This is a genomic window from Acidobacteriota bacterium (assembly GCA_009691245.1).
Taxonomy (GTDB): domain Bacteria; phylum Acidobacteriota; class Terriglobia; order 2-12-FULL-54-10; family 2-12-FULL-54-10; genus SHUM01.
Genome location: SHUM01000004.1, coordinates 1 through 57,671 on the forward strand (window position 1 = coordinate 1; position 57,671 = coordinate 57,671).

The following is a 57,671-nucleotide window of genomic DNA, read 5'->3' on the forward strand; positions in this document are numbered from 1 at the left end:
TACAACACCCGCAGGCCGCACTCGGCGCTCGGCTATAGGCCCCCGGCGCCGGGGGCCTATAGCCCTGTCAAAAACCCGGTTTCTCGGCCTCAGGTTGTGATGTAAACTCTCTCACAAGGATTGGTACAAAATCTCGGGCGGGTCAGGCCGGTTGTACGGAGGCGAATTCCTTCAGCGCCTCGACTCCATTAGCGGCCGCTACCACGCGAAAGCCCTGCGTGCGCAGCAGGGTCGCCATATATTCGCGGAAGGCGGGCTCGTCATCGGCAATCAGAATCGTGGACGGCATTCATCTTCTCCTGGGAATGCGAAACTGTATACTCGCCATTCCCATGGCAGCTAACGGGAGGACAGGAATGGAATAATCCAACTCTAAGGACACAGACAGTTGATGGCCAGACTCTAGCCGGACCATCCCCTCCCTGAGTTTGCCCTCATTCTCACTATCGGCTCGCGGCTGGGGACCGATTACTTTTATGGACAATGAACATCCGTTATTGCGCCACGCCACCGGGCCTCTAAAGTGCTACTTTACGGGAGGTTATGGGCACAGGACAATAGATCGTCGGTACACTTATCTGTACATTATCTGTCATCGTTCATCAACGAATGCCTAGCAAGGGCCAATAGAAATTGACGGTGAGCAGGAGCATTACGAATTGGAAGAAGAGGAAGAAGGCACCGATCTTGGCTATTTCCTTGGCGCCGTAACTATTGAACGTGTAACCAGCGATGAGCACCAGTGATTGATAGATAAACAACTTGCCGCCCGTGGCCACGCTCCAGATCAGCCCCAGCGCCATCGGGTTCAGATTGGTGTCGTGCGCGAATTGCATAATCACCGGCATGCTCACCGAGACCATCGAAGTCTCTGACGCCAGCAACAGATGGGCCACAAATCCAGACCAGTAGAGCACCCAGGTGGCGTTCGAAATGCTGTTCATCATCGGCTCGATGGCTCCGAACATGGCGGTCGAGAGCACGCCCACCGCCCCGGTATCCCGCAGCACCTCGGCCATGCTGAGCGCGGCGCCCATGAACAGCACGATGAAGAAATTAACTTTCTTCAACTCCTCCATGCTCACCGCGCCGATCACCGGCAACGTAGCGGCCAGCCCCACGCCCATCCCAACCACGCCGGGCGGCAGATGGTGAATCTTGTCCGTGGACCACAGCAAGATGGCCAAGCCAGTCCAAAACGCCGCGCGCATTTCCCGACCGGACCACGGCCCCAGCGCGTCCAACTGCTCGCGCCATGCCGCCTTGCCGCCCGGCATCTCGGACTTCTCAGGCTTGTAGGCCCGCTGGATGTACCACCAGATGGCGAGTAGGTTGGCGATCCCCAGCGGAAGATAGGCGAGAAACCATTGGCTCCATAGCAGCTGGACCTTGCCGTGTTCCACAATCAGCGAATGCGCCAGAATCGCCGGCGTCGAGCCCAGGATGGTCTTGTCATTCAATGTGGCCGAGAACGTGACAGCCAGGATCAGTCCCTTGGCCAAATTGCTTTTCGCACCCAACCCAAAACTGGCCGCCACGCCCAATGCCAGCGACCCGAGCAGAATCACGCGCGGCGGGCCTGCCGGGATCATGGCGGTCATCACGAAATTGACGAGCAGCAATCCCAGCAGAATGCTGGAGTAGGACTTGCCGATCCAGGAGAGCACCAGAAAAGCCAGCCTCTTCGCCAAGCCCGTCTCGGTGACCATCATGCCGATAAACAGCGCGCCCAGCAGGAACCAGGGCGCTTCGCTGCTGGCGAAGCCGGAAAACGCGGTGCGGATTGGCGCGACCTTGAACGCCCAGAACATCCAGCACCCAATCAGCCCGGTGATGGCGTGCGGCACGGCCTCGGTGATCCACAAGACCACCATGAAGCAGCAGATGGCCAGCGCGTGCTGCGCCCTCGGCTCCAGCCCAAACGGCGCCGACCACAATCCCAGCAGCGCCAGCGGCGCGGCGATGGCTCCGACAATCTTGTGCCAGCTATAGCTTTCGCCCGCTGGGCCCGCCGGCATTCCCACCGGTATCCCTGACGGTATCGAAGTTGAACTCATCGCACTCCTCGGCCAATTCTCGATCGCAAAGATGGAGGTAGGAAAGAGAATGCTAAGTTAATGCAATCCACGTGTGAGTGCAAGGATTTGTTTTCCGGCGCGCGACAGAGCCGCGACCGTCAGGGAGCGGGGGTTGGTTTTGCTCGCAGTCACTCGCCGAGCGAACCACCGCTCCCTGACGGTCGCGGCTCTGTTTGGATCTCGGCCCCTCCCGCCTCGTCCCAGGCCTCACCCCATTTGGCATGACGCGCGCGGCGAAATGCTGGTCGGTCGCGCTTGGTGATCACCGCCCCGCGCAGCCCCTCCACCGCGCACAGATTCAGTTTGATTACACCGGGCGCCACGTGTGGATGGCGTATGATCCGGGCCTCCGGCAAGGCGACTGGAACTTTACTGAAAGCAATGTAGGAAAACTTCTCGTCTTCGTGCCCAAGCTGCCCGCCCTTGAGGCGGCGATGCAACGCCGTCCGCTCGACGCGCTGCGCGAAGTGGCACCAGTCATTTCCCGCCTTGGTCTCGATCTTGGTCTCTGACTTTACCTCTGTCAGGGGACACTCGCGCGCGTGCGGACAGGGAGCCACCATGTGCGCCCCCATTCCAAGCAACTTCGTTCGCCACTCGCGCACGCGCGCAAATCCCGCGGGCGTCCCCGGCTCGATGATAATCAGCAAGCGGCGCGCGGCGTTCCAAGCCTGCTCCAATACGCGCGACGCGGCATCGGCGGGCAACTCGCCCAGCGAGTAAGACAGCGCCACCAGATCGTGCGGCGTGAACTGCGCCCCTGCCATCTCAGATGCCATGTCGGCCTGCACCCACTCCGCCTCACGAATCGCTGCCAGGGGCGCTCCTTGGGACAATGACGCCGCAAGCGTCCTGCCCAGCGCAATCATTCCGGCGTCCGACTCCAGCAGCGTCATCTGGCGCAGTGTCGGAATGCACTCCGCCGCCGCCCAGGCCAGCGCGCCCGTCCCCGCGCCCAGGTCCAGTATGGTGGTGATAGCCGACGCGGCGCTTTTTTCGGGATGGCGTGACAGAGCCGGCAAAAACACTCTAGCAACTTCTTCGAGGACGGCCCTGCCCGCCGCATACGTTGCAGGCATCCGAGCCAGAGCGTAGGCCATGCGCTCGGCGTCAGACAATCGTTGCAGTGGGATTCCGTTGCGGTAACTCTCCGAAAGGCGCGCGTGCGCCGCCGAAAGTTCGGCGAGCCTGAATCGTGCCGCTTCGTTTTCGAGCGCGGCGCGCAATGCCGGAGGTAGCTGCATACGATGTGACCCAATGGAGCATAGCAAATTCAGCCAACGGATGCTGGATGTTCCTGCTGTACAGCCCGCCAGGCACAGGCTATCGTAGTACGTTATTTGCTGTTGAACACATCGACTGTGATGCCCACGATTAAAGACATTCCGGGACCCTACCGATTCTATTTCTACATTTTCGACTGCGGCGAGCCTTTGCACGTTCATGTTCGCCGGGAACGCGCCGGAATAGTGTATCCGAGCCGCGCCAGCTATTAAATGTCATGGTGCGTCCACGATAGGCAGATGCGCGACCCAGTCCTGCGTTCAGAGGCATCCCTGCTTTTCAGAATGATTCGACTGCGTTCCGGGTTCTGGTTTTCGTGCATGGTGGGCGCGCCATCATCCCGGCGCGCCGGCGCGGCTCGGATTAGGCACAGCATCCGACCAAACGGGCGCACGCGGCAGCGACCTGTTAGAGCGTCAGAGCGCCCTGCTAATGGGTCATGGCGTAGATGAGGTAGTTGATGCCGAGGCGGTAGGCTTGGCCGGTCATCTCGGCGGGATAGTACGGGTCGTCGGCGTGTTCCCAGGAGTCGCCCATATCCATGTTGAAGTTCATGGCCACCACCAGGCGGCCGGCGTCGTCGTAGATGCCGCGCCAGGCCACGGGGCCTTCCATGCGCACGGCAATCTGACCGTCGCGGCCCATGCGCAGATGGCGCAGACCGGGGAGTTGCTTACGGTCGCTCAGGTCGTAGAAGACGTGCATCATGGGGTCGTCATCGGGGATATCGACAATGGGCAGGCCGGGCAAAACTTTCTGCATCGCGGCTTCGAAGACGGCCCACTCGTACTCGCCGTGAAAATCATCCACCAGCATGAAGCCGCCGCGAAACAGATATTCGCGCAGACGCTCGGCATCCTCGTCGGTGGGACGCCAGTTGCCCTGTCCAGGCTGCTGCAGAAATAGAAATGGATAGTCGAACAGGCGCGGGTCCGTAAGCTCCACGTGGCGGCTGTCACCAAAAGACGAGATGTTCGTCAGGCGGTTCACCGCAATCGTGAAGTGTTCCTCGGCCATCGGATAATCCACTGCCCACCACGGATTGATGTAGCCGCGCGATCCGGCGCCGCCGCGCGTCGAGTAGATCATGCGGCCCATGTGAAACTCGGCTTCAGGGAATCGTTCGTTAGCGCTGGGAGCGCGGTTCCGCGGTTGACTGGGGTCCATGCCGCGCCGGCGACCGCCATTCTGGCTGCTGGCAATGGCCGCGACCATGCAAATGATCAGGCCCGCCGCAAGCAGGCGTGGCAAGTTGCGCGGGCGGTGTCTCGGAGGTGGTCTGCGATCATTCATTCCGGCGTTGTCTCCCGGCGAGATGCTGAATCGCGCGGCGCAAGGCCCGCTTCGGTTCCACGCGCTCGCTTGGAGCGCTACGCTTGCGAGTTTAACCCACCGCCGCACGCAGTGGTACTGGATTCGCTTCAAAAAAAGGCACGCGGGCAATGGTGTGGAAACGCGCCCCAGTCTAGCGAATCGCCACCGTAACCTGGTTGCTGGTGATGCCGCTTTGCGTGATCCGCAGCGGCACGGTGTTGCCGGGAGCGATGTTAGCGGGAACGCGAACGTTGATCTGATACAGTCCGACAAAGCCCGGAGCCAGCGCCTGGAACTCCACGGAAGCAGCTGCGCCGCCGATGGAGATGGCCACAGGATTCACCAGCGTGGCAAATGGCGGAGTGAGCGGAGCCGGCTGACCGGTCTGAACGGCTGGCTCAGTGGGGCCCAGACCCGTTGCAAAAATCTGGAGGACCGAGCCGCGGTCAATCGGGTTGCTGATCGAGTTGGGAGAGAAGTTTTCATTGAGTATCGCGCCCTGCGTTCCGCCAGCGGTGAATATGCCGGGTTGCGTCGGATCAATCTGAATAGCCTGCGCCGCGCTGACGATGCCACGGGCGGAGACCACCACGTCGGCGGAGTTTTGGCCGGTCAACTCCACGGGAACCTGGGCATTGATCTGCGTGGGACCGGCGAAGAAAATGGGCGCGTCCACGCCACCGATTTTTACCGATGCGCCGCCGAGCACGGTCGGTAGAGGAAGGCTGGTGGCGCAGTTGCCCCCAAAGCAAGCTCCCGCCGATGCGAGGTCGCGGCCAAAGATGGTGACAATGCTGCCCGGAGAAATCGGTTGCAGCGGCGCGAAGCTGGACGCGTTGACGGTTCCATTCTCCACAATAACGGGCAAGCCATTGATCACAGCGGTGTCCTGAGCGATTTGCCCGGTAAGCTGCAAATTGGATTCCTGCAAACCGGGGTTCAGCGCGCGCAGAGTAATCTGAACCGCATTCGACGGGCCCGCCGCGGGTGGCTGCGGAACCCATGTGCCGGTATAGAAACCATCGCGGAGATTGGTCAGCAGCATGGGCGTGTCTCCGGTGCTGAAACTAACCGAAACCGTGCTGTTGGGAACTGCCGCGCCGCAGTCATCCGTAACCGCGGTGGCCAGCACGGCGGGCCATCCCGTGGGAATCGAGAAACTGTTGCCCAGCCGCGTGCTGACAATCACCTGGCGCGTGGGCACGCATTCCCCGGCGGCGCGTTCATCGCCGGAGTCGGTGCTGCGGAGTTCCGCAACCTGCTGGCGCGCCGCGCTCGCCGAGGCCGCCGCGCGCAGAACCATGACCACCGCGACTTCACTGGTGCGTCCATCACCAAAGGTAAGGTTGACGGAGCCGCGGTAGATGCCCGCCGCGAGCGTACCGGGCGTGGCCTGAATCTGCAGGCGTGAGAGCTCGGCGGAACTCAGCAACGATCCCTGCGCGGGACTGACGGTCAGCCAGCCGGCGCCATCGGAGGTGGCTGCGCCTGCGGAGTAGGTGAGTGGCGCGCCGCCGGTGGTCTGCAGGGCGACGGATTGCCGTTGCGGTCCGCTGCCCACGGTGCCGGAGAGGATCACCCCGGTAGGCGACACGGTGGCGATGGGCGCCGATCCCGCCGGCAGGACGCGCAGCAGCACGCTGACCACCTGCGGACTATTGCGCGCATCGGGGGCACCCACCAACAGTAATCCGCCATAGAGACCTGGCGCCAGTTCCCCCGGATCCACTTCCACGGCTGCCTCGGGCGAACTCGTCGGCCGCGCTCTGTCGCTCTCACCACTGGGCGTGGAGACCTTCAGCCAACTGCCTTGCTCCGTTCGCGCGCGCAACTGCCACTGCATCCGTCCCTGCCCCTGATTGAGAACGCGCAGCGACTGGGAGGGGATGAAGTTGGACCCTTGGACGGCGGTGAACGTCATGCTGTCCGTGCTGAGCAGGATGCGTCCCTCCGGCGGCGATACCTGGAGGGAGACCAACACCGTGGCCGTCGCGCCGCTGCTGGTGTGCGTAACCGTGATGAGTCCCAGATAGAATCCCGTCCCTAGCCCGGCGGGGTTCACGGAGACGGCAATGTCATTGGGCCGGTCGGGCCGGGCTGTCCCGGAACTCTGCGAAATATTCAGCCAGTCGCTGCCGCGAGAGAGAACCATTTCAGCGCGCCAGATCAAGTCGCCGCCGCCGGTGTTGGACACGGAGAGAATTCGAGAATCACCGGCAGCGGAACTCCCCTGCGCGGCTTCAAAAGCCAGCGAGCCGGTGGAGAGCGAGAGCCGCGCCGCGCTTGGCGGGTCCACCACCAACGACACGGGGATGGTTACTGTGCCGGCTGGATTCTCCGTCGAGCGGACCGTCAGCGTAGCTTGATACGATCCCGGAGTGAGGCCGGTGGGGTCCGCGGTTACCAGAACATATGAGGGAGCCGAACCGGCGGTGGCGGAAAGCCTGATCCAGCGGCCTCCGGTGCCGGTCGTTGTATCAATGCTCCAGGTCAGGATTCAGGACCCTGAGTTCTGGATGGCCAGCACTTCCGGGTAGGTGCCGCCGCCGCCCTGTTGAACGCGAAACGCAATGGAGGTTCGGCTCACGCGAAGTGAAGCGGGCCTGCCCGTGGACAACAGAATGCGCCGGATGCGATTGTTGTTCGAGTCGGCGATGAAGATGTTTCCCGCCGCATCAACGGCCACGGCTTCCGGTGTGTTGAGAAAAGCGAAACGCGCTTCCAGCCCGTCGCCGTAGAAGGCTGGGAATCCAAATCCTGCGACGGTGTCGATCACATTCCCGCGCACCACGCGCACCGCATGATTTTCTTCATCGGATACGAAAATGTTGCCGTTGCGGTCCACGGCCAGCCCGGAGGGAGTGCCCATCTACGCATCGAGCGGCGATCCCAGATCGCCCGTGTAGCCCGAGGATTCCCCGACTCCCGCCACGCGCGAGATGATGCCGGTGGAAAGATTCAAGCGGCGCACCACGGAGTTTCCGCTGTCGGCGATCAACAGATTTCCGGTGGCGTCGAAGGCCAGACCTTCCGGTCGATCCATCTGCGCCTGTAGCGCGGAGCCGCCATCGCCACGGTAGCCCTGTTGGCGGCACAGCCCGGCGATGCGCGTGACGATTCCCGCGAAATTAACGCGGCGAATGCAGTGATTCTCCCGATCGGAGATATAAACATTTCCCGCGGCGTCTCCCATGGCCATGTAAGGGCCATCAAACTCTGCCGCCGTGGCGGGTCCACCATCACCGCTGTAATCGCGCTGGTAAAGCCGGCCCGCGATGGTGGTGATCCGGCCAGTGGACAAGTTCAACTTGCGGACCATGCTGTAGGCTTCTGTAAACAGCAGATTGCCATCGCGATCAACCGATACCGTAAATGGAGTATCGAGGCTGGAAGACGCCGCCACCGAGCCATCCGGGACCGCAATGGGCAGACCGTTTCCCGCCACCGTCGAAATGACGCCTGCCGCGCTGACGCGGCGGATGCGGTGATGATTGATGTCCGTGATGTAATATTCCCCGCCCGGCGCGAAGGCAATGCTGGTGGGATAGGAGAGGGCGCCTTCCAGCGCGGGGCCGCCATCCAGAACGCCCGGAGTTCCCGCTAAGGTGCGCACTCGCTGCGTACTCGAGTCCACTCTCCGCACCATTCCCAAGCCATCGATGGTGATGAACAAGTTCCCGACGGCATCGAAAGTGAAGTTGTTGATACCCGGCATATGATCGGCCGTGGCCAGAATGTCGTCCTGCGGAAAACCAGAGAGACCGGCGCCACCGGCGATGCGCGTGAGCGCGCCGCCCGCTCCTACGCGAAAAATTCCACTGTCGTAAAAATAGGAGTCCGCGACGTGCAACTGCCCCGCCGCGTTTACTGCCACTGATTTCGAGAGCACCAGTCCTGCTTGCCGGGGAACTTCGGTGGTGATGATGCCGTTGACGTCCACTTTACGCACCACGGCGAAGCTGGTCTGCGCGAACGGGTCATACAGATTGTCGGTGATGAAGAGATTGCCAGCCAGGTCCACGGCCAGGCCCCAGGGAACACTAAAACTAGCTTGCCGCGCGGGACCTCCGTCGCCGCTGTAGCCGATCATTCCATTGCCGGCCACGGTCTCGATGACGCCGCTGCGCAGGTCGATGCGGCGGATCACGCGGTTGCCCGTATCGGCGATGTAAAGCACATTGCGCGCGCGGTCAATGGCCAGCCCGGTCGGCCCGGACAGATCGGCGAGAACCGCTCTGCCGCCGTCGCCCGAGTAATCAAATTGCCCTGAACCAGCGACGTTGGTAACCGTGCCGCTCGGCGTGATCTTGCGCACGCGGGAAAGCGTGAAATCCGAAAAATACACGCTGCCGTCGGCGTCGATGGCAAGCGCAATTGGCAGTCCCAGGGCTGCGCTGCGGGCGGGGATGGGCAGCGCGTCATCAAAGGTGCTACCACCTCCGGCGGCGATGGTGCTCACCGCGGTGGACGCCGCGATCTTGCGAATCACAAAGTTGCCGTAGTCGGCGACGTAAACGTTGCCGGATGAATCAACCGCCACGCCCTCCGGGCGAATCAAGGGAGTTTGCAGAGCAGGCCGGTTATCGAGCAGCGGGTTCCCTGCGACAGTGTTGATGATCTGGGCGTAAGCTCGATGAGCCGCCAGAAGGGATACAGCTAGAATCGCAAGGCGGATCGTTTGTAGAGGATAATTCATAAGTGGTTATACGTCCTACGATTTTGATCGATTCTCCGCAAGTTTAGAAGTCTGCTACAAGCCTGTCAACCGCAGCCCCGGACTTTTCGTCTCCTGCGCCGAAATTCCCTTGCCGCTTTTGCGCCGCACTTTGAAGAACTGGCGCAGCAGCTCGGCGCACTCTTCGGCCAGCACGCCACGGGAGATCGCGATGCGGTGGTTCAGACGCGCTTCGTCGGCGATGCGATAAAGCGAGCGAACCCCGCCCGCTTTGGGGTCATCGCAGCCATAGACCAGCCGCGTGATCCGCGCCTGCACCAGCGCCCCGGCGCACATCGCGCAAGGCTCGACGCTTACGTAGAGCGTGGCGCCCGGCAGACGATAGTTGCCTGCGCGGCGCGCCGCCGCGCGCAGCGCGACGATTTCAGCGTGAGCCGTGGGGTCGCCCGCGCCGATAGGCCGGTTGCGCCCGCGCCCAATGATTTCGTCGCCAAGCTTTGTCGTCATGATGACGATCGCGCCCACCGGCACTTCGCCCCCGACGGCGGCACGGCGGGCCTGCTCCAGCGCCAGGCGCATGTAGAACTCATCGCGATCGCGCGCAGTGGGAATTTTTGCCGGTGAGTTTCTCATATTGAATGAATCGGTCCCCAGTTCCCAAGGACGCTTACCTGTTGACCCCTATCGCCAGCTCGCTCTGGTAGCCACGGTCAGCGTATTTCTGGCCGTGGGGTTTCCTGTGGCATCACCAGTCCACGGCGAGAATTGCGCGCACCGTGGCTACCAATAAAAGACTACCGCATTAGCCGCCCCGCGCTCCACTTGCAAGTGGCCACGAGATGCGTTAGGGTAATAGTTTGGTTCTCGGTCCTACCGGCTTGCCATGTGTATTCCATGTGTCTGCGCCGGCTGGGGATTCGCGGGACGCATTACCATTCAGCGCGAGGATTCAATGGCCACGAGCGGCGGAGTTGCAGGTTTCCTGAAGAAGCTATTCCTGGTGGAGATTTTCCAGGGCATGGCCGTGACCATGAAGTACAATCTCGCGCTCGCTCGCCCTGGCAAGCCCAAGGATCTCTACACCGAGGAGTACCCCAGGGAACGTCCCGCGGTGGCGGAACGGTATCGCGGCGCGCCGCGGCTGAACATCAATCCGGATACCGCCGAGACGCTCTGCATCGGCTGCAACCTCTGTGCGCTGGCCTGCCCCGAGCGCTTGATCGTGGTTACCACGGCACGCGACGAGACCACTAACAAGAAAGTCCTCACGACATTTACCTACGACACTTCGCGCTGTATGTTCTGCGGACTGTGCGAAGACGCCTGCCCGGTGGAGGCGCTGGAACTTTCACAGGACTTCGAGCTGGCCAGCTACACGCGCGACGGCGCCATCTGGGACCGCCAGATGCTCGAAGAAGGCCCCCGGCCAACGCGCTACACTCAGTAAGTTTTCACACACATTTTCGCAACAGCGCCACGACCCCGAAGGAGTGGTCACGTTCCAGGGTCACGAGCTATGTCACGAATTATGGTCCAACGGGTCCACTCCCTCACGGTCTCGGCTCTGTTGCATGGTTCTATTGCGTGTTCTGTTTGGAATGATAATTTCTGGCGGGGCTACTTGCGGTTGATGCCGATGCCGTGCTGTTTCACGTAATGCTTGAGGGACTGCTGCACTTCCAACGGCACATTCTTAAAGCGCACGCCTACGCCGGTATCGGTGGAATAGGCGACGATGCCAGTGACTTCCAGTGGCTTGCTGTCCGGCTCAAACCCGATCTCGAGTTTCAAGTCTTGGCCCACCATATCCTTATTTGAGCCGTTCAGCAGGATTCCGTACTCGCTGAATTCGCGCGCCAGCCAGCGAAACTGCTTGCGGCCCCAGTTCACCACCACTGGAAAGGTGACGTGCAAGCGCGGAACGCGGCGCTTTTCCTGAAATTTTTTCTCTTCAGCCATGTTATTAACTTTGGGGCGCGCTTGAACCCGGCACCTTGAAACGACCCGAGACCCTCTGCCCGTGTGCGTTGTCGATTCCAACCATTAATCCCACTAAAAGTACCATAGAATCCCCACCAGCGGTCTGGCGAATGGGACTGATACCGATTGTGAACTCCCCGCCCGCCTTGTGTATCTGCGCCCGACTGGTTGTGAGTCGAAGCAAAGGAGGGACTGGCAGCATTCGCTATTCGTATGAGAAAAGAGTCCTGGTCCTCAAGTACTCTTGTCGCCAGTAGCGCGGCGCACTATCATCATTGCGGCGCATATTGAAATCGCGGATTATAGGCACACCGTAAATGGGCGAGTCAATGGAACGGAAAAACATACAGCCCGGGGAACGGAAAAACATACCGCCAGATTTAGATGGTCCCGCGCCTGTTCATATGCCCGCCCCCGCTCGTGCATCCCTGGGAACTCCTACGGCACTGCCCCGGCGCTCCAAGAACTGGCAACGAGGGGCGTTGAGCGCCGCCGTCATTGCGCTGGCCACCGCCGCCGCATGGGGACTCAGCGCCACCAGCGCGCTGCGTCAACTGGAGCTGAAGATTCACGATCAGACGGTGATCTGGGCTGGTGAGAGCGCCCCACCGGACAACATCGTCATTGTCACCATGGACCCCGCGACCGAAAAAGCCATTCCTGCCCCGCGCATCCTGTGGCACCCGCAATATGCAGCGCTGATGCGCGCCATCGGGCGAGGTGGAGCCCAGGCTGCTGCGTTCGATATTTTCCTGGCCATCTCCGTCGAACCCTGGGCACCGGACTACGACCGTCAAATCGCCGAAGCCTTTTCTGAAGTGGCCATGACCACTCCCTTCGTGATGGCTTTTGATACAGCGGATGGCGTGCCCGACCATTTGCCTCTCTACCTGCTGGCCAACACCATGCAACTCACCGGATTCGCCAACTTTACGCTCGATGCCGATGGCTTCGTCCGCCGCCAGCAGTTAATCAGCAATGATGGCACAATCGAATCGCTGGCCGCGCGCCTGGCCGCTGCGGCGACGGGCGAGTCCTGGAACGCCGCGGATTACGCGAGCGGGGCGGCACCGGCGTTGCAGCTCGGCGAGCGCGTGGTGCCGGTGGATGGCGACCGCGCCGTGGCGATTTCATACTATGGCCCCGCAAAGCACTTCAAACGAGTGTCGATGATCGAGGTATTGCGCGCCGCGGAAAAGCAGGACGAGAAAGCGCTACGCGGAATGTTTGAAGGCAAAGTGGTTCTGGTAGGCACGATCGAATCATCCGACACGCACCCCACGCCGTTTTATCGCGCCGGCGACTCGCCGCAACTGACACCCGGAGTGGAGATACACGCGAATGTATTGGCCGCGCTTCTGGAGAGCCGCTTCCTGCGCGGCACGCCGAGTTGGGCGACTCTTCTGCTGATGCTGCTGGCGGCCACCGCGGCAGCAGGCATTGCTCGCTGGTGCGGCTCGCATCGCAACCTGGTCACCAGCGCCGCGGCCCTGGTGCTACTGGCGGCTGGATATCTTCTGCTCTCCGCCCAAGTGCTGAAAACCGGATTGGTGCTGCCGAAAGTTCCGGTGCTACTGGCGCTGGCGCTTTCATCGGGAGCTGCATACGCAGCTTCCTCGCTGACTGAAGGCCGCCAGCGGAAGCTGCTGCAGGAAGTCTTTGGCCGTTATGTCAACGAAGACGTCGCGCGCGAGTTGCTGGAGTTCGGCGACATCCCTCTCGGCGGCAACCGCCAGCAGATCACGGTGATGTTCACCGACCTGCGCAACTACACCAGCTACAGCGAAGGCCGCGACCCGCATCAACTGGTGGAAGAGTTAAATGAGTATTTCGGGGGCATGTCGGCGGAGGTCAAGGCCCACGGCGGCATGATTAACAAGTTTATCGGCGACGGCATCATGGCCATATGGGGCGCGCCGGTGGAGCACGTTGACGATGCGCGGCGCGCCGTGGCCTGCGGACTGGGCATGGTCGAGCGCAACCGGATCATGAATGAGCGCCGCGCCACGCAGCAGCAGGAGCCGCTTCGCGTGGGCATCGGAGTCCACACCGGCATCGTGATGGTGGGCCACATCGGCGCGCCCGAGAAGATGGAGTACACCGCCATGGGCGACACCGTGAATCGCGCGGCGCGCATTGAAAGCGAGAACAAGGGTTTCGGGACGCAACTGCTGATCAGCGAGACCACCTATCATCTGGTCGCCGATATGATTACGGCGAAGTGTGTCGGCAAGGCCGACATGAAGGGCGTCGCGGAATCGGTCACTCTTTATGAAGTAACGGGATTAAGATAGTTACAAGGGACCAAGGAGATAGAGATGTCCATGCCAATCCGTTCATTTAGATTCATCCTGATCAGCCTGGCAGCGTTCACAACCTCCGCTGACGCGCAGACCGTGGGACTGCTGCCCATGATCAAAGGCGATGTCCGTATGATTCGCGCCGGCCAGACCACCGGCGTGCCCGCCCGCATCGCCGACCTGATCGGCGTCGGTGACCGCGTGATTACCGCGGCGGGCGCGGAAGCTACGATCTTGTTCTGCCCGGAATCGCGCGGCGCTAAACTGCTGGCCGATGGCGAAGCCGAGTTTACGGCAACCGCCATGCAGGTTCGCAAGGGCAAGCTCGGCGAAGAACGCAAAGTACCCAACTGCAAGCTGCCCGCCAGTCTATTGGCCAGCGCCAGCAAACAACAGGCCGGGATGCTGCGTCTGCGGGGCGCGCCGGTGATCCTGCGCACGCCTTCGCGCACCAACGTGGCCGGCCAGCAGCCGGAGTTTCGCTGGGACCCAGTCGCAAACGCCACCAGCTATGAAGTCAAGCTGCTGGATCGCGAAGAACGCATCCTGTGGAAGAAGGTCATTCCCGCGTCCGAACTGAAATATCCGGCGGAGTCCTCCGCTCTGGAATACGGGCAGAAATATTGGTGGCGGGTTACCGCCTTCGAAAACGCTGAGAACGTGGCCGAAGTCGGCTCCTACTTTCAACTGTTACCCAGCGATAAAGCCGCGCTGGTCAAGGAATCCGAGGCCAGTCTGCTGGAGATGCGCACCGCCGCGCCGGACGATAGCGGCCCGCTGTTCCTGCTCGCGTTTCTTTATGAAGACAACGGCATGCTGGACGCCGCCGCGCGCACCTACGGCCAGTTGAATACAAGCATGAGCCAGCAGGAATGGGTGCAGAGCCGCCTCAACGACTTGATGGGCAAACTCGGCTGGGACCGCCTGGAATCCGGCGCAGCCAAGTAGCGGCAAAGTAACAGCGCCCGTGACAGTGCCGCGACCGTCAGCGAGCGGACCCGGTGGCCGGGCCGCAACGCTTTCTCATTGCTCGCCGCATTGCTTTTCCAACGCTTCCCCAACCTTCCCAGTGATTCTGGCGCGTGACGCTGCACATCGTGCCCGCTCAGGCCGGGTCCGCTCGCTGACGCGCGCGGCTCTGTCACTTGTTCGCGCCCCGCTGCTGTGCCAGAATAAGCTCATGCGCATCCCGGTGAAGTTCGACGGGGCTTCCTTGCTTTTCCTGGTCTCATTTATCTTGATGAGCTTTGGCGCAGGACTGCATCCGGGCCAATCTCAGGCACCAGCGCCCATCGCCATACAGAATCTTCCACCCGCCGCGCCGCAAAGCGCGGAGTCCGCTCAGGCGCCTCCGGCCGAAGAAGAAGCCGCGCCGCCGATGTTTGAAGTGGAGGTGCAGGTGGTTACCGTCCCGGTTACGGTTACCGACCGCGACGGCAATTTCGTCACCGACCTGAATCCCACCGACTTCCGCATCCTGGACAACGGCAAGCAACAGCGCATCGAAAATTTCGAGTTGAGCTTCGACCCGCTATCGATGGTGGTGGTGGTGCAGACCAGCGGGCGCGTCGCAAAGGCGCTCGAGGAGATCAAGAGATCCGGCATTCTCTTTACGCAATTGATCCTCGGCGAAACGGGCGAGGCCGCCATCATTACGTTTGATCGCGAGGTGCGCCTCGCGCAGGACTTCACCTCCGACCCCGAGAAGATTGAGTCCACGCTAAAAAACATAAAGGCCGGTACGGACGAAGTCCACCTCAGCGACGCCGTGAGCCGCGCGCTGACCATACTGCAACGGCGCGGCAAAGGCCGCCGCAAAGTGGCCGTGGTCATCTCCGAGGCCCGCGACACAGGCTCCAGCGCCACGGCCGGGTTCGTGCTGCGTGGCGCGCAGCAGATGGGCATCAGCGTCTACACCGTTTCGCTCGACTCGGTTCGCGGCATGATCGATCGCACCAAGAGCGAAGGCCCGGCCGCCGCTTATCCTGCCGGAGTGATCTGGCGGCCCGGCCCAGCCAATGCGCCGCCCACGCCGGATACCCAGATCCCCATCGGCACGGCGAACCTCAATATACTCCCGCTGATCGAGGAGCTGGTCACCTACACCAAGAATTTGCTGGGTGGTAATCACATGAAGTTCTATGCGACAGGAAGCGGCGCGGCGGACTTCTCCTCCAACAACATGGAGTCGCTGGAAAATGCCATCACCCGCATCGGCCAGGAACTGCGCGACCAGTATATGCTCACCTACCGCCCCAATAATCTCGACAAGCCCAGCTTCCACCACATCCTGGTCCAGGCCGCCCGGCCCGGCGAGAAGCTCAACGTGCGCACCCGCCCCGGCTACATGTACACCCGCGGCGGCAAGGGCGCGGCGGCACCGCCCCCCCCCAGCAACGTCCGTTAGAGGCCGAGGGCTTCGACGACGGCGTCGTGGAAGGCGGGGCGGAACACGCGGATGGCTTCATTCGTGCGCGTGGGGTGGACGCGGTTGGTGAGCAGCACGACGAAGAGTTGCTTCTCCGGGTCAATCCACAGCGACGTGCCGGTGAATCCCAAATGGCCGTAGGCGGCGGGCGAGAAGTATTTCCCAGATGACGACGGCGCGCTGGGCTTGTCCCAACCGAGTCCGCGCGGCGCGCCGTCACCGGAAGGGCCAGCGGGGCTGCCGGGCTGGCTGCGCGTGAACTCGCGGATCGTCTCCGCTTTGATGATCTGCGTTCCCTTCCACATTCCTTCCTGCAACATCATCTGACAGAACACCGCCAAGTCCGGCGCGGTCGAGAACAATCCCGCGTGGCCCGCGACTCCGCCCATCACCCAGGCGTTCTCGTCATGGACTTCGCCGTGAATCAGGCGGTGCCGGAAATCGTTATCAATCTCCGTGGGTGCGATGCGCGGCAACAGTTCGCGGAGCGGATTGAAGAACGTACTGGTCATGCCCAATGGCGAGAAAATTTCCCGAGGGCAGCGAGACAACACCCCATCCACATGCGAGTCGCAGGACGCCGCCCACTCCAGCAACGCCCCCAGCAGAATGAATCCCACATCGCTATAGACCGTGCGCGTTCCCGGCGCGGCCTCCAGCGGAAGGGCGAGTGCCTCGGCCAGCACGTGTTCGCGCTGCCGCCCGCGCAGAAAAAACTTCTCGTAGGCGGGCAAGCCGGAGCTGTGCGCCAGCAGATGACGCACCGTCACGCGCTTCCGCATGTCAACTTCTGTTTCCGTGATGTCCTGCTCCAGAAACTCAGGCAGATAGCGCGCGATGGGATTATCCAAATGAAGTACGCCATCGTCCACCAGCAGCATGGCCAGCGCGGTGGTGGCGACTACCTTGGTGAGCGAAGCGCAGTCATAAATTGTGTCCGCGCCCACGGGCGGCGAATTTTCATCGTAAGTCTGCCGCCCCGCCTGAATGAGCGTTATCTCCCCACGATACCCAATGGCCGCCGACGCGCCCGGAAACACGCCCTCGATCACGGCCTGCCGCAAAATGCGAACCGGCTTGGCGAGCGCTGGCGCAGCATCAGCGCCTGGGCGCATGGACTGGAAAGGAGGGCCGGCGGGAAATTCGCTCATGGGCTGAATGTACCTCCCTTGCGAAACGCGCGCAACCCGTTGGCCTCGGCGCGGCGAGCATTCTGACCTCAACCCTCTGCGCAATCTGTGTAATCTGCGGATCGAACTATTCTGCTATACTCTCGGCGATGGATAACAAGTTGGCCGGGAGGGAACCATGAGCAAGAAGAATCTTAGATTGGCGGCAGTGGGCATCGTAATGCTGGCGGGACTTATTGCGGGATATGTCGAGTCCGCGATGGCGCAGGGCAAGATGGCCGAGGAAGTTTACAAGAACATTCAAGCGCTGAAGGGTGTGCCGGCCGAGCAGGTGCCCATCACCATGCAGTACTTCACCATGGCGCTGGGCGTTACCTGCGGCAACTGCCACGTGTCGGGGGCCAACGAAAAGGACGACAAGGAAGATAAGGTGATGGCACGGAAAATGATCAGCATGGTCCTCGACATCAATAAGGGCCACTTCGCTGGACGCGGCGCCATCTCCTGCTACACCTGCCATCGCGGCAACCGCGCGCCCGTGGGCACTCCCGTGCCGTCGGAGGCCGCACGGCCCACCACCGTGACTGCCGTGCCGGAAGGCGTTACCGCCGACCAATTGCTGGCGAAGTTCGTCGCATCCATGGGCGGCGATGCCGCCATCGCCAAGATAACCAGCAAGTCCGCCAAGGGCATGCGCGAGGACGCCGCCAATTCCCCGGCGCCTATCGAGATGTACTCGAGCTACCCGGACAAGGGCGCGCTGGTGGTGCACATGGTCGGCGCGGATGACATCACCGGCTACGACGGCGACGCGGGCTGGACGGCGAATCCTTCGCGCGGCGTGCGCGACATGATCGCGCAGGATACCCAAGGCACCAAGCTCGAAGACCCCATCTATCTTGCCGCCAACGCCAAGAAACTCTACACGGCGTGGCGCGTGGGCCGTCCGGAAAAAATCGGCGACCGCGAGGCGTATGTGCTGAACGGGACTGCTCCAGGCCGCGCGCCGGTGCGCCTCTACGTTGATCCGCAGGCAGGCACGCTGCTGCGCCTGATCCGCTACGTGGAGACGCCGGTGGGTCGCCTGCCCACGCAACTCGATTACAGCGACTACCGCGACGTGACGGGAGTAAAGGTCGCACACAAGATCGCCTCCATCCGCCCACAGGCGCGCAACACCATCACGCTGACTGATGTGCAGTTGAACACTCCAGTGGACGCGGCAAAATTCGCCAAGCCCGCCAACCCGCCGGCGCGCTAGTTTGGCGGTACGATGTAGCGAGAAGCTCCTCCCCTCAGCGTGCCCTGAGAGCGAGGAGCTTTTCCTTTTACAGTTTCCAGAGAGGAATAGGATGGGCAGAGGCGGGATGAAATTTCCGCCGCGCCAGTTACAATAGAAAGCGGAGGAATGGGTGAGTGGTTGAAACCGGCGGTCTTGAAAACCGTTTGCCTCGAAAGGGGCACGGGGGTTCGAATCCCTCTTCCTCCGCCATTATTCGGCAAACTTAAAGCAGAGCCGCGATGGAACATCTCGGCGCGCCGTGGACCGGGAGGGAGCGCACACGTTCGACGATTGTCAGTGATCGTCAAACGTGTGCGCTCCCTCCCGGTCGCGGCTCTGTTCACGCTGCACAATCGAAAGTAGGTTTAGAGCAAGGCGTCCTCGAGCGGCTTTGTTTTGTGCTTTGGTGGCTTGCGGCGGATGTCTTTTTCGACGCGAGTGGGCGGCGGAGAGCCGAGGGCTTCGCGGGCTTGGCGGCGGGTTTCCTTCAGGGCGCTGAACTTCTTAGGGCGTTTGAGTTTTGAGGGCATCGGCGATTACCTCAATCCGCGAGCGGCGAACTAAAAGCAGATTCCTCGCTCCCGCTCGGAATGACAATCTGGGGCACTCTAAGACAACTTGCCGCCTCCGGGCGCAAAGAGAAACAGCCAGCGGCGGGGGCCTCTGGCTGTTTTCTTAATTCCCTTTCAGGATCGCTCAAAAAATTTCCGGACTCTCCACTCGATTCGTGAGAGAACGCACTCGGGCTCGCTTAGCCCAACCTACATCGACGCGCGCGCGTCCTTCACCTTGGGTGTTGAAATGTAGCCGGTGATGCGATCCTTTAGCACTTTCTGGACCACAATCTCCGTCGCTTGGCGCTGCCCTTGCAGGTAGAACTGAACGGGCTCGAATGGGTTCTTGTCCTTCTTCTCGACAGTCTTGTCATCGGCGGTCAGCGCGAGCGTAAACTTCTGACGCTTGTCGTCGGTCTTCTTGAGTTCGAGTTGCACGCTGCCCACCTTCTGGCGCTTGGCCTTCTTGGTGATGTCGAACTCGATGTAGTCGCGCTCGCCGCGCAGCCGCAGATCGGAGAGATCCGAACCCGTGCGCGCGATCAGATCGCTTTGTACGCCGAGGTCGCCGACCACGCGCTTCAACTCCGCCTTGGTGGCGTTCAACTCCGCCTGCGTGGACCTGACTTCTGTCTTTACGCCGGTAACATCCGTTGCGAGATTGCCCAGGTTGCCCTTGGTGGCTTGCTGATCCTGCGACAACTGGCCGAGCTGATTGGAGAGCTGCGTCGCGTTCTCCTGCGTGGCCTGCTGCTGACGGGCCAGCTCCGCCGCCGCCTGCCGCGTGCGAGCCAGATCGCTGGCCGTGGCGCCCAACTTGTTCCTGGCATCCGCGATTTCGCCCTGCAGATCAATCTGCTTGGTGTCGGCTGCCTTCAACCGAGTGTGCAGTTGCTCCAGTCCCTTGTCCTGCAATTGATTATCTTCTTCCAAGCGGGCCACTAAACTCACCAACTGGTCATTCACGGACTTGGTGTAGCTATACTGCAAATACATGCCAGCCGCCATCAGCACGGCTAGAACTGCCAGCGCGAGATTCGCTTTGTCGCCGCCGGAGCGCGCCGGAGGCGGCGTGGGGCTCTCCGAGCCGGACGCGCTGCCAATATTTAGATTTGGGGAGATGCTCATTTTCTCTTGCTCCTGTATCTTTTTCGGAAAATTAGTTTTGCCTCTATTAGCAAACTTTCATCTGCCCTCTCCACGAAAAGATCATTAGGGCAATGGGGATGGAAATGTTTGTGGATGACGGCCCAAGCTCTCGTCAGGGAGCGGGCCAGCCACCAAGCCTGTTTATGCCAGACACCTCCATAATAGCATCGTGATAACTGGCTCTGTCAATTGTTTGACGAAGAAATTTGCGGAAGTGGGGTGCCGTACAAGATATGGAAACGCAGCGCAGGGAACCGCCTGTTTGGCGAACGGTCTCCCGCGCAATCTCTCGACGTAAGGACTACTGCACGCCTACTGTCCAATGGTAACGCGTGCGATGCCGTTAACTCCGCTGGTGGCCATCCACAGGTCTTTGCCGTCGGCGGTGTGGCTCATGTTGCGCACCACGCCGCCGCCGGATGGAATGATCCAGGTCTGGAACTTTTCCGACTTGGGATCAAAGCGCACCACCGTGTTCGGCTCCACACCGCTTTCGTTGTACCAGATGACGTCCTTAATCGCCTCGATGCCGTAAGGCTGCGACTCCGGCCCACTCGGCGACGCCCACTCTTTGGTGGTGTGCGTCTTCGTGTCAAACCGGCCCAAGTAGCCGCGCGCGTAATCGGCGAACCAGATGGCGTCATCGCTGGTGATGGCGATGCGCCGCGGCCGCGCGCCCTCGGCGGGCAGGGAATATTCCTTCAGCTCCATCGTCACCGGATCAATGCTGGCCAGCCGGTTCCCGCCAAACTCGCAGACCCACGGCGTGCCCTTCGAATCCACTACCATCCCATAAGGATTGGAGCGCGGCGTGGGAAAGGAAACCAGTTTCACTTCACCGGTTTTCGGATTGAGGCGACCCACCATGTTGGCGCCCTGCAACGAGAAAAACAGATTGCCGTCCGGCGTGAAGATCGGCGTGTGCGGATCGCGCGCCTTGGGGTCGGGCATCTTGTATTCGGTTACCTTACCCGTCTTGGGATCGAGTTTGCCGATGGCCGCCGCCGAGTTCGCCGTGTACCAGATGTTGCCTTCCTTGTCGTTGATCAGCCCGTGCGGGCCGTGTTTCTCGGGCAGAGGAAATTCCGTGAACTTCTCGGTCTTGGGATCGAAGCGCCCCAGCACGTTGGCGCGCTGGCCGGTGTACCAGGCCATGCCATCCGGCGTCACCAGCGGGTCGTGCGGACGCGAACCCGGCGTGGGCACCTGCCACTCCTTGATGCTGATCTCGACGCTGCCGGGAAGCAACTTCGGCTTGGGCGACTTGTTGGGAAACGCCGCGGCCAGATAGTCCACCACCATGGGAGCTTTGTTGGCGGCCAGCGGCGAGCCGAGCCGGATCATGCCCTCGACGATGCGCTCCCACTCGACGCGCGTGTTGCCGGCGCGCGCGATGCGCGACAGCGCGTGGCACTGCACGCAGGATTCTTCGATGAATGCCCGCGCCACGCCCTCCGGCAGCTTCACGTCTAGGGCCGCGGCATTGGCGCCCGCGGGGGCAGCCGGGGCGCTCGCCGGAGCACGCTGGGCCTGTGGCGCCGCATCGGCAGCCGGAGCCGCCGCCGGCTCGGGAGCCTTTTCGGGAGCCTTGTCTGGGAAATTGCTGGCGAGATAAGTTGCGATCACTGTTTTGTCATCGTCAGTGAACATGGCGCCCATGCCGACCATCTGGTCCACCAGAGCTTGCCAGCCTTCCAGCGAATCCTTGTGATTCACCACGCGATTCAGATTGTGGCAAGTGGAGCATTGCGTCTCCACCTCGGCCTTGCCCGGCCCGTCGGGCAAGTCCTGCGCCATCGCGCCCGGAGCCAGCACCGCCAACGCCAGGGCCAAACTTAAAGCTACGCCCCACTGCAAAGAGATTTTCACCATACATCCTCCCGAATTCCCGCACCAAAATGTGGCCCCGTATGCCCCCGATTGTAAGCCCCCGCAGCGCCCCCGCGCAAGCCGTTTCCTGACCACGTGCCACGCGCGCGGCTCTGTCACGCAACACCATCACGCCCTGCACTGGCACATTGTGAACGTGCGCGGCGCCCTACTCCCCGCGCTGCTCCTGGATCGCCTGCGCCCGCTTTCTCAGCGCGGTAGCCTCCTTCGTCCGCCCCAACTCCTGCAACACCGCCGCAAGGTTTTTGCATACCAGCGCAATATGAGGATGGTCAGGTGGCAGCGACTTTTCGCGGATGGCCAGCGCGCGGCGGTAGAGCGGCTCGGCTTGGCTGTACGCGCCGCGCCCGTTCAAGTAGAAGCCGGTCTGATTGAGCAGCAGCGCCGCCTCCACAAACTCAAACCCCAGGTTTTCGATCCAACGGGCGCAAGCCAAAGCCTGCGGCAGCATCCGCTCGCATCGAGACCAATTCTGAAACTCAGGCATCGGGAAGGCTGCGTCCACGGCCCGCACGGCCCGTTCCGCATAATTCCGCCGGTCCTCCTGCGTCATCCTATCGCGAATAACGGCTTGCGCAATCCTGTGAATGCTGTAGGCGCTGGCACCGGTGCTCCTGCTGATCAGGGAATATTTTCGGAGCGGCGCGAGCGCTTCATCCAGCAAGAGCGGGTTCTGCTGGTAGTCCGCCAGAGCCGCCCCCAGTGCGGAGCCAACCTGCGCAGCACCGCCGGTAACCAGCTCGAACGGGATGTCATCCGGCGCGAGGAAAGCGCTCACCCGCAGCAGCTCCGCGGCTGGCGGAGTCTTTTCCACTTCTCCAAAGTTTAGCTTCCAGGTGGTGGCCACTAATTCAGAATAGCCTCCGGCAACCGGACCACGATCATTCAGTAGAGCAACTCCACGATTGCGATAGGTCTTCAGGTAATCCTGGAACGTAGACTCCTTGGCCACAATGTAGGCCGCGGCCTGCTCCAATGCCAGCGGCAGATAGCCTAGCTCTTTGGCCAAATCCCGCGCGGCCTCCTGCTCCTTCTCCTGGCTTGACTGCCGCGAGGTGCGAGCCAGCAGGAAGTCCAAAGCCTCGTCTGGCTCGAAGTCTCCAAGGGAATGCGTTGTAACATTTCCCAGTGCGTCAAGAATGCCGGGGCGGGAAGTGAGCAGAATCGCGCCTTTGATTTCAATCGGAAGCAATGGCTTGATGAGTTCGGGCCAGTCCGCATTGTCAAAAATCAGGAGCCATCCGTCGTTTTCGCTTAACCAGCTCGTTACCGCATGGCGGACCACAGTCTGGTCCGAAGAATCGCTGCCGGGCAGTTCGAGCATTCGCGCGATTGTCCCGAATCCCGAATTGATGCTTTCCTCCGAGGAGGCTCGCACCCAGAGAATCGCGCGATAATCATCACGGTGCCGATAGGCGTATTCCGCCGCCGTTTGTGTCTTGCCCTTGCCGCCGAGACCTGTGATCGCCTGCTTCCTGATCCCCTTGGTGATGAAGTTTTCATGTAGGGTGGCGAGTAGTTTCTCGCGTCCTGTAAACCAATCGGTTCTTTGTTGCGGCACGATAAAGAACTTTTGGGGGACGACGAAATCTTGTTTGCGTTCTCTTGGTTGTAGATGCGGCTCCGGTCCCAGCGGGGGCTTTGGGGTGGCGTGCTTACCTTTTAGGCGGCGCAACAGGAGATCGAACCCCTCTTCTGTCGTTGGGTTGTAATGGTTAACCCCTTGAAGAACAATTGGAATGTGTTTAGCGTCATCAGCAGTGAATACCACCGGAATGAACTTCGTGTTGCGACCTTGAGAATTGTACAATTCCTGCGTAATGATCGCGCCTTCCCAGGTTGCTCCCAGGCCTTTCCCTACTTCTTCTTTTTTCCGAAATCGCCGGAGATAAGTCTCGGTACAAATCACCAGGACAAATTCGGATGCCTCGATCTCATCCTCCATCCATGTCGGCCAGCCTTCCGGCGGGGAGTCGATATATTGATCGATCATGGCGTCAACATTGTTGTCGCGCAGCTTTTTGGCAAGGGCAAGCACTTGATCTTGGAAGGCAGTATCCCCATGTGCGTAACTGATGAATACGCGCTGTGCGGGACTGGGTTTCTCTTGGCTCAATCGCAACCTCGCATCAAACAAGCAGACAGTATCATAGCCCACTGCGCGGCGCAGCGCACCCGCTCGCCAATCGCTCGTAGTGGGTCAGTTCGCCGTCAGGGCACGACTTCAGTCGTGCCGAAAATGTGCCGCAAGAAAACGCTTCCTCACTGCCGTAGGCGTAAGCGCAGGCGCGCAGCGCCACAGCGCGGATCATTGCCTTTGGGATTCGCGCGGATTGTACAGTGGTGGCGCAGGCATTCTTGCCTGCGGGGTTTGAAGTGCTTTTATTTTGGCGGGCTGGAATGCCTGCCCTACCAAAAGACGCAGGCAGGAATGCCTGCGCCACCCATATGCCTGCATCACTGCTACAAACGAAGGATGATTTCGGCGGTCGGGGGGTGAGCCATAAATTACCCTCACGGCAATTTGTCAACCACTTTGCAAATGGGAAATAGGGAGCGCGAGTGAACAAAGCGCGACTTGCAAACCGCGAATTTTGTCAAATTGGAAAATTTGGATTCTTTGGGCAGAAAGGCGCAGGGATAATTGAAAGGAAAGTTGCTGCGGGCGCTCTGCCTGTCCCCATTCTCCGACCCCAATCCCCTGGTTTGTCAATCTGGTCAGAGTGGTCAGAACCGTGAAAATTTGCACTTTGGGCTGGGCCGACGATTTGGTCGCGCCAGCCGCTCACTTTTAGGGTGACAAGAAGCATTGAAACGGTGGGAATCGGTGTGCTACTCTGAGGGCCATTTGCAAGCCCGGGTCTGTCTTCTGAAATGCGCTGATCATCTGGAATCCCCTGAAGGGGGCGACCTGTGGGCAGGAGGGAGCAGTCATCATGAAAGCTTATCTGGGGAAGGACATCCGTAATGTGGGCGTGGTCGGGCACGGCGACTGCGGCAAGACCTCGCTGGTCGCGGCGCTCCTGCAGGCCGCCGGGATCACGCAACGTCTGGGCCGCGTCGATGACGGGACCACTATCACCGACTTCGACGAGGAAGAGCACGAACGCAAGGTAACCATCTCCACCGCGCTAGCTTATGTGGAATGGGCCACGCCGCTCGGGACGTCATCCAACACCCTGCCAAATAAGGCCAAGATCAACCTGCTCGACACGCCCGGTTACAACATCTTCATCAATGACACGCTGGCCACTCTGATCGCCGCCGACGCGGCCTTCGTGGTGGTGGATGGCGGCCACGGCGTGGAAATCCAGACGGAGAAGGTGTGGGACTTCTGCGACCGCTACGAGCTGCCCCGCGCGGTGGTGATCAATCGTCTGGACCGCGAGCGCGCCAGCTTCGAGCGCGCGGTCGAGAGTGTGCAGTCCGTGTTTGGGCGCAACGCCGTGCCGGTGCAGCTCCCCATCGGAGCGGAGAAAGACTTCAAGGGCGTGGTGGATTTGGTGGCCATGAAGGCGTGGACGTATAGCGCCGCGAACAATGGCAAAGGCACTGCTGGCGACATCCCCCCGGACATGAAGTCCGCCGCCGAAGAGGCGCACAGCAAACTGGTGGAGCTGATCGCCGAAGGCAACGACGCGCTGATGGAGCAGTTCTTCGACAAGGGTACGCTGGAGATAGCGCAACTCACGCAAGGCTTGCGCGACGCGGTCGTCTCGCGGCGGTTGTTCCCGGTGCTGTGCTCGGCGGCGACGGCGATGACCGGCGCGGATCAGTTGCTGAACTTCGCCGTGGACTACTTCCCGTCGCCGCTGGATCGCGGAGCCGCGAAGGGCCGGACCGCCGACGGCAAGGAAGTCGAGCGCAAGATCGCCGACAATACTCCCGTCTCCGCATTTGTGTTCAAGACCTCCGCGGATGTCTTCGCGGGACGCATCACGTATTTCAAAGTGATGTCCGGCGTGATCGCCAATGACGCCAACCTCACGAACTTCAATAAAGCCGGGGCCGAGCGGCTGGCGCATATTTCGATCATGCAGGGCAAGACGGCGACGGCAGTGCCGGAGTTACATGCGGGAGACATAGGCACGGTTGCCAAACTGAAAGACACGCACACCGGCGACACGCTCGGCGACAAGCTGCCCGATAAGACCGCCGCGATCCTGTACCCGCCCGTGGCCATGCCCGAGCCGTCCATCAGTTTCGCCATCGCCCCCAATACGCGCAATGATGAGGATCACTTGAGCGGCGCGCTGCATCGCATTCTGGAAGAAGACTTGTCGCTGCGCTTCTACCGCGATGCGCAAACCAAGGAGTTTCTGCTGGGCGGATCGGGTCAGCAGCACATCGAAGTGATTGTCTCGAAGCTGAAGAAGCGCTATCACGTCAACGTAACGCTCAAGGCGCCGAAGGTTCCTTACCGCGAGACGATCACTGGCAAGGCCGATGTACAGGGAAAGCACAAGAAGCAGTCGGGCGGGCACGGCCAGTTCGGCGACTGCAAGATCAAGATGGAGCCGCTGCCGCGCGGCGGCAACTTTGAATTCGTCAATGACACCTTCGGCGGCTCCATTCCCAAGAATTACATTCCCGCCGTGGAGAAAGGGATTGTGGACTCCGCCGCGCGCGGATATCTGGCTGGCTTCCCCGTGGTCGATTTCAAAGTGATTGTCTACGACGGCTCGTATCACGATGTAGACTCGTCGGAAATGGCCTTCAAGATCGCCGGATCAATGGCCTTCAAGAAAGCGATGGAGGTGGCCAAGCCTGTGCTGCTGGAGCCGGTGATGCACGTAGAGGTCTATGCGCCTGACCAATATTCCGGCGACCTGATCGGCGACATGAACGGTCGTCGCGGACGTATCCAGGGTATGGAGACGCGCGGTCACTCGCAGGTCCTGAAGGCCCAGGCACCCATGTCCGAGATGCTCACCTACGCCTCGCAACTCACCGCCATGACCCAGGGGCGCGGCACGTTCCACATGGAATTCTCGCACTACGACATCGTGCCCGCGCAGATCGCGGGAAAGATTGTCGAGGCCTACAAGGCTTCACGCGCCGGTGAAGAAGTGGAAGTGGAAGTCTAGCGCTCGCGCAACTGACTTGTGTGGCCCGCACGGCAGTGCCGCTGCCTTGTTGTGCCAGGTGGTCGCTTCAAACGAGCGTTCCCGCATCAGGGTGTTTCACTTGCTGGTTGTCGCAATCAATGTTAACTTACACAGCGGATTGGTAGTTGTTCCCATCTGCGTAATCTGCGGATGTTCCAAACTATGGTTGGCAAGACGATCTCCCATTACCGGATCGTGGAGCTGCTGGGCGGCGGCGGGATGGGCGTCGTCTATCGGGCGGAGGACTTGACGCTCGGCCGCATGGTGGCGCTGAAGTTTCTCTCGGCGGAGTTGGCCGCGGATCGCCAGGCGCTCGAGCGTTTCCACCGCGAGGCGCGCGCGGCCTCGGCATTGAACCATCCCAACATCTGCACCATTGAGGAGTACGAAGGCCAGCCCTTCATCGTGATGGAACTGCTCGATGGCGCGACGCTGAAGCACGCCATCGGCGGGCGAACAACTGTACGAGTTGGGCGCGCAGGTGGCTCAACAAGTCGGTGGTGTACACAGCAGATGTTCTCACGAACATCTGTTATTTATTGGCAGCAAAAACGGTCGAATTCTATTGATGTGAGCCGGGGGAAGGAGCGCGAGAACCGAATAGTGTAATGGGGAATTTCAGCTAACGAACCATGAGCTTGAAAGTGTAAGTTTGACCATCGCCCAAAACAAGCCTGGCGTCTGACGCTGTTGGAGTTCCGGTACAGCAACTTGTATTTTGGAAGTTAACCTGATACAAGCTTACGGCTCCGGGAGAAAGTCCGGCGTAAACAATTTCCATTTCCGAACTTCCTACCAGCAAACGGGGTTTGGTCAGTAGCAGGTAAATGTCGCCAGGCGGAGCAAACTCGTTTATGGGTACAAACGGGGTGGTAGAGCCAAGGCCGGTTCCCCACAAAAGGTAATACTCGCCGCACACAAGTGGTTCACCCGGCGCAAGCAAGCGGTACTGGCTGTCCTGCACCAGGGTTCTTGCGTTTGGGTCAAAGACCTGGAATATCCCGGGGAACGAACTTGTGATTCCCAAGGAACTTGAGGTGTTAGATATCCCTTCTCGGTTTACAGTTATTCGGGTTGCGGTTCCTTCAATGTCCGGAACCAGAAAATTAACCTGGTTGGGAGAAACGAAATGGAGTGGCGCCTCTTTGTCACCAGAACTGCTAGTAACAAACACTCTCACGCCACCAAGAGTGGTGGGGAAAGGGGCGGTACTGGCGTGTTCGGTGCTGTTGGCTAGGTCACCCCACAAAGTCATCCAAGTTCCCGGTGCCAAGTTGGTTGCGGTAGCGAAACTAGCTGCATTGGTAATAGCGGTAATGTGCGGAGCGCCTACAGGAACAGGGAACACTTTGTATGTGAATAGTCTGCCGTCGCTGACTTTCTGGACCAAGTACAGGAGCGGACCAGAAGCAACCATTCGTTGCATCTCTCCTTGCGGGGCGTCCAGGTCTGTAAGCAGGGTTTCCACAATTTGGCCAGAAAGACGGATCAAGCCTCGCACCCCGGGACGCAAAGTTGTTATGAAGTAAAGCGGTCCATTGGGGACCCCAGCAAGGCTAATAACATCGCTAACCGTTACGTTTCCAACCCGGCCGTTGGTTACCAGCTTTTGCTCTAATGTATCCGGGTTTAGAAATTGGCTAACTTGCAGCCCACCAGAATTGGTGTAAGCCACTGTTGCTGTTTCATTATATACTGCAATGGCCGTAATATTCTGAAAGCCGGACAAAACGACTTTAGTTTCTCCCCACGTACCGTTGAACACGACACTAATGCGGAGCAGAGTACGGTCAGTTTCATTTACAACGTAGGCATATCTGGTATTGACCCCAACCAAGACTAAGCGTTTGTTTTCGCTCAATCTAATCCGGTAAATCACTTCCAGAATGGGACTACTTCCGGCTGGCAGTTCAAAAATTCCTTGGTAAACATTTGTTGGGTCGTCTGTGGGTTGGTAGTAGGCTCCTAAAACTATTCGACCAGAACCTTTTTTAAACCCCAGACATCCAAGAAAGTACCAACTGTCTCTGGCTTATTGCGGTAAGTTATTGTGTCGCTTGTTCCAAAGAGCCTAATAGGTGGACCAGGAAGACCGCGCCCTTTGACGTACAGGGTAGAGTTGTAAGTCGAAGAACTAGTTGGAGTGTACTTAACATAATGTACTCCACCACTGCTCCCACAGGCTACAGCAGCCCTTGCTGATTGTGGGAAACGCCCTTGGAATGGGGCAATTAGGTAAGTGACTCCGCCTAAAGCGCTTTCATTACTCTGGTCTAAAAGTTCTGGCGTGGCAGCAATTCTGGGATCCCAGTGTTTAAGGAATAAGCCAGAATTGCTGCAAAGGCCGCCTTCGGTAAAAGGTGGTCCCGGATCATCGGCTGTGAAGGTTTCTGCCGGCAATGCAAGTAGCTGTGGTGAAAAACGGGAATCCGGAACTCCCTGCAGGGTTGTTAATTCTGCCCTGACTTTCGGAGACAGGGCTGCAACCAGTACTAACAAAAGAACCAATCCGCTAGGTTCGGATCTCATGTAAATGATATTATCTCATGGTTAGTCAGCCGCGTTATCCTGTTGAATAGAATTATTCAAATCCATCAGGGTATGCAGGCTACTATCTGGCAGCGCCCAAATGATCAATGCATGCACGCGTCGTCATTCCCAATTCACAACGAGAGTGGAGAGCCATGGCCTTGGTCCTCGCCGGAGCGACCGCCGGAGCAAACGGTCCCGCGCAAACGCTGATTGCAGAGAAGGGCGGCCGGGAGGTGGGTTTTCCATAGGCCCGCTTGCTGACGCCCGCGGCACTGTCACGCAGCATGGATGGCGGCGGGCTTGTAGCGGTGCACGTGAATTTGATTCTCAGTGGCGCGGTGGACGGCCAGGTCGTATGCCAACTGCATGCGCATCAGGTGGTCCATTTTGGGGCCGCAGGCCTTTTCGATGCGCAGGGCCATCTGCGGGCTCAGGTCGGTGCGCTCATTCAACAGCAGCGACAAGGCTTGGCGGCTGACTTTCAGAATGCCGGCGGCCTCCGAAACGGATAGTTCTAATGGCTGGATAATCTGGCGTCGAATGATGCCGCCGGGATGCGGCGGATTTTTCATAGCCATGGATTGAATGCTCCCAATCGCTGGGCGTGTCCGCTTGCTTACGCGCGCGGCTCTGTGGCACGGCGCCGGTTATTCGCGACCGTCGTCGATGACGTGGCCGTCGCGCATTGTGATGATGCGGTCGCTGAAGGCGGCTACTTCCGGGTTGTGGGTGATCATCAGGATGGTCTGACCGAACTTGCCGTTCAATTCCTGGAGCATGTTCAGGACTAGTTGAGAAGTCTCGGTGTCGAGCGCGCCGGTGGGCTCGTCGGCGAGGAGAATCTTCGGCTTGTTGACCACGGCGCGGGCGATGGCCACGCGCTGCTGCTCGCCGCCGGACATCTCCAGCGGGCGATGGTTGATGCGTTGATCGATGCCCAGCAATTTGAGGATCGAGTTCAGATGATCGTTGTCTACGCCATTACCGTTTCCGGCAATATGGCCAGCCAGCGCGATGTTGTCGTAAGCGGAGAGAGTCGGCAGCAGGTTGAAGCGTTGGAAGACGAAGCCGATCTTCTTCTTGCGCATCTCGGTGCGTTGGGCTTCGCTCATTTGCGCGAGGTCGTCGCCGTCCACTGTTAGCTGCCCGCCGCTCGGCTGAGTCAGTCCGCCGATGATGTGCAGCAGGCTGGATTTTCCGCAGCCGGAGGGGCCAACGATGCTGACGAACTCGCCCTGCTCCACGCTCAAGTCCACGCCGCGTAGCGCGGGCACGTCCACCTTGCCCACGCGGTAGGTCTTGCGCAATTGTTCGGCGTGAATGATCTCAGGCAAGAGTTGTTCCTTTTATTCGTAGGCCAGCGCTTCGATGGCGTCCTGCTTGGCGGCGCGCATCGCCGGGTAACATGACCCAAACAGGCTGGCGAACAGCGCGATGCCCGCGGCGCGCAGCATCCACTCACTGGTAATCACAATAGGTAGCGTGGGAAAGAATAGCCCGACCAATTGCCGCACCGCATAACTGAGTCCGATGCCGCCGATAATGCCAAACACAGTCAGCGTTGCTGTTTCACGCAGCACCAGATTGAAAACATATCCGCGCGACGCGCCCATGGCCTTCAAGATGCCGATCTCCCGTGTGCGTTCGATGATGGTGGAGTACATGGTGATGAAGATCACCAGCAGGCCGATGCAAACCGCCAGCCCGATAATCACTGAGATGAAGTTACTCAGGCCGGGAACGTTTCCCGCCACCATGAGTGAAACGTATTCCTGCATGTCGCGCAATTGATAGTTGGGAAGCAACACCTGCATCTTGGCCAGCGCTTCCTTCACCTGCTTGGGTTGGGTGAGGCGCACGAAAAAGATGGACGCCTTGCCCGCTGATCCCATCAGGTCCTGCAATTTTTCGATCGGCAGGAAAATCCGCGCGCCCTTGCCGTGCTCCACAATTCCCGCGACGCGAAACTGCTGGTTGAGCAGTTCCAGCGTGCTGCCGACTTTTAACGATCGCGAATCGGCGAAGATGTCGTCCACCAGCACATCGTCGGGCTGCTCGAATCCGCGGCCATCGAGGAAGCGAAAGCCGCCGGAGACGGCGTCGAAGCTGGGCACATCGATTCCGTAGATCAGAGTGATGCCGCCCGAAGTGCTGGCCTGCACCAGCACGGGGGCAACGGCGCGGACTTCGGGAATTTCAGCGAGCTTTGCGGCGATGGTCACCGGCATCGGCGAACCGCTGAATCCGAGGAACATGGAAGTGGTCTGCGGTTGGACCATGATTTCCGCGCCCACGCCGGCGGTGCGGCGCGCGGACTCCTGCATCACGCCTTGCGACAGGCCCACCACCATGATAATGAGCACCACTTCAAGGGCCACGGCCGCGACAGAGAGCAGCGTGCGAATGGGGCGGTTGACGAGATTGGCGAGTATGAGGCGGTTAATCAATTAGGAGTGCCTTCATTGAGCGGGGCATTGACGAGCGGGGCGTTGGCGGGCTGACCGTCCAGGCTGACTAACTCCACGCCAGCAGGCCGCTCCATCTTGAATTTTTCGTCGCCGAGATCTTCATTGAATACCAGGCGCATGACAGCCAGGGCCAGGCCGTACTCATCCTGCGGGCGGTCAATCACGATGTTCTGCGGGTAGCGCAATCCGGCAAAATCGCCATAGTTAGAGTAGTGAGCGTCGGTGGCCAGCACCCCGCCGGGATCAAAAATTTGCAGGCGCGCCAGAGTCAGTCCAACACGCTCAAACCACAAGCGGCGAGACAGTTCGAGACGCCCGTTGCCGTCGTTGGCCAGAATGTGAATGACATAGTAGCTCTGATCGGGCTCATTCACCACTTCCAGCGCCACTTTCTCTTTTTCGCTATCGGGACTGTGCCACAACAGCGCATCCAGAATATGCTGCGGGCGAAGATTCTCCAGCGCAGAGGCAGACTTCTTCGTGCGATTATTGCTCCCCACCATCAGGCGGTTCTTCGACGGAACATATAGCTCGAACTTCTCGCCATCCGAAGCCAGATCGAACGCCGTATTGCGCACTACCGGATACAATCCGATCATGCGCAACCAACCCGGCTTGCGGATCAGCAGAAAAGAGCGCACATCGCGGTAATGCACCACTTCACCCTTCAGCACAGAGCTGACGGAGGGCTCCACTTCGACCGTGGCGTTCAGCGTCCGAATGAATTCTTCCTGTTGCCGCAACCCGGCTAGCAGCTCATCCAGCGTGGCTTGGCGATAGGCCGAGGCGGGCCGAACAGTATTGATACGCTCGCGTGAGCGGATTAAACATCCGGTAGATAGCAGGGAGCCAGCAATAATTAGAGATACAAAGAGGCGCGCCCGCCAGGATGGTGCCCGACGGAGACATGGTTGTATATTGGGTCCCCCCGCAGGGGTCCCTGTAATAATTCGTCTTGTACTCATTCGCTCCGTCTGCCATGCCCAACTCCAGGGCCTATCCAAGCCAATGTACCAGACGCCAGACAACCCACGCAACCCTTCGGGGCCTTTAGCATTAGCGAGATAAGGTTCGTGGAGTCCATTGGTTAAGCTGAAAATATCAGGTCATCTGAGGATAATCCGAACCTCTGCTGGGGGCTTATTGGTATACAATGCGGGAAGTGAAGCTACGTGGCTGGGTCCGAGGCTGAGGAGGGAATTTCCATGCCGATCTATGAATACAAGTGCTTGAATTGCAAAGATCAGTTCGAGTATCTGCTCCTTCCCAGCACTCCAGCGCCGCCGCAGTGTCCCTCCTGTGGCGGGAACAAGCTGGAGCAGACACTCTCCGCATTTGCCGTGAACTCGGCCGAGAAGAGTGCAGCGGCGTGGCAGGGCGCGCGCAAGAAGTATGAAAAAACCGAGCTGCGCGACAAGAAAGTTGCCGAAGCCGAGGCCGTCCACCACCATCTTCACGATCATTAGCCCTGGCTAGCATTCGATGCGAGCATTCAATTCTCAACGATACGTCCTACATTGATTGGACCGCGCCGCTGGCGGCGGGACCTTCTCCTGCCCTATTCTATAAGAGATGACACACATCGGAAAAATCGGGCGCATCACGTTGCGCGAAATTCGTATGCCGCTGGTATCGCCCTTCGAGACCAGCTTCGGATTGACCACGGAACGCCGCATCATTCTCGTCGAAGTGCAGGGCGAAGGCGTCAGCGGTTGGGGCGAAGTTACCGCGGGCGAAGGGCCTTTTTACAATGAAGAGTGGACCGACTCGGCCTGGCTGATCCTCAAGGACTTCGCTATCCCGAGCCTGCTTGCAAAGCCCCTGCGCGAGGTTGGCGAAGCCGCCGGGCTGTGGGAATCAATCCGCGAAAATCGCATGGCCACCGGAGGCTTGGAAGCTTCGCTTTGGGAATGGCAGGCGCGCCTTCAGAACGTCCCTCTGCATCAATTGCTGGGCGGGACGCAGCGTGAAATTTCCTGCGGCGTCTCGATCGGCATTCAGCCCACCATCGACGACTTGCTGCGCAAGATTGCAACAGAAGTTGCGGCCGGTTACCAGCGTGTGAAGGTGAAGATCAAGCCGGGCTGGGATATTGAAGTCCTCGAGAAAATCCGCGAGCGCTTCCCGCGCCTGCGCTTGATGGCCGATGCCAACTCCGCCTATCGCCTGGAAGACAAGGGCCACCTGAAGATGCTCGACCGCTTCTACCTGATGATGATCGAGCAGCCGCTCGCGCACGACGACATCATGGACCATGCCCGCCTACAGCAGTATATCGAGACGCCCATCTGCCTGGATGAGAGCATCCGCAGTTTGCGCCATGCCGAGCAGGCGGTAGAAATGAAGGCCTGCCAGATCATCAATATCAAGCTGGGCCGCGTCGGTGGCTTCCGCAATGCCAAGCTGATTCATGACTGCTGCCAGGCCGCGCGTGTTCCAGTGTGGTGTGGCGGTATGCTCGAATCCGGCGTGGGCCGCGCCGCCAACATCGCGCTTTCCACCTTACCCAACTTCGTGCTGCCCGGAGATGTTTCCGCCAGCCAGCGCTACTGGAAACGCGACGTGGTCATCCCCGAGGTGACCGTCACTCCACGCGGAACGATAGAAGTCCCGCAAGGCGCTGGCAACGGATTCGGTGTCGACCGCGAACTCATCGCTTCTCTGACGGTACGCGAGGTGTCCCTGCCATGAGCGGCGCGACACCGACGAATAACGTAGAGCCAATGAACGGAAGCATTTCGGCGCGTGCGGCATGGTTTAACGCCAGCCTGGCCACTTTTCTTTGGGCCGCCAACGTCCTTCCTGTCAAACTGGCCCTGCGTGAAATTCCCGGACTGACGACGGCATTGGCCAGAGTTACGCTGGCGGGCTTAGTCCTTATTGCCGTCCACCTCTGGCGGGGGAAATCGTTTTCCTTGCGTCGGGATGAGCTGAAGGATTTCCTTCTGCTCGGATTTTTCGGCATTGCGATCAGCTTTGCCATGTTCACCACCGCCATGCAATATACCAGCGTGGCTCACGCCGTATTTATCGGCGCGCTCCTGCCCTTATTCGTTCTCATTCTGGCTTGCGCCACCGGACAAGAGCGATTTACTGGCACGAAAAATGTTGGGTTTATCGTCGCGATGGCGGGCGTTGTCCTGCTGGCCATGGACAAGACGGCCATCGCCGGAGCGGACGGCGCAGTCGCCTCGAACTGGCGCGGCGACCTGATGGCGCTCTGTGGGGTCAGTTGTTTTACATTCTTCACTGTGCGCGGGAAAAAACTGGCGACCCGCTACGACAGCGGCACGGTCAACATGTACGCCTTCGGATTGGGCGCGGCATTTTGCTTCCCGCTGCTGCTCTGGATCAGCGCGACCCGCACTCCGCAAGCGCTCGATCCGCATTGGAACCAAGTGAGCTTGGTTGCCTGGATCAGTTTATTCCTTTCGGGCACGCTGGGCTCCGCGCTTCCATACTTTGTTTACTACAAGGCGTTACGCTCCTTGAAGGCCACGCAAGTTGCGACACTGCACTATATTCAGCCGGTGGTGGCCACACTGCTGGGCGTAGTATTCCTGCACGAACGGCTCGGCCCGCAATTCACCATCGCCGCCGCTCTAATCCTGCTGGGGGTTTTTCTCGCCGAGCGCCGCTGATTCAATTTAATAGCGCACCGTCCGGACTTCCTGGAATTCGAACTCTCCCACTTTCTTGCTACCTTTTTGCTTGACCTCGCCGCCGCGAATTGGTAGCCCCGGCTCGTCAGTAGTGGTTCGCACTTCCGGTGTACGATTGGGCAAATCGAAACGGGACGCATCGGAAGCCGAATCAGGTGGATAACTAGAGAAAACCAAAATCGGTCAGCCTGACCTTACCTGTCGGCAGGTTGAAGTGTTTGCGACCGACTGGAATTGCTCGCTACCGCTTGTCCGCTGGACGAGCGCGTTGCGGTTGAGCTTTCTAGCGCGGTGGTTGTCCGTGGCATTCAATTGTCGTCGGTGTTGCGACGGAAGTAATCTCTCACCGGAAAACACAGCCGCAAGTTTTGTATGAGTCGTGTTCGGCCCTCGCGCGAATTCTGAGAAATATGATTAATGAGTATTTGATTCGGAGAAGGAGAATATGAAATCAATCACACGCTGGTTTATGCTTTTCGTTTTGTGCGCGATTCCGGCATCACTGCTGCCCGTGCCGCTGGCGGCCGATACACTCGAGACCGTCTATTTCCGCGGCAACATGAGCCCGGCCAATGAAGTGCCGCCGGTTGCCAATGAATCGGCCGCAGCAACCGGCCGGGCTACCATCGCTTTTCATCTCCGTCGCAACGACGCCGGAGCAATTATTTCCGGCGTGGTGGATTTCGACGTGGATTACAGCTTTCCCGTGCCCGTTACGGTGCGCGGCTGGCACATCCACGAGGGCGCGGCGGGCGTCAACGGCCCGGCGCGCCTCAACACCCCATTGTCCGCCGCCAACAGCGTGGTGGATGCCGACGGAGTCGGAACATTGAGCTACAAAGTGGAAGCCAATAACCAAAATAATCTGGATGCCCTGCGTGTTGTTCTGGCTGATCCCGCCGGGGCCTACATGAATGTGCACACCTCTGATAACACCGGCGGAGCCACTCGCGGTCAGTTGCAATCGACGACGGTCTCCGACTTTCAATTCACCATGAGCCCAGCCAATGAAGTCCCGCCCATCGCCGACTTGAACGCCTCGGCCCTCGCCAAGGCCAGCTTGTTCACCACGCGCAATGCGGCTGGTGAGGTAACTTCCGGCACAGTGATCTTCGATGCCAATTACACCTTCCCCAGCAGCGTAACGTTTCGTGGCTTTCACATTCACGATGGAGCGGCGGGCATCAACGGCCCTGTGCGCATTGACAGCGGCTTGAGCGCCACCAACACCGTAACCGATGCCGATGGAGTAGGCAATCTGCTGTTCCGTATCAACGTGGGTGGTGATAATGCTCTTGGCCTGGCCACTTTGCGCAGCGCCGTCGACGCACCGGCCAATCACTACCTCAATTTACATACCACCGTGAACACCGGCGGCGCGATCCGCTCTCAGCTAGGTGGCAAGGTTCCGGCTCCGACACTCTCGTCCAGTGGAGTTGTTAGCGCCACCTTCGCTAGCGGCGTCAATGTAGGCTCGGCGGGATCACTGATCTCCATCTTCGGGTCAAACCTCTCTCGCAACGTGGCCACGGCCGGTACTGTCAATGGACGGCTTCCCGCCACACTGGCGGGAACCAGTGTGAGTATTGGCGGCGTATCCGTTGGAATGATCTACGCCAGCCCCTCTCAGTTGAATGTTCAGGTGCCGTTTGAGGTGCCCGCAGGAAACTTCTTCGTAACTGTCAATGCTCCCGGAGGGTCCTCCACCACGCAGATGGTGACCTTCTCCGCTTATGCTCCGGGTATCTTCGCCGTGGTGAAGAACTCCGACTTTTCCCTGGTATCCGCGGCCAACCCAGTACGGGCAGGCGATGCGGTAGCGGTATTCGCAACTGGACTGGGTGCGGGAACTCCTGCGGTAGCCAGCGGACAGTTGGCGCCAGCCAGCCCTCTCTCTTCCACGGTGGCCACGCCAACCGCGACTATCGGCGGTGTCGCCGCGCAGGTGGCGGCCTCATTGCTGGCTCCTGGATTCGCGGGCGTTTATCAAGTAAATGTCGTTGTCCCGGGAGGGGCGCCGACCGGCAGTCAGGCGCTACGCCTAACCATCGGCGGCGTGCAATCCAACACAGTGAACATCAACGTCCAGTAGTTTCCATTTACCTCAATCCCGTTTGCCCGGCTGATGAACTCCTATTCAGCCGGGCCGACGAGGCAAAAATGGCACTGCCCCTCGTCTTGATCAAGGTTTACAGTTCCCCCACTTGCACTGGGGTCATGTTAACAATTATTTACCGCCCTGACATAGAAATTAAGGTCTGGAACGGGTTAACATTCAAAGAGCGATAGTTAACACTAGACACGTGAGGATGGGATATTGCCATGGGCTACAATCAAACGAATCATAACTCTGCCATCAATCGCAACAGCACCTCGTCAATTTGGAAAGTCGCGCTGCTGGCCTTGTCACTTCCGATCTTGGTGTACGCGTTTTCCCCCGCTCCCCCATCCGAACGTACGGGAGGATTTGGTGAATCCACATGCATCGGGTGCCATTTGGGGACTGCATTGAACGGAGGTGCCGGACGAGTAACCATTACGGGCGCTCCGACCGCCTACGTTAGCGGCACGGTCTATCCCATCACGGTGCGCGTGGAGGATCCCGGCGCCGACCGGAGGCGATGGGGATTTGAAATGAGTGCCCGCACTCAGGCTGGCGCGCAAGCCGGGACGCTCTCTCCGACCAACAACCAAACTGCTTTGGTGCCTAGCTTCAATGGAGTCCAGTACATTGCCCACACCGGCCCCGGCACTCGCGCGGGCACGGCAGCCGGAGTAAACTTTACTTTCAATTGGACTGCTCCCAACACCTCGGCAGGCTCTGTAGTCTTCCATGCCACAGGTAACGCCGCAAACAACAGCGGGAGTGAAAATGGCGACCGCATCTACTCGACCTCAGCGACTGTGCCTGCGCAGGTCGCCGGTCCCGTGCCTACGGTTGCCGACGGAGCGACGGTCAACAACGGCAGCTTTGCGCAGCACCCTGCGCCGCTGGGGCCGGGGTCGATCGCGGCCATCTTCGGTGCTAACTTGAATGATGGGACCGCGCTTTGCTCGTCTAGTTTTGGCGGCGATGGCAAGCTGATCACCTCGTTGTGTGGAGCCAGCGTTACGGTGAACAACATCGCCGCGCCCATCTTCTACGCCACGCCTGGGCAATTGGGCATCCAGATACCTTTCGAGCTGGCGGGTTCGGCCACAGCAAACGTCACGGTAACGGTCGCGGGCCAGTCCAGCACGCCGCGCACAGTCTTCATTGATACCGCGGCACCAGGTATTTTTTCGCTGAGTCAAACCGGCAGCGGACCGGGAGCGATTCTGATCGCCAACAGCAATATTCTCGCCGTGGCCACGGGAAGCGTCCCGGGTCGGACCACGAGACCCGCGCGACGCGGTGAAATCGTAACCATCTTCTTGACCGGACTGGGAGTGACTTCTCCGGCTCTGGCCACCGGTTCGCCTTCCACTGGAAATCCTACCGCGACGCCCGCCACGGTTACCATTGATGCACTGCCGGCGACGGTGCTTTTTTCCGGAACCGCGCCCGGCTTCGTTGGACTGAACCAGATCAATGTAACCGTGCCCACCGCCGCGCGCATCGCCAATGATGTACCGGTAGTGGTTACGCTTGGAACGAAAATCAGCAACACGGTAACCATGGCGGTGAGCCAGTAAGCTACAGAGACCGGAAGGAAGCGGAGGTTGATCTCCATAACGAGACCAACCCCCGCTCCCTGACGGTCGCGGCTCTGTAAGCAACTGCGCGGGCGGGATTTTCCCACGCCTTCCTGTTTTTATTTCAACAGTTCTTTATGGAGGATGCTGCGATGTTGCAACGAAGCGGTACACAGCTAATTGCATGGATGTCGATCACGTTAATCTTGTTGAGTGCCGCAGAGTCGCATGCGCTGCCCGCGTTCATGCGCCGCTTCAGTGAAGACCCCTTTTCGAAGACCGAGTGGCGCGGCCAGTGCGCGACCTGCCATGTGAACCCGCAGGGCGCGGGACCCCGCAATAACTTTGGGCAGGCCTTTGACAAGAACAATCGCACCATCACGCCGGAGTTTCGCGCCGCGTGGCTAGACCGCTTTGTCCTAACGATAGATGTCGCACCCGCTGGTGCAGTAAAAGCCAGCTTCGTGAATGGCGGTCGCGAAGCGGTCATCGAAGTGGGCGGCGAATCCTTCCGCGTCAACGCGGCAGAAGGCAAGCTGGAGAAGCTCACCCTGGAGCAGGTCGCACAACTGAAGGGAAGCGCCACCGGGTTGGCTCCGGCCACGGCATCCGCCGCCGCGCCGACCGAGCAGCCGCTACGAAATGTCCCGACATTCGATCATGTGCTGGTCAACGTGCCCACCACTCTTGGCTACGAGAAAGGCGGCTTCAGCCTGCGCTTCACCCACCGCTTTACGCAGCCCGTGCTGCGCGTGGGCGACGAATGCCCGGACTGTGGAGCAGTCAACGAACTATTCGGATTGGACAGTTTTTCTTACTCGTCTTTTGGCGGTGAGTTCGGATTAACTTCACGGCTCGCCGCGAGCGTCTACCGCAGCCCGCTCGATCGTACGTATGAGATCGGCGGCGTGCTGCAACTGCTGAACGGGAAGGGCCGCGAACCGGTTGCCGCGCAATTGCGTGTTTCCATGGAGTCGCGCCGGTTGTTCGATGCCGATAAGATTTCAGCCTCTACTCCGAATGAGGAGCCTTTCTCGCGCTTCCAAACGTGGAATCTCGTCTTCCCGGTATCGCGTACGATCGCTAATGTAGCCGAAGTGTTTGTAGTGCCCACGATGAGTTTCCGTGTGAATCCCTACGAAAATGTTGGCGCCATCACCTTCCCAGAGGGAGAGCGGTGCGCGCATCAGGCTGCGCTTGGGCTGGGTGCCAGCATCCGCATTCGCCCGCGCACGGCTTTCGTCGCCGAATGGACTCCGCGCGTAGCGGGCTACCACGCCACGGACTCGCGCAACGGCTTTGCCTTTGGCCTCCAGCGCAGCACGAACGCGCACGTATTCAGCCTGGTGCTATCGAACACGGTAGCCACCACTACGGGACAGATGGCGGCTACAGGCACGCCTGATCTGCGCCTGGGCTTCAACCTGTATCGCCGACTGCGCTAGGTTCCAACCGAGCCGCGACCGGAATAAATCTTGCTTCGTTCCGCAAGTAAAAGTATGCTGCCATCTCAGAGTGACACGGGCGGCGAGGCAGGCAGCGATGGAATGTCCGCAATGTGGAACGGAAAATCCCGAGAAAAGCTGGCAGTGTGCCTGCGGACATTATTTCGCACCGAGGGAAATGATTCCTGCGGTGCCCATCACCCCGGAATCGGCGCCGGACGGCACTCTCAACGCAGGAGCAGAACACTTTGCCAGCGTTGCGCCATCTGCTTCCATCGAGCCGATTAACGCCAGGCTATCTTTCCGCGGAGATGGCTCAACTCTGTTCGCGATTCATCTGGCCAACATAATTTTCACCATCTGCACTCTTGGGATCTATTATTTTTGGGGCAAGGCCAAAGTCCGCCGCTATGTGTACGGGCAGACCGAGCTGGCCGGCGACCGCTTTGATTATCACGGCACCGGCAAGGAGTTAATGCTTGGATCGTTCAAAGCCATGTTGCTGTTCGGCGGCACCGGGCTGCTCTACCAGTTGATGCTGGGAGCCTCTTCGAATCCTGGCATTCGTATCCTCTCGATGCTCTTGTTTTACGCGATGCTGGCGCTGATAATTCCCATCGCCATCGTCGGGACGAAGCGCTTCCGGCTGAGTCGGACCTCGTGGCGCTCCATCAGTTTTTCCTTTCGCGGACACGCCCGTGAACTGATCGCATAGTATGTCCGCGACATGCTTTTCATGATGGTCACGCTCTCGCTGTACTATCCTTTCTTTCAAAACAATTTGCGTAAATTCGTGGTCTTCAACTCCTATTTCGGCAGCCAGCCGTTTGATTATGACGGGGAGGGCTGGGATCTCTTCCGCTATTTCGCGCTCATGGTGCTGCTGATCATTCCCACCCTCGGCCTCTACTGGTTCTGGTACACGGCGCAGAAGCATCGCTACTACTGGGAGCACACCAGCTTTGGACAGGCGAAGTTCCGGTCCACGATGAGTGGTGGCGAACTGGCCGGCATTAAAATCAGCAATTTCTTCCTGATCATATTCACGATGGGCCTGGCCTATCCCTGGGCCGTCGCGCGCTCGGTGCGTTATCAACTGGAGTGTCTGACTATGTATGGCCCAGTGGCTTTGGACAGCATTTTCCAGCACGCCAGCGCGGCAACGGCCACTGGCGAAGGGCTGGTGGACATGCTGGACGCCGGCATATTGGATATTGATTTCGGCTTCTGATTGAGTTCCCTGTTCATTTTTAATCCATGTTCCTTTATCGTCGCGGCATAATTGACTCGACATGGTTGTCTCAGCCAACACTTCCTGGAAGGGTTATTACTATGACGGACGCACCGCGCGCCGACATTCAGTAACCGTGTCGCTCACCTCGGCCGGTGTGTACATCAAGCGCGAGGAAGGTCAGACGCTGTGGTGGCTGCACGATCAAGTGCGTCTCGCCCAAGGGCACCATCCCGGCGAGCCGGTGCGCCTTGAAACCATGGCGGAGATATCCGAAGCGCTGGTGGTGGAGGATCGCGGATTCCTTGATGCGTTTCTGTTTGTTTCCCCTCCGGCGCGAAACTTGGCCTCTGGAACCGCCGAGAGATTGAATCGCAGTTTGCCGCTGTTGCTTGCAGGGCTGCTGGGCGCGGCCTTCTTAATCTACGCGACCTGGGTGTGGGGACTTCCCGCCTTTGCCGACGCCGCCGCCCGTCGTGTTCCAGCAAGCTGGGAAGACAAGCTGGGACAATCGGTAATGGAACAGTTCGCGCCGCCCGATGAGAGATGCAATGATCCTGACGCGCTGGCGAAGATACAGGAGATCATCCGCGTCATGCGCGGGCCCAATGCCCGCGGATATGAGGTGACTCTCGCCGTTGCCGATACTCCCATCCCCAACGCCTTCGCCGCTCCCGGCGGATATGTGGTAGTGTTTCGCGGTTTGCTGGAGCAGACCGAGAATGCCGAGGACCTGGCCGGCATGCTGGCGCATGAGATTCAGCACGTCGAACAGCGCCATGCCATGAAGGGCCTGGTCCGCCAGCTTTCCGTCGCCACTCTAGTGGCCGTGCTGGCGGGAGATGCTTCGGCCATACAATCCCTGCTGGACGCCGCAGCCACCCTGGGAAGTCTGCGCTATCAGCGTGATGATGAAGCGAACGCCGATACCGAAGCGGTGCGCATGCTCCAGGCAGCCCGCATCGACGCCACTGGCCTGCCACGCATGTTGGAACGCATGAGCAGCGACGAAGGCAAAGAGCCTGGCGGACTCCAATATCTTTCGTCGCATCCGCTGACTGCCGACCGCGTGCGCCGGTTAACCGCACTGGCAGTCCAGCACGCGACGGATGCCGTCCCACTATTGAAAGAAACAGACTGGAAGAGTGTGGCCTTCATGTGTGGGCCGCCGGACGATGAAGCGACGGATAAAAACTCCGCGGCCGCGAACGAACGATGAAAGTGGATTGGCCGACTTCATATTGTTGCGAGTATCATTAATTCTTATTGGGAATTCTTATTAGGAGTTTTTTTCGGAAGTCCTATTGAACGCTTTCTGGTTCTTGCCACAGGCGCGTTTGGAATTTATTATTGATAGATTGAACCACGGGGAGAATCAGTAAAATGAGGAACAGGAAGAAGCGAACTCATGCATTGTACATGGTGCTGAGTGGCCTGCTGGTATTGTCAACGACGGCGGCACGGTTGCGCGCGCAGACCGCACGCGAGATTGACACGATACAGACTTCGGCCGGCGCGCTAAAGATTACCCCCGTAACGCACGGTAGCGTGATGCTGGAATTTGGCGGTAAGGTGATTCACGTGGACCCTTGGAACCAAGGTGACTATACGGGCCTTCCGCAGGCCGATGTGATTCTCATCACTGATGTTCACGCAGACCATCAGGATCGCGCGCAAATTGACAAGCTGAAGAAGGCCGGGACCGTGGTCATCGCGCCCAAGGCGGTGGCGGCCACTATCACCGAAGCGCAGGTTATAGCGAACGGCGAGAAGAAGACGATTGCCGGGTTGGCGATGGAAGCGGTGCCGATGTACAACCTCCAGCGCGGCCCCGCGGCGGGTCAGTTCTTCCATGACAAAGGGCGCGGGAATGGTTATATTCTCACGCTTGGCGGCAAGCGAATTTATTTCGCCGGCGACACAGAATGCACGGCGGAGATGAAAGCGCTAAAGAACATTGATATCGCATTCATTCCCATGAATCTGCCCTACACGATGCCGCCGGTGGAAGCCGCCGATTGCGCGAAGGCTTTCAAACCCAAAATAGCGTATCCGTATCACTTCCGCGGCAGCGACCCACAAGAGTTTGCCAACGCTCTGAAGGGCACGAATGGCGTCGAAGTGCGGTTGCGCAAGTGGTATAAAGAATAACGAGACGAAGAGGGTCAGAGTGGCAAATCAATTCATTTCACGAATGCTCCGCGCGGCAAAGTTAGATGTTTCTCTTTTTGAAGAAGTGGAAGCAGACCGCGGCGCTACGGCGCAGGCATTGCTAGTGGTTGTGCTGTCGAGTCTAGCTGCCGGCATCGGAGCAATGGGAAGAATTGAAAATTTTGGCCCATTCGGAGTCATCATCGCGACCATCGCCGCGCTGGTTGGCTGGGTGGTCTGGGCAATGCTGACGTACTTCATAGGAACTAAAATCATTCCGAGTCCCAGCACCAAGGCCGATCTGGGCGAATTGTTGCGCACCACTGGATTCTCAAGCGCTCCCGGCGTTATTCGCATCCTTGGATTTATTCCATTTCTCGGATGGCTGGCACTTTTGATTTCCGCCGTGTGGATGCTGATCGCCATGGTCATCGCGGTGCGTCAGGCACTGGACTACACGAGTACCGGTCGAGCCGTAGGGGTCTGCCTGCTTGGTTGGATTTTTTCTTTGCTTCTAAGTTGGATTGTAAGTGGCGCGCCGCTGAGCGGTCCAATACACTAGGTGTTCTATTTCCGGTTCCCCCCATAAATACCGCTCCGCAGCCGCAGTGCTTGCGAGGTCGCCCTTGCTATGCTACTGTTGATTCATTCAGATAACTGGATTGGATGGCAGGAGAACTATTGAGTTCACTAGGACTTACAGCCGCTCACCCGGCTCCTCACCAAACCATTGACTTAAGCGAATTGGGTGAGCCGGACTTGGTTGCCCAGATGGAGCTTTCGCGCCTGCCCCGTCACATTGCGGTCATCATGGATGGCAATGGACGCTGGGCCCGGCGGCGGCGTCTGCCTCGCATAGCAGGCCACCGCGCCGGCGCGTCGGCAGTACACGAGATCGTGGAAACCGGTTCTCGTCTCCATCTGAAAGCACTGACGCTGTTTGCTTTCTCGACGGAAAACTGGAAGCGACCGCAAACCGAGATCAGCACGTTGATGTCACTGTTGCGCGAATATCTACGCAAGGAGTTGGCTGAAATCCATCGAAATAATATTCGCCTACAGATTCTAGGCCGCTATGAGCAGTTGCCCGTTGAAGTCCGCGGGGATCTCGACGACGCCATGCGCATCACCGGCGGAAACACCGGAATGGTGCTCAACGTAGCGCTCAACTACAGCGCGCGGTCCGAGATGGTCGATACCATTCAGTCGATCATTGCTCGCGTTCAGCGCGGTGAGCTGCGAACGGAGGATGTTACCGAGCGCACCGTCTCCGAGAATCTTTCGACCGGCGGACTACCCGATCCCGACCTTCTCATCCGTACCAGCGGCGAAATGCGAGTCAGCAATTTCCTGCTCTGGCAGATCGCTTACGCCGAAATCTATGTAACGGAAACCTGCTGGCCCGACTTCACCCGCCGTCATCTCCTTGAGGCCATTATCGACTTCCAGAAACGCGAGCGCCGGTACGGTGGCTTGGGCGAGCACGGAGCATAAAGCACCGTCATGCGGCGCCTCCTCACTGCCCTCGTCTTAATTCCAGTCATCATCTACCTCGTCCTGTGGGCACCCTCCTGGGCGCTGGCCGCAGCGGGAACTGTCTTCGCGCAAGCGGCGTTGTGGGAGTATTTTCGCATGGCCGAAGCCGTCTCCGGCTCGCGCATGCTGCATGTGCCCGGTCATGCGATCAGCATCGCGCTAATGGCCGTCGCGCTGACGGATTTTTTAGCCGAGGGCACGGCGTCATTGATCCTGTTGCTGCTTTTGATCGTGCTCTCCGCCGCAATGTCGCCGCAACGCAATCTCGCCCATTACTTCCCGACCGCATGCGGCACGCTGCTCGGCGTGGCCTATACGACCGTTCCCTTGAGTGTTTACGTTTGGATTAGTCGCCAGGAGGGCGGCGCGCCACTGGTGTTGTTTACAATGGTGGTGGTTTGGGCCAGCGATTCGACCGCTTACTTTACCGGGCTGGCCTTCGGTAAGCATCTGGCGTTTCCGCGCATTAGTCCCAAGAAAACCTGGGAGGGTGTGGCAGGATCAATGGTTGGCGCGATGATCGTGGGCGTTGCCGGATATTTCATTTTCCATGATTGGACCGTCTTCCTGTTGTCGGTCGCCGTGAATATCGCCGCCCAGATCGGCGACCTGGTTGAGTCCGCCATGAAACGCAGCGCGGGAGTGAAAGATTCCTCGCAGCTCGTCCCCGGACACGGCGGCGTACTAGACCGCATTGATGCGCTTTTATTCGCCGCGCCGATGCTATGGTATTATTGGCTTTTGATGAAGCATTAAGTATCATCTCCGAGGCACCCCTGAAACCCGAGGCACCCCTGAAATAGCCTGCAACTCTATGAAAAAAATAGGCATACTTGGCTCAACGGGCTCCATTGGCAGAAGCTGCCTAGCGGTGATCGAGGCCCACCCGGACCGTTTCCAGGTGGCCAGCCTCACGGCCGGGGAGAACGTCGCACTGCTCGCCGAACAGGTTCGCGCCTTCCATCCGTCGCTGGTCTCGATGGGCAGCGAGGCGGCAGCCAATGCCCTTTGCCGCGAACTGAAGGCTGGCGGCACCGGGCCCATCCCTGAAATCACTGTTGGTCGCGAAGGGATGAGACAAGCGGCCACACTGCCTGAAATCGACGTAGTGCTCTCCTCCACCGTGGGCGTCGCCGGCCTGCCAGCCACGTTTGCGGCGCTGGAAGCTGGCAAGCAAGTGGCTCTGGCCAACAAGGAAGTGCTGGTGGCGGCGGGAGAGCTGGCCACAGAGCTTGCTCATCGCAAAGGAACCGAACTGCTGCCCGTCGATAGCGAGCACAACGGGGTACACCAGTGTCTGCGTGCTGGTCACCGCGCTGAGGCTTGCCTACTTGTCCTAACCGCGTCCGGCGGCCCGTTTCTCCACTCCACCGCCGAGCAAATCGAGTCGGCCAGCATCGCAGCCGCGCTGAACCATCCCACCTGGAAGATGGGCAATCGCATCACCATCGACTCGGCCACGCTCATGAACAAGGGCTTCGAAGTGATTGAAGCACATTGGCTTTTTGGTTTCACCCCGGATCAGATTCGTGTCAAAGTACACCCCCAGTCCACCGTCCATTCGCTGGTCGAGTTTATTGACGGGTCGGTAATCGCACAGCTCTCGGTAACTGATATGCAAGTTCCCATAAAATATGCGCTAACCTATCCGGAGAGGATGGCATCCAATAGCCATGGCTTTGACTGGGCTGGATTGGCCAGACTGGATTTCATGGAGCCGGATACGGCGCGCTTTCCCTGTCTGCGGCTGGCCTACGAAGCCATGCGGGCGGGTCAATCCGCTACATGCGCGCTGAACGCGGCCGATGAAATAGCTGTAGCCGCTTTTCTCGAAGGCAGAATTCCCTTCGGCGCCATCAGTCGAGTGATTGGAGCAGTGTTGGATGAATTGCCGGTTCGTAGGCTCACCAGCGTCGATGAAGTTCTCGACCATGACGCCGAGTGCCGGCGCCTGGCCACCCGGCGCCTGGCGAAAGAAATGCTCACGACGCGCGGCTAGCAACGGTGTTGAACGTAGCGGTACTGAGAGGTAGAGATGTACAACTTTGCAACTAGCATCATCGGCGTAATGATCGTATTGGGCATCATGGTGTTCATCCATGAGCTCGGCCATTTCCTCGCCGCCAAATATTTTGGCATCCGCGTCGAGACATTCTCTATCGGCTTCGGCAAGCGCCTGTGGGGCTTTGAGCGCGGCGGCACCGATTACCGCCTTAGCGTGCTGCCCTTCGGCGGCTACGTGAAAATGTCCGGCGAGAATCCCGACGACCCCACCAGCGGTGCCCCCGACGAGTTTCAGATGAAGCCGCGCTGGCAGCGCTTCATCGTCGCCATTATGGGACCAGCGATGAACATTGTCCTTTCCATCGTGCTGCTCACCGGCCTCTATATGTTTCGCTATCAGAAACCCGCGTACGCGGAAGGCCCTGCGGTAATTGGTTACATCGCGCCAGACTCGTCCGCCTCCAAAGCGGGCCTGCTTCCTGGCGACCGCATCACCCGCCTCGACGAGATGGAGAACCCCGGTTGGACGGATATTGAGATCGAGGTCGCCTCCAGCGCCAACCAAACTTTAACGGTGGCCGTTGATCGCGACGGCGCCGCGGTGAATGCCACGGTGGTTCCTCAGCCCACCGGGCGCTCACAAATTGGCGATGTCGGTTGGGCTCCGCGCATGTCTGCGAAGATTCAGGCGGTGGAAGCGGACCTGCCCGCCGGGCTGGCCGGCATGCAGGCGGGCGACGTGCTCACGGAGATCAATGGGCAGACCGTTACCTATTGGCCCGCGGTATCCGAGTTGGTGCAAAAGAATCAAGGCCAGCCCCTGCAGATAACTTATGCGCGCGGCACTGAGATGATCACCGCACAGATGACGCCGGTCCCAAGCAAGGTCAATGGCGAGTCCGAATCGCGCTGGCGCATCGGCGTGCAGTTCACCAACGAAGTCATCAACCGGCAATTATCATTCAGCGCGGCGCTTGGTGAGTCGTTGACCACCAATAAAAAATTCGCGCTGCTCATCTTTGAGTTCCTCGGCAAGATATTTTCCAACGAACTCTCCCCGCGCACGCTGGAAGGCCCCATCGGCATCGCCCGGCTCTCCGGCGCCGCGCTGCGTCAGAGCTTCGCCGACCTGATCAGCCTGATGGCCGCCATCAGCCTGAACCTCGGCATCTTCAACCTGCTGCCCATCCCGGTGCTCGACGGCGGCATGATCCTGATGCTGCTGATCGAAGGCACCATCCGCCGCGACCTCAACCTGAAACTGAAGGAGCGCGTAACCCAGGTGGGCTTCGCTTTCCTGATGCTCATCGCCGTCTTTACCATCTACAACGACATCGTGAAGTCATTACCCGAGCGCTTCGAAAAATTCTTACCGTAACCAACGCTAGAACATAATTCTCAACGCGGCATCCCTCAGGTGCCGCGTTTCTTACTCCGACTCAAACGCGCGGTTGCAGTCAGTCCATATCCAAATTCCCTTCCATCGCGGTGCGGTTTGCACGTGCTAAAATGGTCGCTATGGCGGCGATACAGCGTAGAAAATCCGTGGTGAGCGACATTGGCGGCGTGAAGCTGGGCGGCGCGCACCCGGTCGTTGTGCAGTCCATGACCAACACGGACACGGCGGATATAGCCGGAACCGTCAAGCAAGTCGCCGCGCTGGCGCGCGCTGGGTCTGAACTGGTGCGCGTCACGGTCAACACCGATGAGGCCGCGGCGGCCATTGCACCTATCGTCGAGCGGCTGGAAGCACAGGGCCTTCGCGTGCCCATCATCGGCGACTTCCATTACAATGGGCACCTGCTGCTCAAGAAATTTCCGGCCTGTGCGCGGAAGCTGGCCAAGTACCGCATCAATCCCGGCAACGTCAACATCGGCAAAAAACACGACGACAACTTCCGCACCATGGTGGAGGTCGCGCGGGACAACGGCAAGCCCGTGCGCATCGGCGTCAACTGGGGCTCGCTCGATCAGGCCCTGCTCACGCGCATGATGGATGAGAACGCCCACGCCGCTGAGCCGCTCGCCGCTGATCAGGTCATGCGCCAGGCGATTGTCGAGAGCGCGCTGCGCTCCGCTGAAATGGCCGAGCAGTACGGCCTGCCGCACAACTCCATCATCCTCAGCGCGAAAGTATCGAGCGCGCAGAACCTGATTGATGTCTACCGCATGTTGGCGCCGCGCTGCGACTATCCGCTGCACCTTGGCCTCACAGAAGCGGGGATGGGCAGCAAGGGCATTGTGGCCTCGACCGCGGCGATGGGGATACTATTGCAAGACGGCATCGGCGACACCATCCGCGTCTCGCTCACGCCCGCGCCGAACGGCGACCGCACCGAAGAAGTGATCGTCGCGCAGCAGATTCTGCAATCACTAGAAATCCGTAGCTTCACGCCGCAAGTCAGCGCGTGTCCCGGCTGCGGCCGAACTACCTCCACATTTTTCCAGGAGATGGCCCAGCAGATTGAGTCTTACCTGCGCGAGCAGATGCCCGTCTGGAAATCGCAGTACCCTGGCGTGGAAGACTTGCATGTCGCCGTGATGGGCTGCATCGTCAACGGCCCCGGCGAATCCAAGCACGCCCACATCGGCATCTCGCTCCCCGGCACCTTCGAAGACCCCGTCGCCCCGGTCTACGCCGACGGCCGCCTGTTAGTAACGCTGCGCGGCGACACCATCGTCCCCGAGTTCATCAAAATCCTGAACACCTATGTCGAGTCACACTACTCCGCCAAGCAGCAGGTTTCCATCTGACAGTTTGTCGAAGAAATGTTTAAGGTGTGTCATTCCGAGCGGAGTGAGGAATCTGCTTTATGGTTCGCTCTATGGACAACAAAGCAGAATCCTCGGACCAACCCAAGGCGGTGGGATCGTTCGATATTTTGGATTTGTCTCTCGCTTACGCCGTCAACCCCGGCAGTCTACCGGTGGAGTCGCCTAGCGTGTCCAACTTGATTCCCAACTGATCGAACAATGTGAGATACAAGTTTGCCAGCGGGGTGGCTTGCTGATAGCGGATATGATGGCCGGCCTTCAGCTTGGCGAGCTTGCCGCCCAACACGATCATGGGCAGGTTGTCGTGCAGGTGCAGGTTGCCGTCGCTGATAGCGCTGCCGAAGACGACCATGGTACGGTCGAGCAGCGACGAGTCGCCATCGGGCGTGGCGGCCATCTTGTCGAGAAAATAGTTGAAGGTGGCCATGTGGTGCAGGTTGATCTTCAGGACTTTCGCCACCTTCACTGGATCGCCGTTGTGATGCGTGAGCGGGTGATGCGGGTCGCCAACGCCGATCTCCGGATACGCCTTGGCGCTCTGCTCGCGCGCCAACATGGTGGATGAGACGCGTGTCATATCAGTCTGGAAAGCGAGTATCTGCATGTCGAACATCAGGCGCGCATACTCGGCGTAGGTCTCCGGCACGCCCAGCGGACGCTCGATGCGCGGCAACTCGCGCGCGGATTGTTCTTCGGCCATGCCGATGCGGCGCTCCACGTCGCGCACCGCTTCCAGATATTGATCCATCTTCTGCCGATCAGTAGAGCCGAGGCCGGTCAGCATGGTCTTGGCGTCATTGATGACCGAGTCGAGAATGCTGCGGTTCTGGCGCAGACGCGCGAGGCGCGCCGCCGGGTCCAGCGAATCAGTGTCGCCGAACAGCCGCTCGAACACTGCGCGCGGCTCGGTCTCCATCGGCATGGGCGTGGTCGGATTGCGCCACGACACCGTGTTCAGATACGCGCAACTATAACCAGCCTCGCACGTCCCCACTAGTTCGCCTTCAAAGGCCAGCTCGAGCGAAGGCAGTTGCGTTTTCTTGCCAAACTCCTTCGCGGCAATCTGGTCCACCGTGGTGCCCGCTTCCAGATCCGCGCCCTCGGTCTTCCTGGGATGCGCGCAGGAGAGGAACACGGCGCTCGCGCGCGAGTGATTCCCGACCGCGCCTTCGCCGGGCAGCAGCGCGTCGGCGTTGCGCAGCGCCAGACCGCTCAACAGCACCATGCGATCCTTGTAAGCGGCGATGGGCTCCAGGATGGGAGTCAGCGCGTAACCCGCGCCCTCGGCGGCGGGCGTCCACTTATCCATGCACATGCCGGTGGGCGAGTAGATGACGGCCAGCCTCTTCACGGCATCGGCATCAGTCATAGCCGGCACCGCCGCGAACGCCGGCGTCATGCCATCGAGCAGCGGCAGCGCCAGCGTGGCGCCCACGCCGCGCAGAAACGTCCGGCGCGGAATCGACTTTTTGAATATCATTGCGGTCGCATTATTGTTCATGACTTTGGTCATGGTTGGGCGGACCTCCTCATCTGAAACGGAACACTCTTGACGATGCCCATGATGATTGACGACCAGCGGTAATCGCCGGGCGCGGCGGCGCGCACAATCGAGCGCACGGCGGGCATGTCGTAATACTCAAGACCGCGGCCCAGCGCGTAGGTCATCAGCTTGCGCGTGGTGGCGGAGACCACTTCATCGCCGCGGCTGACCAGCAGGGCGCGCAACTCGGCAGGGCCGGAAAATTTTGCGCCGTCGGGCAGCACGCCCGAAGCGTCAATCTTGGCGGCTCCCGGCCCAGTTCCCGAGGTCGTGCGGAAACGGCCAATGGCGTCGAAGTTCTCCAGCGCAAAGCCCAGCGGGTCCATGCGCGAGTGACAACCATAGCACGCCGGGTTCTTGCGATGCTGCTCCATCGAATCGCGCACTGAAAGTGCCTGGCCGCCTTCGTCCTCCACCTTCAGAGAAGGCACGGCGTCAGGCGGAGACGGGGGCGGCGCGCCGAGAATATTCTCCAGCACCCACTTGCCGCGGAAGGTGGGCGAGGTGCGATTGGGATACGAGGTAACGGTGAGAATCGCTCCCTGCCCCACCAGCCCCATGCGATTGGGGTCGCTGAGTTTGACGCGGCGGAAGTGGCTGCCGTAGACGCCACCGATGCCGTAGTGCCGCGCCAGCCGCTCGTTGAGGAAGGTGTAGTCGGCGCGCATCAGGTCCAGCACGCTGCGATCCTCGCGCAACATGCTTTCGAAGAACATGCGTGTCTCGGTGCGAAACGCGGCGCGCATGTTTTCGTCGAACTCGGGAAAGACCTCCGGGTCCGGCACGATCTTCTCCATGTTGCGCAGGTAGAGCCACTGTCCGGCAAAGTTACTGATCAGCGCTTCGGAGCGCGAGTCGGCGAGCATGCGGCGAACCTGCTGCTCCAGCACCTTGGGGTCTTTCAGCTTGCCCTGCTCCGCGAGTTTCAGCAGAGCCTCATCCGGCCCGGTGGACCACAGGAAGAATGACAGGCGCGAGGCCAGCTCCAGATCGCTGAGGCGATAGGGCGCGCCGGGCGCGATACCCGCCGGATCGCTCTCCTGACGGAACAGAAACTGCGGCGCGACGAGCAGGCGGCGCAGCGACATGGCAATGCCGGACTCAAACGCGTTGCCGTTGGCACCCAGTGTTTGCGCCTCCTTGCGGCCTGCTTCGTAAAAATCCATGAGCGTCTGTACTTCGTGGTCGGTAACCGGGCGGCGATAGGCGCGCCGCGTCAGGCGCGAGAGAATCTGCTTCGCGCAGCCAGCCTCTTCTTCCAGTCTGGCAGGCTTGCAGGAAAGTATTGCATTGCGGCTAGTGGTGTCCCCTGACCCGGTGGCGGTGATCGGGCCGGTGATGAACACGTAGCCAATCCCCGGCAGGTCGTCAACCTGCGCATATTGCGCGCCCGCCAGCTTGCGACGGAAGGTTCCCTCCGGCAGACCGGACTTGGTCAGGAAGGAAACGCTGATCACGCGCTTGCCCGCCTTGGCCGGGAAACGGAACACCAGCCCCGCATCGGCGGTGCGCTCGTAGCTTTCTTCATCCCCGCCCGCCGGCTTGTCGTAATCCTGTCCGCCATAAGCGACAGGCTCACCTGACCGGCCGCCGTTGGTGGGGCCGCCGCCCACGGTAAAGGTATTAAGTTTTGCGCCATCAAGGCGGACATCCATCTGGTGCGGCTGCATCAGGCCGATGATGTCGTGAACGCGGTCGCGCGCCAGACGCACTTTCAACTCATACTCACCATCAACTGGGAAGTAATGCTCCACGCCAAGGCCGCCGCGCGAGCCGAAGGGTACCAGCTCGCTGGCGCGCTCATCCTGAATCATGCGCGTGGACACGGAGTAGGCTTCCATCTCGGGGCGCATCGAGGTATCGCCCAGCGCGGTGCGCACGATCTTGCCCGCCGCGGTCAGGTAGCGCTCAAACAATGTGGGGGAGACGGTCAGCACATCGCCGATGTTGTCGAAGCCGTAGCTGGCGTCATCGTTGGGCAGCAGCCGCTCCGCGTTGACATCAAGACCCATCAGGTCGCGGATGGCGTTGGCATACTCGGCGCGATTCAGCCGATGCAGCGCGGGGCGACCCGGGTCGGGGCGAGCGGCCCCGGCGCGGTCGAGTTCGCCTTCCAGATAATTTGCAAATGCGGTGTAGGTGGCCTGATCGGGACGCGGCGCGCCGGGCGGCGGCATGGTGGCCGTCTTAATCTTGATGAGAACCTTTTCAAAGTCCTCGGCGTGCTGACCGACCTGATCGAAATTCTTGTCGGTCAGCACAAACCCAGCCGTGCGCAGCTTCTCATTGTGGCAGGTCGCGCAATACTTATTGGCCAGCGCCGTGTAGGCCGCGCCCGGCGAGGCAGGAGGGGGTGTCTGCGCCACGGAAATACACGGCGCGACAACGACAAATCCGGCAAGTACGGCACGCCGCAGCATGTTCAGTAGAGCGTCCAAATCCGGCCTCCAGACACAGGCATACTCGCTCTGATTCTAGCAGAGCTTGAGCGCGCGTGAGAGCATGATTTCTTGGCTCACCATGAAAGCCACACCCGCTGGAGTGCGGCCCGCAGCAAGCAAAAGGGCCTTCCGGAGAAGGCACTTTTGCTGGTTGATGAGTTTTAGTTAGAAGTTCAGCTTCAGACCAAATTGAATCTTCCGCGCATCGCTGCGGGTGCGGTCGATGGAGCCGGCCGCGGGAGGCCGAGCCGCCGCCACGCCGGGAAGAGGAGCGTTTTCCGTAGCGGTGAACACCGTGCGGCCCGCGACGGGAATATTGAAGTTGGGGTGGTTAAATATATTGAACATCTCGAAGCGGAAATCGAGCCGACCGGACTCACCGAGGATGGGCGCGTTAAACTCCTTGGCCAGCGACAGGTCCAAGTTCACCTGCCCGGGGCCTTGCAGGAAGTTGCGCGGAGATGTTCCCAGCAAGCCCACGTTCTGTACCGTGAATGCCGAGGTATCAAAGTATTTATCCGGCCCGCCCAGGATGATGTCCTCCGGCGTGCGACCGGGGACGATGTCCGGACGATCCGCCACGCCCGCCGATACCAGCGAGCGGGAGCGGTTGCCGCTGAGCAGCGGAGTAAATGGCAGGCCCGACTTGGCGCTAAAGATGCCACCTAAACGCCAGCCGTTGGTAACTACGCCAGCGATCCCGCTCATCTCCGGCAGCGGCAGCCGGTATAGACCGTTCACCGTCCAGTTATGCCGCGTGTCGGAATCGGACGCGCCTTTATCATAAGCCGGGTTGTCCGGGTCGAGGCCCGTGTTGCCGGCGCCGCCCGCTTCTCCGCCCTTTTGACCCTGCGTGGTGTCCAGCGCCTTGCTGAAGGTGTAGGAACTTTGCATCTGCAGGCCGTTGCCCATGCGCTTGTTCACCGTCATCTGGAAGCCGTTGTACCAGGAATCCGCTGCCGCACTCTTGAGCTCGATCTCGGCCCAATTCGGGTTAAGACGCGGATCACCGATCAGCCAGCACTTCGGCCCATCGGTTACATAAGTCTGTCCTGCTGGACGCGCCACGCAAGTTCCGTTCAGCGGAATGCCGCCGGGGACCACCGGGTTGCCTTCCTTGGTCTGATAGAGATTAATGCCGCGCGTGCCCACGAACGCCGCCGACACTGAGAAGCTCGCCGGTAGCTGACGCTCGACAGTGAGGTTGTAGTGCAGCATGTGCGGCTGCTGTAGATTGTAATCCGTGATGCGCGCGCCGCGGGCTTGCAGCGCCGACGCCAAATTGGGTCGGGGGAAGGCCACCACAACGGCTGGGGTGGTTGCGCTGGCATTCGCTGCGGTAATGGTCGAGCGGCTGGCGAAGGGAGGCGTGCCGGTGGCCGCTACCTGCGCCGCAGCCGCCATGTTGGCGATGTCGTAGAGCAGGCCGAAGCCGCCGCGCACGGCCATCCTGGCATCGCCCTTGGGATCCCAGGCAAAGCCAAAGCGCGGCCCGAAGTTCTTTTTGGAATTATTGTGGAACAGTTCGGGTGAAATAATGGTCAGCCGATCACGAGTCACATCAGCAAAGTGCGAGCCGCGATCATTCTGTTCGTTCACCGAAGTGTGCGATTCATAGCGCAATCCCAGATTCAACGTCAGCCGCGGCGTTACCCGCCAGTCATCCTGCAGGTAGAACCCCAGCGTGTACCAAGCGTAATGCTTGTAAGTGTTCGAGCCAGGAGTTTCCGAACCGAACGACTGCGGAATCCCGTTCAGAAAATTCGTGATGTTGGAAAACGCGTAGCTTCCCCGGCGCGAAGTGGTCGGCTCGGTGAAGACGTGGTAGCGGTTGATCAGCGTCCCGAACTTCCAGGAATGCGACCCGGCAGTGTAATAGATGTCATTGCTCAGAGTGTAGAGGTTCTGATTGAAGACAATCCAGGGAGTCGATGGGCCAATGCCCGTGACGCCGCTGCCGGGTGCAATGCCACCCAGGCCAAAGCCGGGGAGAAATTCCAGATTGGGGTCTTCATAAGTCGCGGAATCGAACCGGCCAAACGTGCGGCTGAAGGAAGCGCGAACCTGATTGAGCAGGACAGGCGAAAACGTGTGGCTCTCGGCAACGGTCAGAAACTGCCCGCGGCTGTTGCCGAAGCGCGGGAACTCCGGCCAGTTCTCCGCCGAATCGACCAGGGCGTTGTCCGAGATGGTGTAGCGTGTGAACATCGAGTCGGTCTCGGAGAAGGAGTGGTCCACGCGGGCCTGGCCGAAGTCCTCGCGGGTCGGCTGCTTGAAAACGTAGATGTACCGACCAACGCCGCTCAGTTGATTAGGATCGCTCGGCAGCGACCCGGTGGGCAGCGGATAGAGGTTCAGGTATGGCCGAACAGCGGCATTGATCGTGGGAACCAGGCCTCCGTTTTGACGGGCGGCTGCGGTGGGTGTCGCCAATACTTTGGTATCGCCGAGCCGTTCGCGGTTGCCTTCATAAGTTAGAAAGAAGAACGATTTGTCCTTGATCACCGGCCCGCCAACTGCGCCGCCGAAGTTGTTGCGGCGGAAGGCCGGGATGCGTGGGTCAGTTAAGGGATTCACAGGTTTATAGAAGAAATTGCTGGCGTCCAAATTGCTGTTGCGCAGGAACTCGAACATGGAGCCGCGGAAGCGATTCGTTCCGCTCTTGGTGGCGACCGTGATCTGGCTGCCCATGGTCATGCCGTATTCAGCGGGGAACGAGTTGGTGATGACGCGGTATTCCTGAATGCCTTCGATGCCCAGCATCGAGCCGGTTACGCTGACGCCGGTGAGGCCCTCGGCGGAAGCCATGTTCGCGCCATCGAGCGTCATGAAGTTCGAGCGGATCGGCGCGCCATTGCTCGAGAACACCAGCCCCGTGCCTGTGCTGGAAGTGCTGGAGGTCTGCTTATGAACATTGATGCCGGCTTGCAGCAGAACTAGTTCGTTGAAGTTGCGGCCGTTCAGCGGCAACTCCTGCACGCGCTGCTCATTCACCAGACCGCCGACCGCGCCGGAGGTGGTCTCGATCAGCGGCGC

45 protein-coding genes, 1 tRNA gene and 1 pseudogene (1 of these 47 running past the window's edge) are annotated in these 57,671 nt (G+C 59.8%); 25 read left to right on the forward strand and 22 right to left on the reverse strand.

Annotated features, from left to right (window positions below):
* Positions 1-142: 142 nt before the first annotated feature.
* From EXQ56_01790 to EXQ56_01800, 3 genes are all read right to left on the reverse strand, one after another.
* Complete coding sequence (locus EXQ56_01790) at positions 143-289, reverse strand: response regulator (protein ID MSO19187.1); 147 nt, start codon at positions 287-289, stop codon at positions 143-145.
* A 313-nt stretch (positions 290-602) separates the two neighbouring features.
* Positions 603-2,057 (reverse strand): hypothetical protein, encoded by a 1,455-nt coding sequence (locus EXQ56_01795; protein MSO19188.1) that lies wholly within the window; start codon positions 2,055-2,057, stop codon positions 603-605.
* A 149-nt stretch (positions 2,058-2,206) separates the two neighbouring features.
* Complete coding sequence (locus tag EXQ56_01800; protein ID MSO19189.1) at positions 2,207-3,322, reverse strand: rRNA methyltransferase; 1,116 nt, start codon at positions 3,320-3,322, stop codon at positions 2,207-2,209.
* A 120-nt stretch (positions 3,323-3,442) separates the two neighbouring features.
* Here EXQ56_01800 and EXQ56_01805 point away from each other — a divergent pair.
* Positions 3,443-3,535: pseudogene (locus tag EXQ56_01805) on the forward strand (DUF4160 domain-containing protein).
* Positions 3,536-3,791: 256 nt separating this feature from the next.
* Here EXQ56_01805 and EXQ56_01810 read toward each other — a convergent pair.
* The 5 genes from EXQ56_01810 to tadA form a co-directional block, all read right to left on the reverse strand.
* On the reverse strand, positions 3,792-4,655 hold the full coding sequence (locus tag EXQ56_01810; protein MSO19190.1) for a DUF4159 domain-containing protein: 864 nt from the start codon (positions 4,653-4,655) through the stop codon (positions 3,792-3,794).
* A gap of 172 nt (positions 4,656-4,827) precedes the next feature.
* Positions 4,828-6,984 (reverse strand): hypothetical protein, encoded by a 2,157-nt coding sequence (locus EXQ56_01815; protein MSO19191.1) that lies wholly within the window; start codon positions 6,982-6,984, stop codon positions 4,828-4,830.
* Between the two features lie 189 nt (positions 6,985-7,173).
* Entirely contained in the window at positions 7,174-7,545 is a 372-nt protein-coding gene (locus EXQ56_01820; GenBank protein ID MSO19192.1) for a hypothetical protein, read from the reverse strand.
* Positions 7,546-9,372, reverse strand: a complete 1,827-nt coding sequence (locus tag EXQ56_01825; protein MSO19193.1) for a hypothetical protein — start codon at positions 9,370-9,372, stop codon at positions 7,546-7,548.
* A 54-nt stretch (positions 9,373-9,426) separates the two neighbouring features.
* Positions 9,427-9,984 carry a tRNA adenosine(34) deaminase TadA gene (gene tadA / locus EXQ56_01830; protein ID MSO19194.1) on the reverse strand — a complete coding sequence of 186 codons (558 nt, stop codon included), beginning with the start codon at positions 9,982-9,984 and terminating at the stop codon, positions 9,427-9,429.
* A 319-nt stretch (positions 9,985-10,303) separates the two neighbouring features.
* On the opposite strand from tadA, the gene EXQ56_01835 reads away from it, so the two are divergent.
* Positions 10,304-10,798 carry an NADH-quinone oxidoreductase subunit I gene (locus EXQ56_01835; protein ID MSO19195.1) on the forward strand — a complete coding sequence of 165 codons (495 nt, stop codon included), beginning with the start codon at positions 10,304-10,306 and terminating at the stop codon, positions 10,796-10,798.
* A 170-nt stretch (positions 10,799-10,968) separates the two neighbouring features.
* Here the strand turns inward: EXQ56_01835 and EXQ56_01840 are convergent, their stop codons facing one another.
* Positions 10,969-11,310 carry a PilZ domain-containing protein gene (locus tag EXQ56_01840; GenBank protein ID MSO19196.1) on the reverse strand — a complete coding sequence of 114 codons (342 nt, stop codon included), beginning with the start codon at positions 11,308-11,310 and terminating at the stop codon, positions 10,969-10,971.
* Between the two features lie 338 nt (positions 11,311-11,648).
* Between EXQ56_01840 and EXQ56_01845 the strand changes: the two genes are divergently transcribed.
* The 3 genes from EXQ56_01845 (at position 11,649) to EXQ56_01855 (ending at position 16,038) form a co-directional block, all read left to right on the forward strand.
* Positions 11,649-13,625, forward strand: coding sequence for an adenylate/guanylate cyclase domain-containing protein (locus tag EXQ56_01845; protein MSO19197.1), 1,977 nt, complete (start codon positions 11,649-11,651; stop codon positions 13,623-13,625).
* Between the two features lie 24 nt (positions 13,626-13,649).
* Positions 13,650-14,579, forward strand: coding sequence for a hypothetical protein (locus EXQ56_01850; protein ID MSO19198.1), 930 nt, complete (start codon positions 13,650-13,652; stop codon positions 14,577-14,579).
* Between the two features lie 232 nt (positions 14,580-14,811).
* Complete coding sequence (locus EXQ56_01855; protein ID MSO19199.1) at positions 14,812-16,038, forward strand: VWA domain-containing protein; 1,227 nt, start codon at positions 14,812-14,814, stop codon at positions 16,036-16,038.
* On the opposite strand, the gene EXQ56_01860 is transcribed toward EXQ56_01855, so the two are convergent.
* Positions 16,035-17,210, reverse strand: a complete 1,176-nt coding sequence (locus tag EXQ56_01860) for a serine hydrolase (GenBank protein ID MSO19200.1) — start codon at positions 17,208-17,210, stop codon at positions 16,035-16,037. The two genes, EXQ56_01855 and EXQ56_01860, sit on opposite strands and share 4 nt — an antisense overlap.
* 157 nt (positions 17,211-17,367) lie before the next feature.
* Here EXQ56_01860 and EXQ56_01865 point away from each other — a divergent pair, with 157 nt between their 5' ends.
* Together EXQ56_01865 and EXQ56_01870 are read left to right on the forward strand one after the other, a co-directional pair.
* On the forward strand, positions 17,368-18,450 hold the full coding sequence (locus EXQ56_01865) for a photosynthetic reaction center cytochrome c subunit (protein ID MSO19201.1): 1,083 nt from the start codon (positions 17,368-17,370) through the stop codon (positions 18,448-18,450).
* Between the two features lie 141 nt (positions 18,451-18,591).
* Positions 18,592-18,681, forward strand: a tRNA-Ser gene (locus EXQ56_01870).
* A 551-nt stretch (positions 18,682-19,232) separates the two neighbouring features.
* Here EXQ56_01870 and EXQ56_01875 read toward each other — a convergent pair.
* From EXQ56_01875 to EXQ56_01885, 3 genes are all read right to left on the reverse strand, one after another.
* Complete coding sequence (locus tag EXQ56_01875) at positions 19,233-20,153, reverse strand: hypothetical protein (GenBank protein ID MSO19202.1); 921 nt, start codon at positions 20,151-20,153, stop codon at positions 19,233-19,235.
* 333 nt (positions 20,154-20,486) lie between these two features.
* Positions 20,487-22,046, reverse strand: coding sequence for a cytochrome C (locus EXQ56_01880; GenBank protein MSO19203.1), 1,560 nt, complete (start codon positions 22,044-22,046; stop codon positions 20,487-20,489).
* Between the two features lie 166 nt (positions 22,047-22,212).
* On the reverse strand, positions 22,213-24,180 hold the full coding sequence (locus EXQ56_01885) for a tetratricopeptide repeat protein (GenBank protein ID MSO19204.1): 1,968 nt from the start codon (positions 24,178-24,180) through the stop codon (positions 22,213-22,215).
* An 820-nt stretch (positions 24,181-25,000) separates the two neighbouring features.
* Between EXQ56_01885 and fusA the strand changes: the two genes are divergently transcribed.
* Both fusA and EXQ56_01895 read left to right on the forward strand, forming a co-directional pair.
* Complete coding sequence (gene fusA / locus EXQ56_01890; protein MSO19205.1) at positions 25,001-27,151, forward strand: elongation factor G; 2,151 nt, start codon at positions 25,001-25,003, stop codon at positions 27,149-27,151.
* Positions 27,152-27,334: 183 nt separating this feature from the next.
* Entirely contained in the window at positions 27,335-27,781 is a 447-nt protein-coding gene (locus EXQ56_01895; protein MSO19206.1) for a hypothetical protein, read from the forward strand.
* 13 nt (positions 27,782-27,794) lie between these two features.
* Here EXQ56_01895 and EXQ56_01900 read toward each other — a convergent pair whose 3' ends face one another.
* From EXQ56_01900 to EXQ56_01925, 6 genes are all read right to left on the reverse strand, one after another.
* On the reverse strand, positions 27,795-29,033 hold the full coding sequence (locus EXQ56_01900; protein MSO19207.1) for a hypothetical protein: 1,239 nt from the start codon (positions 29,031-29,033) through the stop codon (positions 27,795-27,797).
* A 110-nt stretch (positions 29,034-29,143) separates the two neighbouring features.
* On the reverse strand, positions 29,144-29,671 hold the full coding sequence (locus EXQ56_01905) for a hypothetical protein (protein MSO19208.1): 528 nt from the start codon (positions 29,669-29,671) through the stop codon (positions 29,144-29,146).
* 308 nt (positions 29,672-29,979) lie between these two features.
* Positions 29,980-30,276, reverse strand: coding sequence for an addiction module antidote protein, HigA family (gene higA, locus EXQ56_01910; GenBank protein MSO19209.1), 297 nt, complete (start codon positions 30,274-30,276; stop codon positions 29,980-29,982).
* Positions 30,277-30,351: 75 nt separating this feature from the next.
* Positions 30,352-31,038, reverse strand: coding sequence for an ABC transporter ATP-binding protein (locus EXQ56_01915; GenBank protein MSO19210.1), 687 nt, complete (start codon positions 31,036-31,038; stop codon positions 30,352-30,354).
* 12 nt (positions 31,039-31,050) lie between these two features.
* Positions 31,051-32,151, reverse strand: a complete 1,101-nt coding sequence (locus EXQ56_01920; GenBank protein MSO19211.1) for an ABC transporter permease — start codon at positions 32,149-32,151, stop codon at positions 31,051-31,053.
* Positions 32,148-32,915 (reverse strand): hypothetical protein, encoded by a 768-nt coding sequence (locus EXQ56_01925; GenBank protein MSO19212.1) that lies wholly within the window; start codon positions 32,913-32,915, stop codon positions 32,148-32,150. Before EXQ56_01925 ends, EXQ56_01920 begins: the two co-directional genes overlap by 4 nt.
* A gap of 462 nt (positions 32,916-33,377) precedes the next feature.
* Here EXQ56_01925 and EXQ56_01930 point away from each other — a divergent pair, with 462 nt between their 5' ends.
* From EXQ56_01930 to EXQ56_02005, 16 genes are all read left to right on the forward strand, one after another.
* Entirely contained in the window at positions 33,378-33,638 is a 261-nt protein-coding gene (locus EXQ56_01930) for a hypothetical protein (protein MSO19213.1), read from the forward strand.
* Between the two features lie 154 nt (positions 33,639-33,792).
* Positions 33,793-34,863 (forward strand): o-succinylbenzoate synthase, encoded by a 1,071-nt coding sequence (gene menC, locus EXQ56_01935; protein ID MSO19214.1) that lies wholly within the window; start codon positions 33,793-33,795, stop codon positions 34,861-34,863.
* Positions 34,860-35,813, forward strand: a complete 954-nt coding sequence (locus EXQ56_01940; GenBank protein MSO19215.1) for a hypothetical protein — start codon at positions 34,860-34,862, stop codon at positions 35,811-35,813. Before menC ends, EXQ56_01940 begins: the two co-directional genes overlap by 4 nt.
* A 466-nt stretch (positions 35,814-36,279) precedes the next feature.
* Positions 36,280-37,926 carry a CHRD domain-containing protein gene (locus EXQ56_01945; protein ID MSO19216.1) on the forward strand — a complete coding sequence of 549 codons (1,647 nt, stop codon included), beginning with the start codon at positions 36,280-36,282 and terminating at the stop codon, positions 37,924-37,926.
* A gap of 230 nt (positions 37,927-38,156) precedes the next feature.
* On the forward strand, positions 38,157-39,509 hold the full coding sequence (locus EXQ56_01950) for a hypothetical protein (protein MSO19217.1): 1,353 nt from the start codon (positions 38,157-38,159) through the stop codon (positions 39,507-39,509).
* A 152-nt stretch (positions 39,510-39,661) separates the two neighbouring features.
* On the forward strand, positions 39,662-40,954 hold the full coding sequence (locus EXQ56_01955; GenBank protein ID MSO19218.1) for a hypothetical protein: 1,293 nt from the start codon (positions 39,662-39,664) through the stop codon (positions 40,952-40,954).
* 97 nt (positions 40,955-41,051) lie between these two features.
* The gene (locus EXQ56_01960; GenBank protein MSO19219.1) at positions 41,052-41,669 is read left to right on the forward strand and encodes a DUF898 family protein; all 618 of its coding nucleotides are present in this window, start codon (positions 41,052-41,054) and stop codon (positions 41,667-41,669) included.
* A gap of 12 nt (positions 41,670-41,681) precedes the next feature.
* A complete protein-coding gene (locus EXQ56_01965) occupies positions 41,682-42,185 on the forward strand; it encodes a DUF898 family protein (protein ID MSO19220.1) in 504 nt (167 codons plus the stop codon).
* Positions 42,186-42,246: 61 nt separating this feature from the next.
* Complete coding sequence (locus tag EXQ56_01970) at positions 42,247-43,404, forward strand: M48 family metallopeptidase (GenBank protein MSO19221.1); 1,158 nt, start codon at positions 42,247-42,249, stop codon at positions 43,402-43,404.
* 200 nt (positions 43,405-43,604) lie between these two features.
* On the forward strand, positions 43,605-44,336 hold the full coding sequence (locus EXQ56_01975) for an MBL fold metallo-hydrolase (protein ID MSO19222.1): 732 nt from the start codon (positions 43,605-43,607) through the stop codon (positions 44,334-44,336).
* On the forward strand, positions 44,296-44,898 hold the full coding sequence (locus EXQ56_01980) for a hypothetical protein (protein ID MSO19223.1): 603 nt from the start codon (positions 44,296-44,298) through the stop codon (positions 44,896-44,898). Before EXQ56_01975 ends, EXQ56_01980 begins: the two co-directional genes overlap by 41 nt.
* Before the next feature lie 104 nt (positions 44,899-45,002).
* Entirely contained in the window at positions 45,003-45,830 is an 828-nt protein-coding gene (locus EXQ56_01985) for an isoprenyl transferase (GenBank protein ID MSO19224.1), read from the forward strand.
* Between the two features lie 9 nt (positions 45,831-45,839).
* Positions 45,840-46,628: a phosphatidate cytidylyltransferase gene (locus tag EXQ56_01990; protein MSO19225.1), complete on the forward strand. Its 789-nt coding sequence runs from the start codon at positions 45,840-45,842 to the stop codon at positions 46,626-46,628.
* Positions 46,629-46,686: 58 nt separating this feature from the next.
* Positions 46,687-47,871, forward strand: a complete 1,185-nt coding sequence (locus EXQ56_01995; GenBank protein MSO19226.1) for a 1-deoxy-D-xylulose-5-phosphate reductoisomerase — start codon at positions 46,687-46,689, stop codon at positions 47,869-47,871.
* A gap of 36 nt (positions 47,872-47,907) precedes the next feature.
* Positions 47,908-49,254, forward strand: coding sequence for an RIP metalloprotease RseP (gene rseP / locus EXQ56_02000; GenBank protein ID MSO19227.1), 1,347 nt, complete (start codon positions 47,908-47,910; stop codon positions 49,252-49,254).
* 140 nt (positions 49,255-49,394) lie between these two features.
* Positions 49,395-50,630: a flavodoxin-dependent (E)-4-hydroxy-3-methylbut-2-enyl-diphosphate synthase gene (locus EXQ56_02005; protein ID MSO19228.1), complete on the forward strand. Its 1,236-nt coding sequence runs from the start codon at positions 49,395-49,397 to the stop codon at positions 50,628-50,630.
* 145 nt (positions 50,631-50,775) lie between these two features.
* Here EXQ56_02005 and EXQ56_02010 read toward each other — a convergent pair whose 3' ends face one another.
* From EXQ56_02010 to EXQ56_02020, 3 genes are all read right to left on the reverse strand, one after another.
* Positions 50,776-52,131, reverse strand: a complete 1,356-nt coding sequence (locus tag EXQ56_02010) for a DUF1552 domain-containing protein (protein MSO19229.1) — start codon at positions 52,129-52,131, stop codon at positions 50,776-50,778.
* Between the two features lie 29 nt (positions 52,132-52,160).
* Complete coding sequence (locus EXQ56_02015) at positions 52,161-54,614, reverse strand: DUF1592 domain-containing protein (protein ID MSO19230.1); 2,454 nt, start codon at positions 54,612-54,614, stop codon at positions 52,161-52,163.
* Between the two features lie 186 nt (positions 54,615-54,800).
* A protein-coding gene (locus EXQ56_02020; protein ID MSO19231.1) for a hypothetical protein crosses the window boundary here: on the reverse strand, positions 54,801-57,671 show its 3' portion. 399 nt of this gene lie beyond the right edge of the window; only the last 2,871 of its 3,270 coding nucleotides appear in the window; its start codon lies beyond the right edge, outside the window; its stop codon occupies positions 54,801-54,803.

Bases quoted from the DNA above. Each gene is read 5' to 3' on its own strand.
- EXQ56_01790 (MSO19187.1), bottom strand. From the start codon at position 289: ATGCCGTCCACGATTCTGATTGCCGATGACGAGCCCGCCTTCCGCGAA.
- EXQ56_01795 (MSO19188.1), bottom strand. From the start codon at position 2,057: ATGAGTTCAACTTCGATACCGTCAGGGATACCGGTGGGAATGCCGGCG.
- EXQ56_01800 (MSO19189.1), bottom strand. From the start codon at position 3,322: ATGCAGCTACCTCCGGCATTGCGCGCCGCGCTCGAAAACGAAGCGGCA.
- EXQ56_01810 (MSO19190.1), bottom strand. From the start codon at position 4,655: ATGAATGATCGCAGACCACCTCCGAGACACCGCCCGCGCAACTTGCCA.
- EXQ56_01820 (MSO19192.1), bottom strand. From the start codon at position 7,545: ATGGGCACTCCCTCCGGGCTGGCCGTGGACCGCAACGGCAACATTTTC.
- EXQ56_01825 (MSO19193.1), bottom strand. From the start codon at position 9,372: ATGAATTATCCTCTACAAACGATCCGCCTTGCGATTCTAGCTGTATCC.
- tadA (MSO19194.1), bottom strand. From the start codon at position 9,984: ATGAGAAACTCACCGGCAAAAATTCCCACTGCGCGCGATCGCGATGAG.
- EXQ56_01835 (MSO19195.1), top strand. From the start codon at position 10,304: ATGGCCACGAGCGGCGGAGTTGCAGGTTTCCTGAAGAAGCTATTCCTG.
- EXQ56_01840 (MSO19196.1), bottom strand. From the start codon at position 11,310: ATGGCTGAAGAGAAAAAATTTCAGGAAAAGCGCCGCGTTCCGCGCTTG.
- EXQ56_01845 (MSO19197.1), top strand. From the start codon at position 11,649: ATGGGCGAGTCAATGGAACGGAAAAACATACAGCCCGGGGAACGGAAA.
- EXQ56_01850 (MSO19198.1), top strand. From the start codon at position 13,650: ATGTCCATGCCAATCCGTTCATTTAGATTCATCCTGATCAGCCTGGCA.
- EXQ56_01855 (MSO19199.1), top strand. From the start codon at position 14,812: ATGCGCATCCCGGTGAAGTTCGACGGGGCTTCCTTGCTTTTCCTGGTC.
- EXQ56_01860 (MSO19200.1), bottom strand. From the start codon at position 17,210: ATGAGCGAATTTCCCGCCGGCCCTCCTTTCCAGTCCATGCGCCCAGGC.
- EXQ56_01865 (MSO19201.1), top strand. From the start codon at position 17,368: ATGAGCAAGAAGAATCTTAGATTGGCGGCAGTGGGCATCGTAATGCTG.
- EXQ56_01875 (MSO19202.1), bottom strand. From the start codon at position 20,153: ATGAGCATCTCCCCAAATCTAAATATTGGCAGCGCGTCCGGCTCGGAG.
- EXQ56_01880 (MSO19203.1), bottom strand. From the start codon at position 22,046: ATGGTGAAAATCTCTTTGCAGTGGGGCGTAGCTTTAAGTTTGGCCCTG.
- fusA (MSO19205.1), top strand. From the start codon at position 25,001: ATGAAAGCTTATCTGGGGAAGGACATCCGTAATGTGGGCGTGGTCGGG.
- EXQ56_01895 (MSO19206.1), top strand. From the start codon at position 27,335: ATGGTTGGCAAGACGATCTCCCATTACCGGATCGTGGAGCTGCTGGGC.
- higA (MSO19209.1), bottom strand. From the start codon at position 30,276: ATGAAAAATCCGCCGCATCCCGGCGGCATCATTCGACGCCAGATTATC.
- EXQ56_01930 (MSO19213.1), top strand. From the start codon at position 33,378: ATGCCGATCTATGAATACAAGTGCTTGAATTGCAAAGATCAGTTCGAG.
- menC (MSO19214.1), top strand. From the start codon at position 33,793: ATGCCGCTGGTATCGCCCTTCGAGACCAGCTTCGGATTGACCACGGAA.
- EXQ56_01940 (MSO19215.1), top strand. From the start codon at position 34,860: ATGAGCGGCGCGACACCGACGAATAACGTAGAGCCAATGAACGGAAGC.
- EXQ56_01945 (MSO19216.1), top strand. From the start codon at position 36,280: ATGAAATCAATCACACGCTGGTTTATGCTTTTCGTTTTGTGCGCGATT.
- EXQ56_01950 (MSO19217.1), top strand. From the start codon at position 38,157: ATGGGCTACAATCAAACGAATCATAACTCTGCCATCAATCGCAACAGC.
- EXQ56_01955 (MSO19218.1), top strand. From the start codon at position 39,662: ATGTTGCAACGAAGCGGTACACAGCTAATTGCATGGATGTCGATCACG.
- EXQ56_01960 (MSO19219.1), top strand. From the start codon at position 41,052: ATGGAATGTCCGCAATGTGGAACGGAAAATCCCGAGAAAAGCTGGCAG.
- EXQ56_01965 (MSO19220.1), top strand. From the start codon at position 41,682: ATGCTTTTCATGATGGTCACGCTCTCGCTGTACTATCCTTTCTTTCAA.
- EXQ56_01970 (MSO19221.1), top strand. From the start codon at position 42,247: ATGGTTGTCTCAGCCAACACTTCCTGGAAGGGTTATTACTATGACGGA.
- EXQ56_01975 (MSO19222.1), top strand. From the start codon at position 43,605: ATGGTGCTGAGTGGCCTGCTGGTATTGTCAACGACGGCGGCACGGTTG.
- EXQ56_01980 (MSO19223.1), top strand. From the start codon at position 44,296: ATGGCGTCGAAGTGCGGTTGCGCAAGTGGTATAAAGAATAACGAGACG.
- EXQ56_01985 (MSO19224.1), top strand. From the start codon at position 45,003: ATGGCAGGAGAACTATTGAGTTCACTAGGACTTACAGCCGCTCACCCG.
- EXQ56_01990 (MSO19225.1), top strand. From the start codon at position 45,840: ATGCGGCGCCTCCTCACTGCCCTCGTCTTAATTCCAGTCATCATCTAC.
- EXQ56_01995 (MSO19226.1), top strand. From the start codon at position 46,687: ATGAAAAAAATAGGCATACTTGGCTCAACGGGCTCCATTGGCAGAAGC.
- rseP (MSO19227.1), top strand. From the start codon at position 47,908: ATGTACAACTTTGCAACTAGCATCATCGGCGTAATGATCGTATTGGGC.
- EXQ56_02005 (MSO19228.1), top strand. From the start codon at position 49,395: ATGGCGGCGATACAGCGTAGAAAATCCGTGGTGAGCGACATTGGCGGC.
- EXQ56_02010 (MSO19229.1), bottom strand. From the start codon at position 52,131: ATGATATTCAAAAAGTCGATTCCGCGCCGGACGTTTCTGCGCGGCGTG.
- EXQ56_02015 (MSO19230.1), bottom strand. From the start codon at position 54,614: ATGCTGCGGCGTGCCGTACTTGCCGGATTTGTCGTTGTCGCGCCGTGT.